Origin of the sequence: Mycobacterium sp. (assembly GCF_965277065.1) — a bacterium.
Lineage (GTDB): Bacteria > Actinomycetota > Actinomycetes > Mycobacteriales > Mycobacteriaceae > Mycobacterium.
In genome coordinates, this window is the sequence record NZ_CBDIBT010000018.1 from 678,758 (window position 1) to 735,120 (window position 56,363).

Sequence of the window (56,363 nt, forward strand, 5' to 3'; positions counted from 1 at the left end):
GGGGACTGACTGGTGGACGGCAGGTACTGGAAAAACTCCTGCGGCTCGCCGGCCACACCGGTCGCCCGCAGCGACTCGACGAGAAGGGTGCTGCCACTTCGCTGAGAGGCCAACACCAGATATGCCGACGGGCGATCTGTCACCTGCGCAGCTTAGCTGACGGAAAATTGTTGCCACTCTTCCAATTACCGTCACGGTGAACATAACTGTTGCGCGGGGTCGCACCCACTTACAACATCCGTTCGGTGGCCCGCAGTCCCAGCGAAAGTAGTAGCCGCACATCAGGATCAGCCAACGATGTAGTGAGCATCGTCTCGATTCTGCGGACGCGGTAGCGCACGGTGTTGGGGTGCACATGCAGGTGCGACGCCGCGGCTGCGACGTCGCCGAATTCGTCCAGATACACCCGAAGCGTCTGGGCAAGTGCCGGGTCGCGGGACTGTAGCTCGCGCACCCGCGGGTCCACCAGTCGCTCGTCGGCGCCGACCATCGTGACGATCTCGTCGAGCAGCACCGTGGTCCGCGCCTCGGCCAGCGATGTCACCGCTGCGAAGGAATCCGGATGCCGCTCAACGCTATCCAGCACACGATCGACCTCCGTCCGGGCCGAAGCCAGGCTGGCCAGCCCGGGTAGCGGCGCGGCGACCACCGCTCGCAGTTGCAGACCCAGTTCGGTGCGTAAGCTGCCGATCGTGCCGCGAATCCAGGACTGCAGCGACGACCGCTTAGAAGTCTGGGGGAACAACACATACACCCGTGATCCGCGCGATCCCACCTGCGCATCGGACCGAAAAGCGTTGGCGCTCAGTGCCAAGACGTCGGTTAGCCGCTCATGGCTGCCCGAGTCGTCGAAGGCAACCAGTGCGGCTTGACCGTCGGCGACCACACCCAACTCCCGTGCGATCGCGTCGATGTCGATGGGCCCACTGTCGGTCAGGCCGAGCAACTGTTGCGCGTGCAGCGCATGGGTCGACGGCCTGGCCGTCAGCCGGGACATGATCCGGGCGGCCAGCACCGCGGCACCGCGCAGTACCTCCTCGGCGTCGTCTGCCAACGCCCGGGAGCCCTGCTGCACCCAGATGGTGCCGGCGAAACCCGGTGCACGACGGGCGGACTGGTGAATGCCGACAGCCAGTCGGGGTCGCAGTCCCAATTCCGGTCGCTCGGCGACGCGGACCACGTCGCCGCCGGAGCGCAGCGCGTCGAAGATGCCCCACTGGCCGATCCATGTCAGATGCTCGGGCGGCCCGGCGCGACCCAGGATCGACAGTCGCCGCAACTCGTCGGCCTCGTCGTTGGACGCCGAATAGGCCAGCACATGCGACTGCTCGTCTTCGACACTGACCATGCCGTGAATACGGTCGGCCAGCGACTGCGCGAGGCCGAACAAGTCGGTGCCGGAGTCGTGCGGGGCGGTGCCGTGGTGCTCCAGGACGTGATCGACCAGCCGGTACAGCCGCTCCCAACGAGCCCGCGGATCCACCGCCACCAGTGCGGCCCCTGCGGCGACCGCCTTGGCGACCAGAGCATCGGAGGGCTCTTTGGCGAAAACGGCTACCGGTGGCTGCCCGGCCGGACCGGTGGCACCTCTGTCCAGCCAGTGCTGGGCCTCGGCGTCGGAGACGCCGACCAGAAAGAACACGTCGGCGGAGTCGGCGCCCCGGTCCATCCCGAGCCGGACATCGTCAGAATCGATCAGCGACGCCGACGCGACGGTCAGGTCTAGGCCGCGAGGCGCGTCGACCAACCTCGCCATCGTCGTGTCCAGGGCCAACAGCAGCTGGCCGAGACTCACGGCATCGATGCGCATGTTGTCCGATTCTACTAGCTAACCAGCTGAACCTTGTCCCATCGGCCAACAAAACCTGATCCCCGCACTGAGATGCTTAGTCATGGACGCGATTACCGATGTTCCACTGCCCGTCAACGAACCCATCCACGACTACGCGCCGCACTCGCCGGAACGGGCCCGGTTGCAGACCGCGCTCACCGATCTTGCCGACCACCCGGTCGACCTGCCGCACGTCATCGGTGGCACCCACCGAATGGGCGACGGTCAGCAGATCGACATCGCGGCGCCGCATCGGCACTCCTTAAAACTGGGCACCCTGACCAACGCCTTGCACCGTGACGCCGCGGCAGCCGTCCAGGCCGCGTCTTTGGCCCGAACAGATTGGGCGGCAACGCCGTTCGACGAGCGTGCGGCGATCTTCTTGCGCGCCGCTGAACTGTTGGCCGGCCCGTGGCGGGAAAAGATCGCCGCGGCGACGATGCTGGGGCAATCCAAAACCGCATATCAGTCCGAGATCGACGCGTCCTGCGAGACGGCGGACTTCTGGCGATTCAACGTCGACTTCGCCCGTCAGATCCTGGCCCAGCAGCCACAGAGCACCCGCGGCGAATGGAATCGCACCGACTACCGCCCGTTGGACGGATTCGTCTATGCAATAACGCCTTTCAACTTCACCTCGATTGCGGCGAACCTGCCCACCGCGCCGGCGTTGATGGGAAACACGGTGGTGTGGAAGCCATCGGTGACGCAGACTTTATCGGCCTACCTGACTATGCAACTGCTGGAGGCGGCCGGGCTGCCGCCCGGCGTGGTGAACATGGTGACCGGCGACGGCTATGCGGTATCGGAAGTGGCGCTGGCTGATCCGCGGCTGGCCGGTATCCACTTCACCGGATCGACGGCGACCTTTCAGCACCTCTGGCAACAGGTTGGCGCGAACATCCAGCGCTACCAAAGCTATCCGCGACTGGTGGGCGAGACGGGTGGCAAAGACTTTGTGCTGGCTCATCGCTCCGCTCGGCCGGATGTGCTGCGCACCGCACTGATTCGCGGTGCGTTCGACTACCAGGGCCAGAAGTGCTCGGCGGCGTCACGGGCATTCGTCGGGCACTCGGTGTGGCGGCAGATGGGCGACGACTTCTTAGCCGCCACCGCGGAGCTGCCGTTCGGCGACATCGCCGACCTAAAAAATTTCGGCGGAGCGCTGATCGATGAACGGGCATACGCGAAGAACGTCGCTGCCATCGAGCGCGCGAAAAGCGCGCCCGGGGTCACCATCGCCGTCGGCGGCGAATACGACGACAGCGAAGGGTATTTCGTCCGCCCGACGGTGCTGCTATCCGACGACCCGACGGACGAGGCATTCTCCACCGAGTACTTCGGTCCGCTGCTGTCGGTCTACGTCTACCCCGACGACGATTTCGACCGGGTTCTCGACCTCATCGACAGCGGATCTCGCTACGCGCTGACCGGTGCGGTGATCGCCGATGATCGCGACGCCGTGCTCGCCGCGCAAAACCGGCTACGGTTCGCCGCGGGCAACTTCTACGTCAACGACAAGCCGACCGGGGCGGTGGTGGGCCGCCAGCCGTTCGGCGGTTCGCGCGGATCGGGCACCAATGACAAAGCCGGATCGGCGTTGAACCTGTTGCGCTGGACGTCCGCTCGCTCGATCAAGGAGACGTTCGTCCCAGCCACCGATCACCGTTACCCGCACATGGCGGCCGACTAGTGGCCGGCTTGTTCTCCAAGACGCTGCGCCCGGCGATATTAGCCGCCAGCCGCTCACACGGCCTGCAGCACACCGCGGAACGGTTCACGGTCACCCGCAAGGTGGTCGATCGATTCGTTCCGGGCGAGACACTGGACCGGGTGCTGGACAGCACTGCGGCACTGCGAGATTCAGGCCGCCTGGTCAGCATCGACTATCTGGGCGAGCAGGTCACCGACGCCGCCGGCGCGGATGCCACCGTGATTTCCTACCTCGACCTGCTCGACGCGCTGGGCCGACGGCTGGATGCCACCCGTGACGGCGTGCGACCGCTGGAGGTGTCGCTGAAGCTGTCCGCGTTGGGGCAGGCGCTGAATCGCGACGGCGAGAAGGTTGCGTTGGCGCACGCCCACCGCATCTGTGAGCGGGCCGAGCGGATCGGCGCGTGGGTGACGCTGGATGCCGAGGACCACACTACGACCGATTCGACGCTGTCGATTGCGGCCGATCTGCGCACCGACTTCCCGTGGCTGGGCGTGGTGTTGCAGGCCTATCTTCGGCGCACGCTGGGCGACTGCGAGCAGTTCGCCGCGTCGGGGGCCAGGGTGCGGCTGTGCAAGGGCGCCTACGACGAACCGGCGTCGGTGGCCCATCGGGATGCTGCGGCGGTCACCGCCGCCTATTTGCGCTGCCTTCGGGTGTTGATGGCCGGGCCCGGGTATCCGATGGTGGCCTCGCATGATCCGGCGGTCATCGACGCGGTGGCCACGATGGCACGCGAAACGGGCCGAACCACCGATGATTTCGAATACCAGATGCTGTACGGCGTGCGCGACCCTGAGCAGCGACGCCTCGCGTCGGCAGGCAACCGGGTCCGCGTTTACGTGCCGTTTGGCACCCAGTGGTACGGCTACTTCATGCGGCGGCTGGCCGAGCGGCCGGCCAACCTGACGTTCTTCATGCGGGCGCTGGCGGGATCCTGACGGTCGCAAACTCGGCGAAGCCGGGCGCAGCGGGCCGTCACTGCAGTGGCGGTCACTGACCGCGGCGTGACCGGGGGCGCTTACGACGGACGCGCCACGATCACCGGCCTGTGGACGGCTTGAACGACTGCGTTGCTCACCGAACCCAACAGCATGCCGGCGAAGGCACCACTTCCGTGACCCCCGACGACGACAAGCTGGGCGGATTCCGATGCATCGACGAGCGCATGCGCTGCTCGACCAGACACGAGTTGCTCGTGCGCAGACACGTCGGGATAGCGTTCTCGCCAACCCGCCAGAGCCTTCGTCAGAAGGTACCCTTCTTTGGCCGTTGTCGGAGACCAGTCGTAACCAGGAATTGCGTTCATATCGACGTCATTCCACGCGTGCAGCGCTATCAAGTCGACATTTCGAAGGGACGCTTCCTCGAACGCGAATGCGGTAGCGAGGTCTGAGGTTGAGCCGTCGATTCCGACGAGTACGGGAGCCTGTGCGGGATACGGCATCTGCGGATCCGCATCGCGGATCAGCGCGACGGGACAATGTGCATGCCGAATCAGTCCGGAACTGACTGAGCCGAGAATACTGCGGGACAGTGCCCCGCGCCCACGAGAGCCGACGACTATCAGCTCGGCGTCTTTGGATTGGTCGACGAGCATCGGGACGGTGGCCGAAGACAGCAATTCGCCATTGATGTGTATCTGCGCCGTGTCGCCAATCGCGTCACGGGCGATCGTCGACGCATGTGCGAGCAGGCTGCGGCCCTCGTCTTGTCGCTCTCCCGGCGATTCTTCGAGGACGGGAGCCTGCGACCATGTCGCGGCGGCGGGACTCTCGACGTGCACAATGGTGAGCGGTAAGCCGCGGATCGCCGCATCGTGCGCGGCCCAATTGACCGCGGCATCTGATTCCGGCGATCCGTCGATGCCGACGATGATTCCGTAACGCTTGGTTGTCGAGACCATTTTGATCTCCTTCCGTCGAGAAGAACGCTAATGCAGCGTCGACGTTCGCCCGGCGTCAGCGGGCGTCGGCTGTGCGTCGTGACACTGAACGATCGTTGGCGAACTTCTGAACGATGTGCGCACGTACGAAATCGGCAACGACGTCTGGGTCTTCCATGTCGAGCATCGACGACGGTGTGCTGGACAGCGAGAGCCAGGATTCGGGCGAACCACTCGCCCGCTGACGTGACGTCGAGGTCTCTGCGGACCTCGCCGGTCAACTTGGGCGCCGCGAGATGCGGCGTCTGGACGTCGACACATTCGCGGCGCAGGACGGCGACGTCCTAGGTGAGCAACAGGCTGATCGCGTCTCGGTGACGGTCGCAAGCGCGGCGAAGCCGGGCGCAGCGGGCCGTCACTGCGATTCCGGCCGGTCGCAAGCGCGGCGAAGCCGGGCGCGGCGGGCCGTCACTGCGACACCGGCCACTGACCTCGGCGTTTCGGCAGCGCTCAGACGGGTACCGCCTGTAGATGAAAGCCGTCACCTGGCATGGCAAACGCGACGTTCGCGTCGAGTCGGTGCCCGAGCCCAAGATCGAAGAACCCACCGACGCCATCATCGAGGTGACATCCACCAACATCTGCGGCTCCGATCTCCATCTCTACGAAGTTCTCGGTGCGTTCATGCAACCCGGTGACATCCTCGGCCACGAGCCGATGGGCATCGTGCGTGATGTTGGCGACGAAACAGGCGACCTTCGGGTCGGTGACCGCGTGGTCATCCCGTTCCAGATTTCCTGCGGCAGCTGCCATATGTGCGACAAGCAGCTCTACACCCAGTGCGAGACGACGCAGGTGCGCGACCAGAGTATGGGGGCCGCCTTGTTCGGATACTCCGAACTCTACGGGGCGGTCCCCGGCGGCCAGGCCGAGTTGTTGCGCGTGCCGCAGGCGCAGTTCACCCACATCAAAGTGCCTGAGGGGCCACCGGATTCGCGGTTCGTCTACCTGTCCGACGTGTTACCGACGGCCTGGCAGGCGGTCGCATACGCGGACATCCCCGATGGCGGAACGGTCGCCGTGCTCGGCTTGGGCCCGATCGGGGACATGGCCGCGCGGATTGCCCACCATCTCGGCTACCGGGTGATCGCCATCGATCTGGTTCCCGAGCGACTCGCCCGCGCCGAGGCTCGCGGCATCCAGACCATCGACTTACGCAAGGCCGGCTCGGGTCTCGTCGAGGCAATCCACGACCTGACCGACGGCCGTGGCGCGGAGTCGGTGATCGACGCGGTGGGTATGGAGGCGCACGGCTCACCGGTCGCCAAATTCGCCCAGACGGCGACCGGGCTGTTGCCGGACGCGATTGGCAAACGGCTCATGCAGACCGCCGGTGTGGACCGGCTCAGCGCGCTCTACTCCGCCATCGACATCGTCAAGCGCGGCGGCACGATCTCGCTGATCGGCGTCTACGGCGGGATGGCCGATCCGCTGCCGATGCTCACGCTGTTCGACAAACAGGTGACGCTGCGGATGGGACAGGCCAACGTCAAACGCTGGGCGGACGACATCATGCCGCTGCTGACCGACGACGACCCACTCGGCGTCGACACGTTCGCGACCCATGTGCTGCCGCTCGATGACGCCCCGCACGCGTACGAGATTTTTCAGAAGAAGCAGGACGGCGCGGTCAAAGTCATCTTGCAGCCGTAGTTGGCGCCACCGGTGCTCGCGCTTGTTTGATGGATCGGGCAGCGGGTATTAACTCCCTACCGCATTCTTCGACCCGTAGGAATGTTTCTGCGGATGGGTGTTGACACACCGCGACGAGTGCGTTCGCTCAGCCGCTAATACATCCTGCTCCTCGAAGGGGACATAGTGCTGCGCGTTGCCTCCGTTCCGGCGTCGCACGTCTACGTGCGTCATCTAGCCGCCGTGGGAAAGTCTGAATGTGTTGTGCGACTGGATGATCCAATTCCCCCCGACGGGCGGATCGTGCCGGGCGGTTGGTGGCCGCCACTTATGCTCCACCCTGGTTGGGTAGGCGTCAACCACGATCGATTCGACGTCTTTCACGTGCACTTCGGCTTCGACGCGATTGAACCCGAATGCCTGTTGAGTGTCATCGAGGATCTGGCGGCACACGACAAGCCACTGGTGTACACGGTGCACGATCTGCGGAACCCGCATCACGGCGACCCGCGAGCACACGCTGACCAGCAGGATGTGCTCGTCTCGGCCGCATCAAAGTTGATCACCCTGACACCCGGTGCCGCCGAAGCGGTGCGAAACCGCTGGGGCCGACAGTGTCACGTGGTGCCACATCCACATGTTCTGTGCCGCAAACGAATTGAAGAGCCACGCGAGGCCGGCGACAGGTTTGTGGTGGGCTTGCACACCAAAAGCTTGCGCGCCAACATGGACCCGTTTCCGATCGTGGAGGCACTCGTTGACATCCTTTCGGTCCTGCCGCACGCGGTATTGCAGATCGACGTTCACGACGAGATCTTCGACTCGACCAATCACTGGTTCGCGCCGGAGGCCGGGGCCGCGCTGCTGTCCTACGACCGGTACGAACACGTCGATGTGCTGATACATCCGTACTTCTCCGACGGTGAACTGTGGCAATACCTGTCGTCGCTGGCGGTGTCGGTACTGCCGTATCGGTTCGGCAGCCATTCGGGTTGGCTGGAGGCGTGCTTCGACCTCGGTACCGCGGTGATCGCTCCCAGTTGCGGTTTCTACGGGCAGCAACGTCCCTGCGGCGTATTCGAATTCGACGAGGACCGCTTCGATGCCGATTCATTGGAGCGCGCAGTGATCGACGCATACTGCGCATGGGAAGCCGGACGTCCCGCTCCACGGGCGACCTGGCCGGCCCGGCGCGCCGAACGCTCTGGCATCGCCGAATTCCATCGGGAAACCTATCGGGGCTTGCTGAGATGAAATCGGCTCTTCGTATTGCGTTGATCGCCTCCAGTCGTTTTCCCATCAGTCAGCCCTTCGCCGGTGGGCTGGAAGCCCATGTGTGGCACTTGGCCCGCGCGCTCGCCGGACTCGGGCACGCGGTTTCGGTGTTCGCGGCGCCGGGATCCGACAAGGATCTGGAATGCCAAACGCTGGTCGTTCGTCCGCTGGACATGTCAGCCGCCGCGCGCAGCGATGCGTCGATGCCCGCTGCGACGTTCATGGCAGATCACCATGCCTACCTGACGTTGATGCTGCAGCTTTCCGGCAGTGCCGGAGATGATTTCGACATTGTCCACAATCACAGCCTGCACTATCTGCCGGTGGCGATGGCGTCGCTGCTTTCCGTCCCGATGTTGACTACCGTTCATACGCCGCCGACTCCGTGGCTGGAGTCCGCGATCGACGCCTCGGTGGGACTCAAGACCCGTTTCGCCGCGGTTTCTTGCCACACGGCTGCCGAGTGGTTCGCAACGCTGGGCCCGATCACAGTGGTGCCCAATGGGATCGACAGCAGCCGATGGCCTTTGGGTCCCGGTGGCGGGCCGCTGGTCTGGTTCGGCAGAATGACCGCCGAGAAGGCGCCCCACCTTGCGATCGCGGCGGCGCGGCAGGCCGGCAGGTCTCTCGTACTGGCCGGCCCGATCTCGGATCCGACGTATTTCGCCGCAGAAGTCGCGCCGCACATCGGCGGTGAGGTTCGCTACGTCGGTCATCTCGACCAGGACCAGCTGGCCCGGCTGGTCGGCCAGTCCGCGGCGGCGTTGGTGACCCCGATGTGGGACGAGCCGTACGGTCTGGTTCTCGCCGAGGCGATGTGTTGTGGCACTCCTGTCGTCGCGTTCAACCGCGGCGGTATCCCCGAATTCGTTGCGCCCCAAGCAGGTCGGCTCGTCGCCCCGGGGGATACCGCCGCCATGGCGCAGGCGGTCGAACAAGCGGTGCAACTGCCGAGGAAGCACGTGCGCGAGCACGCGCTTCGCCATTGCTCCTCGGAGGCGATGGTGCGGACTTACCTCGACCTGTATCGGGAGATGATCGATGCCAAGTTCAAGCATGATCGGCTACTACATTCACCATCACGGTTTCGGCCACCTGGCGCGGGCCATGAGCATTGCGGCGCAACTGAGCCGACCGGTCACCGCGTTGACCTCCCTGCCCGTTCCCGCTCCGCACCCGTTCGCCGCGATCGTGAAGCTACCGCGTGACGACGAAGGCGAGCGGCCTAGCGGGATGACTGCGAACGGCGCGCTGCACTGGGCTCCTCACCACGACAAAGGTTTTCATGCGCGGATGGACGCGATAGCACGCTGGGTCGGGCAAGCGCTGCCGAGTGCCGTCGTGACGGACGTGTCGGTCGAGGTCGCGACGTTCGTGCGCCTGCTCGGCGTACCCGTGATTGTCGTGGCGCTACCTGGCAGGCGAGACGACGCGCCACATCTGCTGGCACACCGACTTGCCGATCACATTGTGGCGGCCTGGCCGCAGGAACTCGGGGTTCCGGCCTGGCTGCGCCCTTACGCCGACAAGACGAGTTATGTCGGCGGCATCAGCCGGTTTGACGGGCGTCGCCCCACGTCTTCTGACGGTGTTCCGGACCAACTGCGAATCCTTGTGCTCGGAGGTGCCAGTGGCGCTTTCGACGTCGCACTCGACGGCTGCGCGCGGGCCTGCCCGGGAACGACGTGGACGGCACTCGGCGGCGGCGACGGTAGCTGGGTACCCGACCCGTGGCCACAGATCTGCGCCGCTGACATCGTCGTCACTCACGCCGGCCAAGGCGCAGTCGCCGACGTCGCAGCGTCTCGACGACCCGCCGTCGTCATACCCCAACCGCGTCCATACGACGAACAGGAAGCCACCGCGGCGGTTCTGCGCCGCTACCGGTTGGCCACCGTCGTGAGGGACTGGCCCGTCATGCAGGCATGGCCCGGACTGCTCGCCCGGACGTTGACCGGCGATCCGCAGTGGAGTCGATGGCGGGTGGATGGCGCCGCGGCGCGCGCGGCGACGGCGATCGAGGCGACGGCGCGTCGCTGTGCACCGGCGGTTGCCCGTTGAGGACCGCGGTCATCACGATCGTGCGGGGCAGAAGTTCGCATCTGCGCCGGCAACTGCACGGTTTGGCGCGAAGCACCCGACCGGCTGATGCACACATCGTGGTCGCGCTCGGCGATCCGCAGGCCGGCGACATCATCGCCGAAGAAGGCTCGTGCGCTTCGGTTCTCGACCTGGACGTCGGCGAGCCCCTGCCACTTGCGTGTGCCCGTAATCGCGGTGCAGCCGCCGCGCTACGAGAGTCCGCGGAGTTGTTGATCTTTCTCGACGTAGACTGCATCCCTGGCGCGGAATTGATCAGTCGCTACCACAGCGCTGCGGCCCATCCGCAGCACGCGCATGCTTTGTTGTGTGGCCCGGTCACCTATCTTGCGCCACCTGGCCGTGGGGGCTATCCGATCGGTGGGTTGGAAGCGCTGGCCGATCCGCATCCCGCGCGCCCGGCACCGCGGGAGGGCGATGTCCTGGCGACAACGGATTACACCCTGTTCTGGTCACTTTCGTTTGCGATCACCGCCGCAACGTGGACCGAAATCGGCGGATTCTGCGAGCAGTATCGCGGCTACGGCGGCGAAGACACCGACTTCGCGCAGTGCGCCGCGGCGCGGCAGGTGCCGATGCGCTGGGTCGGCGGGGCGCACGCATTCCACCAGTTCCATCCCACATCCGACCCGCCGGTTGAGCATCTCGACGACATCATGCGTAACGCCGGAATCTTTTACGACCGCTGGGGCTGGTGGCCGATGTCCGGTTGGCTTGCGGCTTTCGAACACACGAACCTGATCACACGCAACTCCGACGGACGTCCCTGCCGCGTCATTGGATGAGCGCTCGCCGTGGCCTGGTCCGGTCGTTGGCGAAACCCTGCACGACGTGTGCGCGCACGAAATCCGCCACCACGTCCGGGTCTTCCATGTCGAGGGCGGACGACGGTGTGCTGAACAGCGAGAACAGGATTCGCGCGAACCATTCGCCGCCGGCTCGCACGTCGAGGTCTTTGCGCACCTCGCCGGTGAGTTTGGCGGCGGCCAGGTGCGGCGCCAGGAAGTCGACGCACTCGCGGAGCAACACCGCGGCGTCCTTGGTCAACAACAGGCTGACCGCTTCTTCGTCGAAGTACTTCTCCGAGGCGATGGCTCGCCTTACCTGCGTGACGAATACGGCTGCGCGGGCCAGCTTGTCCTCCAAGGATCCGCCGCGATCCATCGCGGTGGACATCTGCCGATAGAACTGCTCGGAGGTGTGCTCGGCGCACGCCTCGACGATCGCGGCCTTATCGCGGAAGTACTCATAGACCGTGCTGCGGGATACCCTTGCGGCCCTGGCGATGTCGACGATTGTCACCTTCTGCAGCCCCTGCTTGCGGAAGCAGGCGTAGGCGGACTCGACGATGAGTTCACGGGTGTCCGTCGCAGTGGCGTGGGTCATGGTGTGTCAGCCCGAAGCGAGGATCAGCCCGCTGGTCGGCACCCCGGTACCGGAGGTGACGAGGACATGCTCGACATTGTCGACCTGGTTGTGCGACGTTCCGCGAATCTGGCGGACGCCCTCGGTGATCCCGTTCATCCCGTGGATGTATGCCTCGCCGAGCAGACCGCCGTTGGTGTTGATCGGCAACTCGCCACCCAGTGACAGTCGTTCCACCGTCGCGAAGTCCTTGGCCTCCCCGCGTCCACAGAATCCGAGTTCCTCGAATTGGGTGAACACGAACGGGGTGAAATGGTCGTAGATGAAGGCGGTTTGGATGTCGCTCGGCTTGAGGCCCGAATCGCCCCACAGCTTGTTGGCGACCACACCCATCTCGGGCAGCCCGGTGATGTCGTCGCGGTAGTAGCTGGTCATCATCTCGCCGTTGTAGGCTGCGCCCTGGGCGGCCGCGGAGATGACGGCCGGGCGCCGGCGCAGGTCGCGGGCGCGCTCGGCGCTGGTGACCACCATCGCGACACCGCCGTCGCTCTCCTGGCAGCAATCCAGCAGTCGCAGAACAGGTTCGATGATCCACCGGGAATTCTGATGGTCTTCCAGCGTGATCGGGCGCTGGTAGAACCACGCATCGGGGTTCTTGGCGGCATGGGCCCGGTCGACGACGGCGATCCGGCCGAAGTCGGAATTGGTGACGCCGTAGGTCGACATGTAGCGCTGCGCGTGCAGCGCGACCCACGCTGCGGGAGTGAGCAATCCGAACGGGGCGTAGTGCGCCATGAACAACGGGGTCTCGGCGCTGGTGCGGCCACTGCCGCCGAAGCGCATCCCGGAACGTTCGTTGAAGGCGCGGTAGCAGACCACGACGTCGGCGACACCCGCCGCGACGGCCATCGCTGCGTGCGCGACGGTTCCGGCGGCCGCACCGCCACCGTGCGGGACGCGGGAGAAGAACGTCAGATCGCCGATTCCGACGTTACGGGCGACCTCGATCTCGTCGCTGGAATCCATGGTGAACGTGACCATGCCGTCGACCTCACCGGGCGACAGACCGGCGTCGTCGAGCGCGGCGCTGACCGATTCGCACGCCAATTGCAGTTCGCTGCGCCCGGATTGCTTCGAGAACTCGGTCTGACCGATGCCGGCGATGGCCGTGGTGCCGGCCAGCTTCGAGACCGTCATGCGCCGGCGCCGTCGAGCAGGCTCACGACCGCGGTCCCGGAGACATGGTTGCCGAGACTGTTGGCGGCCTGGAAGGTGACCTCGATCAAACCTTCGTGGTCTCGGCCCTGCCCCCTTTCGCTCTTGCCGGTGACACTGCCGGTGAATCGCAGCGGGTCATCTGGAAACGATGGCACGCCAAGCCGAATCGCCAACTTGGTGATCATTGCCTCGGGGCCGGCCCAGTCGGTCAGGAACCGCACGCAATACCCGTTCGACGTCAGAATGTTCATGAACAGGTTGGGCGAACCCTGCTTTTTGGCGTAGGCCGCGTCATGGTGCACGGGCATGAAGTCGCGGGACGCGATCGCGCCGGCGACGATCATCGTGGTGGTTACCGGGATCTCCAGCGGCGTCACCGCGTCACCGACCTCGATGTCGGCCCACTGCAGGGTTGAGGTGCGGGATGCGGCGGTCGTCATAGCCGTCCTTCCGGGTATGTGCTGCCGAGGTGAACCAGTTGCCGGCTGGCTGACCCCAAGGTGAGCTCGTTGTGCTTGGCCCACAGGAAGTATCGATGTAGGGGATAGGTGGTGTCGATACCGATCCCGCCGTGCACGTGCTGAGCGGTGGCCGCGATTCGGGCTCCGGCCTCGGCGGCCCAGAACTTCGCGATCCGTGCCGCCCGGTCCGCCGGCCGGCCTTCTGCGATCAGCCACGCCGCATGCCAGGTGGTCCAGCGAATCGCCTCCAAGTCGATGAACCCGTCCGCCATCCGCTGCTGAACCGCCTGGAAGCTGCCGATCGGCCGACCGAATTGCTCTCGGCCCGTAGTGTATTCGGCGGCCATCCGCAGTGCGCGATCCGCGACACCGACCTGGACCGCGCACAACCCGACCAGGGCACGGGTGTACAACGACTCGACCAGCCGGTCGCCGTCGAGCTTGTCCGCATCGGAAACACTGGCGCCGTCGAGGAATACGTCGGCGTGCGGCTCGCGGTTGGTGGTCGTCACCGGCCGGATGTCGACGCCTGTGGCGTCCGCCGGCAGCAGGAACAGGCCCGTCTCACCGTCCTCAATCGTCGCGGGGATCAGCAGGGTATCGGCGAGCTGGCCGAACGAGACCAGCTCTTTGACGCCGTCCAGTCGCCAGGTCGCGCCGTCGCGATGGGCGGTGGTGGCCGGTGTGGTCGGATCGGAGCGGCCAGGCTCGTGCAGACCCGCGGACAGGATGCGGCTTCCCTCGATGACGCCGGGCAGGAAGCGTTGCTGTTGCTCGGGACTGCCGTGTCGGGCGATCGGGTCCGCGCTCAGCAGCAGCGTCGCATAGGCGGGCACTGGTGCGACGGCCGAGCCGACTTCGGCCAGCAGCACGCCGAGCTCGACGAAGCCGCCACCGTTGCCGCCCAACGACTCTGGCAGCGCGGTACCCAACAGGTCGAGTCCGGCGAGCTCCTTCCACAGCGCGGCGTCGTAGCGGAGCTCACCGGCTTCGAGTTCTGTCAGCCGCTCAGGGGTGGCGCGCCGTTCCAGCAGATCGCGGGCCACCTTGCGGACGGTCTCCTGTTCTTCGGTGAACGTGAAGTCCATGTCAGCGCGCCGGCCGGAACTGGTGCAGCACAAGCTCTCCGTCGAACTCCCGGTAATACACCTCGACCCCCATCCCGACCTTGACATCGGCCGGGTCGATATCGGTCAGGTTCGACACGATCCGCACATTTTCGTCCAGCTGGATCAGCGCGACGATGTAGGGATAGTCGAAGAACGGGAATTGCGGTTGGTGCGGCATCACATAGCTGTAGACGGTGCCGCGGCCCGACGACTCGATCGCCTCCCAGTCCAGCGACCGGCATTTCGGGCACATCGGCTGTGGCGGATTGCGTACCGCTTCACATCCCGCGCAGCGCTGGATCAACAGCGTGTGGTCGCGCAGACCGTTCCAGAAGAACTCGGTGTCCGGGCTGACGGCCGGGGCCAGGCGGGTCGCCATCAGTTCGTCGGCTTGAATCGCAGGACCCGGAAGCGCTGCCGCCCTAGCACTTCTCCGCGCTGGTCGCTGTAGGTGAGCACCCAGGTGACGAAGAACCCGGTGCCCAGCGCCGTCGTCTTCTCCTCGGAGACCTCCTCGTACACCGACGTCGCGCTGATCTCGTCGCCCAACTTCGGGTAGCGGTTGATCTCGAACTCCGAGTTGGTCGCCACGATGCTGGTGTATCCGGCCTCGTCGAGAAACGCGGTGGGGTTGTTGGTGATCTCGGTGGGGGAGCCGCCGCGCTCACCGATCCCTTCGAGCTTCGGTGCCGGCATGGTCCAGGTCTGCAGCATCACCGGTGGCGAGACGATGCCACCGAACCGCGACTTGGCCGCGAACTCCGGATCGATGTACACCGGGTTCATGTCGTCGAGTGCATACGCCCAGTGCCGGATCATCGGTTGGTTCACCGGATCCGGTGCCACCGAAGGCTTTGCGGAGCCGCCGGTGTGCTGGCCGACGAGGGCCTTCAGTTGGGCGTGCAGGTCGGTGTCGGTCACTGAGTGGATCCTCCTGATTTTTCGGCAGCGTGCTCATCCTTGGGGCGCAGATCGCGTGGGGCGCGCGGCATGCCCAGTCCGGCCATCGCGATGATGTCCCGTTGGATCTCGTTGGCTCCGCCACCGAAGGTGCTGATGACCGCGACGCGGTAGGCGGACTCCAATGCGCCGCGCAGCGGGGCATCGGTGCCGCGGCGTAATCCGTTGTGGTCGAGCACTTCCAGCAGCTGACGAGCCACCAGCGGGGCCAGCTCGGTGCCGAACACCTTGGCCGCCGAAGCCTCGCCCATATTCAGTACGCCCTTGGTCATGGCGGCGTTGACCCGAAGGTTGATCAGTTTGTAGGCCGCGACCTCCGCCTCGACCCGGGCCAGCGCCTGCTGCACCCAAGGCCGGTCGATCACCCGGCCGCCGTCGAGTTCGGTCTCGCGCGCCCACTGCAGCGTCTGCTCGAACAGCGGCTCGAGCGCGCCCAGGTTGCCCAGCGCGGCGCGTTCGAAGTTCAGCTGGGTGGTGATCAGCTGCCAGCCCTGATTCTCACCCGCCACGATCGCGCTGGCCGGCACCCGGACGTTGTCGTAGAAGGTGTAGGAGGTGGAGACCCCAGGCATGGTGTGCAACGGCTGCCAGGAGAATCCGGGCGACGACGTCGGCACGATGAAGATCGAAATGCCCTTGTGCTTCTTGGTATTCGGGTCGGTGCGGGCGGCCAGCCAGACGTAGTCGGCGTACCCGGCGCCGCTGGTGAACATCTTCTGGCCGTTGATCACGTAGTCGTCGCCGTCGCGGACCGCGGTGGTGCGCAGCGACGCCAGGTCGCTGCCCGCGCCCGGCTCGGAGTAGCCGATGGCGAACTCGACGCTGCCGTCCAGGATGGCAGGCAGGAACTGCTGTTTCTGCTCGTCGGTGCCGTAATGCATCAGCGTCGGCCCCACAGTGTTCAGCGTCACCAACGGGATCGGCGCGTTCACCCGCCGGGCCTCCTCGGCGAAGATGAACTGCTCGATCGCCGAGAAGCCGCGTCCGCCAAACTCTTTGGGCCAACCGACGCCGAGCAGATCAGCAGCCGCCAGGGCCTTGACGCAGTCGCGAACCGCGGGGCCGCCTTCCATGCGTTCGCTGACCGCGGCCTGGCGCTCGGGCGTCATGACCGATTGCATCGTCGCGCGGATCTCTTCGCGCAACCGCTCCTGCTCGTCGGTGTATTCGAGGCGCATCTTCTCAGACCCCGAGCCTCACCGGCATCCGCTTCACCCCGGGAACCATCGTGGCTCGCATCCGGTCGACCTGGCCGACCAGCTCGAGCCGCGGGAAGCGGCGTAGCAGTTCCTCGAACATCACGGTCGCCTCCAGGCGGGCCAATTGTGCTCCGATGCAGGAATGTTCACCGCACCCGAACGCGATGTGCGGGTTGGGATGGCGGGTCACCGTGAACTCTTCGGAGTCGGGTCCGAAAACCTCCTCGTCGCGATTGGCTGATTGGTAGAGCAGCACCACCACGTCGCCCGCGGCGATCCGCTGACCGCGGATGTCCACGTCGACGGTCGCGGTGCGGGCCATGTGCACCACGGGGCTGTTCCAGCGCAGCATCTCCTCGATGGCGACGGGGATCAGCGACGGATCGTCGACCAGCAGCCGCTGCTGTTCGGGATGGGTCATCAGCGCCAGCGTGCCTAGCGCGATCAGGTTGCGCGTCGTCTCGTTGCCGGCGACCAGCAGCAGGAACGCGAAATTGAGCAGGTCCTCGTCGGTGAGCCGGATGCCGTCGATCTCGGCACCGGCCAGCACCGACAGCAGGTCGTCGAGCGGCTCGACGCGCCGCGCACCGATCAGTTTCTGGAAATACTCGTACAGCTGGCCGGCCGCCACCAGCGGGTCGAGCTCGATCTCCGGGTCGGCGGTTCCGGTGGCCGCGTCCGACCAGGCCCGGAATTGCTCCCAGTCATCGGGTGGGGCTCCGATCAACTCGGCGATCAGCCGAGTGGGCAGGGGAGCGGCGATCGTCTCGGCGAACTCGTGCACCGAGTTCGGCTCCAGGCCGTCGAGGATGCCGCGGACGAGTTCGCGGATCTTGGGCTCCAGCACCGATACGCGGCGGCGGGTGAAACCCGAGTTGATCAGCTTGCGCATCTGCCGGTGCCGCGGCGGATCAGTGAAGATCAGGCTTCCAGGCTGCACCGGGCTCGGCAGTGCCGGATCCGGGATTGTGATGCCCTGGGTCGAGGTGAAGGTTGCTGGATTGCTCGAGACGAACCGGACGTCCTCGTACTTCAGTAGCGCCCAGAATTTCGTCACGTCGTTCCAGCACACCGGTGCCGTCGCGCGCAGCTCGCGGTAGGCCGGATAAGGATCGCCGGCGTAGAAGTCCGGGGAATGCAGCGGAACGGTCGGCGGAGTCTCTGTGCGCACCAGGCCTCCTCGCCGATGATGATCGGACAGATGGCTTTGATCTGTCCGGTTGACTCTGTCTACTCCCGCGTCACTGTCGATGTCAATATCCTTGCCGTCGAACTGAAATAGTTGATCGGCCGGCAAACCATTGACGACAGCGGACCGACAGGTGTAGACCAAACGTTGAGCCGCCGGACCCCCGAAGGAGTGGACATGGCTGATCCACGCTCGTTGATCGACACCTACGCGGTCTACATCGACGGCCGGTGGGTCGAACCAGAGGGCGGCCGGTACGACGACGTCAACCCGGCCACCGAGACGGAGATCGCCTCGGCACCCGATCCCAGCCAGGCACAGGTCGGCAGCGCGATCGCCGCCGCCCGAGCGGCCTTTGACTCCGGCCCATGGGCCGATACCGGACCCGAGCAGCGCGCCGGGTACCTCAACCAGCTGGGTGAGGCGTTGCTGGCGCAAGCCGACGAGTTCAATGCGCTGGCACAACAGGAGTGGGGCTGCACCGCCAACGAACGGGTGATCCACGTCGAGGGTCCGGCGTTCGCCGCACTCAACGCCGCCGAACTGGCCACCCATCCCGTCGAAGAGCCGATCGACGCCTACGGCGCCGCCGGAAAGACGTTGCTGCGCTACGAACCGCTCGGTGTGGTATCGATCCTGACACCGTGGAATTTCCCGCACACCCTCAACGTGATGAAAGTCTGCGCCGCGCTGGCCGCGGGCAACACCGTCGTGCTCAAGCCGTCGCCGCTGGCTCCGCTGGCCGGATTGGCGCTGGCCCGAATCATCGACGAGCACACCGACATTCCGCCGGGCGTGGTCAATGTCGTGACACCTACCGACCTCGAAGCCAGCAAGCTGTTGACCGTCGACCCGCGCATCGACATGGTCAGTTTCACCGGGAGCTCGGTGGTCGGCCGCGAGGTGATGTCCTCCGCGGGCGCGACGATGAAGCGGTTACTGCTCGAACTCGGCGGCAAGTCCGCCAGCATCGTGCTCGAGGACGCGGCGCTGGACGACGAGGTGCTGCAGCGAATGCTGTTCGAGTCGTGCTCATTCCACGCCGGACAGGCATGCATCCTGCACAGCAGGCTGCTGCTTCCCGACGCCATCCACGACGAGGTGGTCGATCGCCTGGTCGGACTGGCCCGGGCGGTCAAGGTCGGCGACCCCGCCGACCCGGAGACCACTATGGGACCGTTGATCAGCGACGCACAGTGCAAACGCGTTCAGGCTCATGTGGATCGGGCGATCGACGGCGGCGCGAAGCTGGTCGCCGGGGGCGGCCGGCCGGCCGGGCTGGACCGCGGCTTCTACTTCGAGCCGACGATCCTCACCGACGTCACCCCGGATTCGACGATCGCCCAGGAAGAGGTGTTCGGACCGGTGCTGTCGGTGCTGCGCTACAGCGGCGACGACGAGGCGGTGCGGATCGCCAACAACTCGCAGTACGGACTCTCCGGCGCGGTGTGGGGCAATGACGTCGATCGGGCGCTGGCTGTCGCCCGCCGGGTCCGCACCGGTCAGATCGCGGTCAACGGATTCGGGCCGGGCGGCGCGCCGTTCGGCGGCTTCGGCCAGAGCGGGATCGGGCGAGAAAGCGGCGGCATCATCGGAATTCGTCAATACATGGAGCCGAAGGCCATGGGACTGCCGGCCTGAAACGCGTCGACGACTATGCAGAGCGAAGCGATGCCGAGGAGCGGCGCCAGTGACCGGAGCGCTTGACGGACTGCGGGTTGTCGAAGTCGCCGACGAGATCTCGGGTCCGTACTGCGGCAAGCTGCTCGCCGAACTCGGCGCTGACGTCACGAAAATCGAACCACCAGAGGGCGATCCGCTGCGGCGGTGGGGTCCCTTTCCCGAAGACCGGCCCGATCCCGATCGGTCCGGGTTGTTCGAGTACCTCAACGCCGGAAAGCGCAGCGCGACACTGGACGACGCCCGCGACCTGATCGCCGACGCCGACGTCCTGATCGACGATCAGGGCTTCATCGATTACCACCAAGGCAAAGTCCCGCAACCGGATTCACGTCTGGTTGTCGTGCGGATCTCCAACTTCGGGCAGCATGGCCCGTTGCGCGACCGGGTTGCGACGCCGCTGACCATGCAGGCGATCTCGGGGTGGATCAGCGCGCGGGACCCCGACCGGCCCCCGGTCCAGGCCGGCGCGCGGATCGCCGAATACGTCGCCGGGGCGTATGGCGCACTCGGCGCGCTGACCGCGCTGCGGATCGCCCCGGCCGGTCACGTGACCGAGGTGGACATCTCAGTGCTGGAGGCGCTGCTGTCGACGCTGCCCTATCCGATGATGATGTTCGAGCGGATGCGCGCGCTCGGGCTGCCCACCAACCTGCGCCAGGCGCCGATGCTGGGTGTGGTCCGTGCCGCCGACGGTTGGGTCGGGATCAATTGCCTGACCGGGCAGCACTGGCTCGACGTGTGCGACATGCTCGGCCTGTCCGAGTACGGTGAGCAGCAGTACGCGATCATGATGGGCGGCCCGGAGCGCGCCGAGTTCTACGCGGCGGCCCAGCCCTGGCTGGACGAGCGGACCGTCACCGATATCGTCGAACTCAGTCAGGCACTGCGGATTCCGGCGGCCCCGGTCGCCGACGGCGCCGACGCGCTGGACAATCCGCAGTACGCCAAGCGCGGGTTCTTCATCCAGGGCGGAGGCAAGGGCTGGTCGTTCCGGCAGCCGGGTCCGCCCTTTCGGCTGTCGAAAACGCCTGCGGTGCAATCTGGTTCAGTGCGGCGCACGTCACGCCGCATGGCCGCGCCGGTTGCAGATCCGTCGCTGCCGTTTGCCGGTCTGAAAGTGCTTGATCTGACTACGTTTTGGGCGGGCGGTTACCTCACCTGCTACCTGGGCGCGTTCGGGGCCGACGTCGTCAAGCTCGAGTCGATCCAGCGTCCGGACGGCTTCCGTTACTCGGGTGCGCAGCCGTTCGAGGGCGACGACTGGTACGAGCGCAGCCCGCTGTGGCAGGCCACGAACCTGAACAAGCGCGACGTCACGCTCGACCTCGGCTCCTCGCGCGGCCGTGAGATCGCGCACCGCCTCGCGGCGCAGGCGGACGTCGTCGTGGAGAACTACTCGCCGCGGGTAGTGGAGCGATTCGGGCTGGACTACGACTCGTTGGTCGCACTGCGCCCCGACATCATCGCCGTCCGGATGCCGGGTTTCGGCCTGGACGGCCCGTGGCGCGACTGGGTCGGCTGGGCGTTGAACATCGAACAGGTCTCCGGCATGACGGCGGCGACCGGCTACCCGCAGGGTCCGCCGTGCAATGTGCAGGGCCCCGCCGATCCCATCGTCGGCGTGCACGCCGGGGTGGCGTTGCTCGCGGCGCTCGAGCATCGTCGTCGCACCGGCGAAGGCCAGCTGATCGAGGTGGCGCAGATCGAAGTCGGCGCCGCGGTCACCGCCGAACCGGTGATCGACTACTCGATGAACGGCATCGTTCGTCCGCGCGAAGGCAACCGGCGTCGGAACGTCCGCCAAGGCGTCTACCCGACCGACGCCGACGACGCATGGGTGGCGCTGACCGTGCTCGACGACACCGAGGCCGCGCGGTTGGCCGACGCGATGGGTCGACCCGATCTGCCGGCCGACCACGACGCGTTCGACGAGGCGGTCGCGGCATGGACAAGACACCAGAAGGCCGTCGATGTCGTTGCGGCCCTGCGTGAACGCGACATCCCCGGCGAGCAGGTGACGACGGCCGAGCACATGTACGACCTGCCCGGCCTCGACGCCCGCGGCTTCTACGAAGAATTCGACCACCCGATCACCGGTCGGCACCGCTACCCCGGGTGGCCGCTGCGGATCACCCCGGGCCCGGCTCGTCATCACCGCTTCGGTGCGCCCACGCTCGGACAACACAACGACGAGATCCTCGGCGGCATCGGACTGTCCGGCGACGATCTCGATGCCCTGCGTCGCGACCAGGTGATCGGCGAACGGGCGATGGGCTAGCCTGCTGACGTGCTGCTGACCTCGCTAGACCCTTCCGTCGTCGCAGGTGGACACGATCTCGAGGACGCCGTCAGGTTCGGTGACGTCACACTCAGCCGCAGTGACGTGGTGGGGGCCGCCAACTCGGTCGCCGAACGCATCCGGGGCGCCGAGCGGATCGCCGTGTTGGCCGCGCCGACCGCGCCGACCGCGTTGGCCATCGCCGGATGCCTGATCGCCGGGGTGCCGGTGGTCCCGGTGCCGGCCGACGTCGGGCAGGCCGAACGCCGTCACATCCTCACCGACTCCGGCGCACAGGCCTGGCTAGGGCCAGTTCCGGACGGGCCAGAAGGGCTGCCGCACATCCCGGTGCGGATGGGCGCGCGCTCTTGGCATCACCAACCGGAGCCGTCGCCGCGCGACACTGCGCTGATCATCTACACGTCCGGCACCACCGGGCCACCCAAAGGAGTGCAGCTGAGCGGCCAGGCGATCGCGGCCGACCTCGATGCGCTCGCCGAGGCCTGGCAGTGGACCGCCGACGACACACTGGTGCACGGCCTGCCGTTGTTTCATGTGCACGGTTTGGTGCTGGGCCTCCTCGGATCGTTGCGAGTCGGAAATCGCTTCGTGCACACCGGAAAGCCGACGCCGGAGGCCTACGCGGCCGCCCGGGGCACGCTGTATTTCGGTGTGCCGACGGTGTGGTCGCGGGTGGTGGCCGACCCCGCCGCGGCCGACGCGCTGCGATCGGCGCGGTTGCTGGTGTCGGGCAGCGCAGGCCTGCCGGTGCCGGTGTTCGACCAACTGGTCCAGCTCACCGGTCATGCGCCCGTCGAGCGGTACGGCGCCACCGAGTCGCTGATCACCTTGTCGACCCGCGCCGACGGTGAACGCCGCCCCGGTTGGGTCGGCCTGCCACTGGCCGGTGTCGAGACCCGTCTGGTCGACGACGACGACAACCCGGTGCCACATGACGCGGAAACCATTGGCCGACTGCAGGTTCGGGGACCCACGTTGTTCAGCGGCTACCTGAACCGCCCGGATGCCACCGCGGAGGCCTTCGACGCCGACGGCTGGTATCGCACCGGCGACGCCGCGGTGATCGACGGCGACGGCGTGCACCGCATCGTCGGCCGTGAATCGGTCGACCTGATCAAGTCCGGGGGATACCGGGTCGGCGCCGGCGAGATCGAGACCGTGCTGCTCGGACATCCGGGCGTGGCCGAGGCCGCGGTGGTCGGACTGCCCGACGACGACCTGGGCCAGCGCATCGTCGCGTACATCGTCGGCTCACCCGGCAGCAAAGCCGATCCGCAGGAGCTGATCAACTACGTAGCCGATCAGCTGTCGGTGCACAAACGGCCGCGCGAGGTGCGCATGGTGGACGAGCTGCCGCGGAACGCGATGGGCAAGGTGCTCAAGAAGCAATTGCTCAGCCAGACCTGAGCGCGCGCGGCGGTGTGACACCGGCGCGCTTTTTCCCTACCGTCGTAGCCGTGGACCACGGCAGCCCATCGACGATCACGTCGGCGCCGGCCGCACCGCCCCTCACCCCGATGAGACGCGTTGCTGCCGCGTGCCTGGTTGGCTCGGCGATCGAGTTCTACGACTTCCTGATCTACGGCACCGCCGCGGCGCTGGTGTTTCCCACCGTGTTCTTCCCGAATCTCAGCCCGACGTTGGGGACGATCGCCTCGATGGGCACGTTCGCCAGCGCATTCGTGTCGCGGCCGATCGGCGGGGCCGCCTTCGGCTACTTCGGCGACCGGGTGGGACGTAAAAAGGCGCTGATCGCCACGCTGTTGATCATGGCGGTCGCCACGGTGAGCGTCGGCCTGGTTCCGACGACCGCGACCATCGGCCTCGCTGCCCCGTTCATCCTGGTCGCGTTGCGGTTGGTGCAGGGGTTCGCCGCCGGCGGTGAGTGGGCCGGCTCGGTGCTGCTCAGCGCCGAATATGCGCCCGCTGACAAGCGCGGACGCTATGGCATGTTCACCCTCCTCGGCGGCGGTGTCGCCGCGGTGCTCACCTGCTCGACGTTCCTGGTCGTCAGCGTCACCATCGGCGAGGACAGCGCCGCCTTCTTGGCGTGGGGTTGGCGGATCCCGTTCCTGATCAGCGCAGTACTGATCGGCATCGCGCTGTACGTGCGGCTGCGGATCGACGAGACGCCGGTGTTCGTCGCCGACAAGGCCCGCGACCCCGTCCCGAGGGCGCCCTTGGCGGAGTTGCTCCGCCTGCAGCGCCGCAAGATCGTTCTGGCGGGCGGCAGCATCCTGGGCGGCATGGGTTTTGCGTACATGGCGAACACCTACTTGACCCGGTACGCACACGCCGAACTGGGATACAGCCGCAGTTTCATCTGGGAGGTGGGTGCCCTCGGCGGGTTGGTCAGCGTCATATTTGTCGCGATTTCGGCCACGCTGTGCGATCGAGTCGGGCGACGCCGGATGATGCTCCTCGGCTGGGCGGCATGTGTGCCGTGGGCGCTGGTGGTGATGCCACTGATCGACACCGGCAAACCGGTGCTCTACGCGGTGGCGATTCTCGGCATGTGCGCAGCGGGCGGGATCGGCTCCGGCCCCACCGGAGCATTCATCCCTGAGCTGTTCGCCACCCGCTACCGCTACAGCGGCTCGGCCTTCGCGATCAACTTCGCCGGTGTGTTCGGCGGCGCGCTGCCGCCGTTGCTCGCCGGAACCGTGCAGGCGGCCTACGGCGGCTGGGCCATCGGGCCGATGCTCGCGTTCCTCGCCTCGGCCAGCTTCGCGTGCACCTATCTTCTGCCCGAGACCAGGGGCATCGCGCTGCACCGCGGGCAATAGTTCCCGTCTCGAAATCCTCAGCTGCACAGGCTAACTGCAGCTTTCCGCGGCTTGGACGAAGGTCGGCTTCTTCGTCGGCTGCCACGACCGGTCTTCCTGCCGGAAGTTAATCCCGCATATTACCTGCGCGTTACCGCCGCATTTCAGACAAATTTTGGAAAAGTGGCAGCTGTGGGCATCCGGATGGGCCCCTCCTGCAGCACATCGCCGCGCCGAGCCTCAGCGTTCGGCTCTTTTTCATGAGGAGAAACGCATGTCTTTCGTGATGACGCAGCCAGACGCATTGACTGCCGCAGCAAGCACACTACAAACCCTGGGCACCTCGATGGCCGACCAGAACGCGGCCGCCGCAGCGCCCACCACAGGCGTCGTTCCCGCGGCCGCCGACCCAGTCTCAGCGCTGCAAGCTGCACAGTTCAGCGCCTATGGCACGTGGTACCAGCAAGTCAGCACACAAGCCGCGATGGTTCACCAGATGCTGGTGAACACCCTGGGCACTAGCGCGGGTTCCTACGGGGAGACCGAAGCGGCCAACCAGGCCGCGACCGGCTCGACGACGGTGTCGGGTGCGCTGAGTGCTGCGACGCCTGCGCAGGCCGGAGGTTTGGGTGCGTCATTCGCTACCTTCGGCACGCCGTTCAACTATTTCCAGAACACCGGCGCTGCCGCGTCCGACTTCATCGCGCTGGGCCAAGGCCAATTCCTTCCCGGCGCGGTCAACTGGGACCCTTCGGGCCCCGGCGCGGCAGAGGCCCCATTCATGCCGAATGCCCCGATAGGGCCGGCGGCATCGACGGGCGCCGCCGCGGCGCCGGTCGTGGCAGGCGCGGGTCAGGCATCCTCGCTGGGCGGCCTTTCGGTGCCGCCCAGCTGGGCCGCAGGAAGCGTCCCGGCGGCTACTTCCACCCCCGCGACATTGGCGGGCGCGGGCTGGACCAGCGCTGCGCCAACTACCCCGCGGGTGACAACGATGCCGGCCGGCGTGCCGTCGGTGGCCTCGGCCGGGCGTTCGGGTCTTGGTTTCGGTGCGCCGCGTTATGGCGTCAAGCCGACCGTGATGCCCACGCCGACCAGCGTCTGAAGCACCACCCCTCAGCCAGAAAGGATCCCAGAAATGACTTTCGACTTCGGAGCGCTACCCCCGGAGATCAACTCCACCCGGATGTACACTGGCCCGGGCGCGGGGCCATTGATGGCCGCCGCCGCGGCGTGGAACAACGTTGCGGCCGAACTGAATACCACCGCATCCGCCACGCAGTCGGTGATCTCGACGCTCACCGACGACGAGTGGCAGGGCCCTTCCGCGTCGGCGATGGCGTCGGCGGCCATGCCCTATGTGGAGTGGATGCAGTCCACCGCCGGCGCCGCTCAACTCGCAGCGAACCAGGCCATGGCATCCGCGGCCGCGTACGACGCAGCGTTTACGATGACGGTGCCGCCGCCGGCCGTCGTCGCCAACCGGGTTCAACTGGCAGGTCTGGTCGCAACCAATATTCTGGGGCAGAACACCCCCGCGATCGCCGTCACGGAGGCTCAGTACGGCGAGATGTGGGCCCAGGATGCCGCCGCCATGTACGGCTATGCCGGCTCGTCGGCCAGCGCCGGCACCTTGGAACCGCTGAGCGATCCCGCGCCAACCACCAATCCGGGCGGACTGGGCGGGCAGGCCGCCGCGGTCGCCCAGGCCACCGGCACCTCGGCCGGACTACCGGGGCTGGTGTCCGGGCTGCCCGCCGCGACGCAGTCGCTCTCCGGGCCGCTGTCGGCGGCAGCGAGCCCCGCCCAGGCCTTGGGCGGATTGGACGATTTCTTTGACAGCAATCTGGTGAGCAACATCCCGAACGGGATTGTTGACATGGCATCCTGGAACGGCTTCAACGGGATCGTGACGGGGATTTTGTATGCCCATACTGCCGATGCGGGCCTCATCGGAAAAGGTCTTGCGCCCGCTTTCGGCGGTCTCGGTGTCTTTGCTCCGGCAGCCGCTGCAGCCTCGACCGGTGCCGTGAGCCCCGGTGGGGCTCCAGTCCTGGCCGGGATGGGCCAAGCGTCCTCGGTCGGCAAGTTCTCGGTGCCGGTCGGTTGGTCGGCGGCCGCTCCTTCTGCGCCAGCCGCCGCTGCGCCATTGGCTGGGTCGGGCTGGACGTCTCCAGCCCAAGAGGCCACCGGTGCGACCAATGTCGCGGCTGGCATGCCGGCCTACGCCTCGGCCGGTCGCGGCGGCTACGGCGTTGCGCCTCGGTACGGCGTCAAGCCGACCGTGATGCCCAGGCACCTCGTCGTGTGATCAGTTGGCGTGCAGGTCCTCGTTGAGGGCGATCCCGCGGCCGTCGCGGGACACCACCTCGACCGCGCCGGTCACCGAGTTACGCCGGAACAGCAGGTTGCTGCTGCCGGCAAGCTCGCGCGCCTTGACCGAATTGCCATCTGGCAGGGCAACTTTTGTTCCGGCGGTGACGTACAGGCCGGCTTCGACGACACAGTCGTCGCCGAGCGGGATGCCCAGGCCGGAGTTCGCGCCGAGCAGGCAGTGCTTGCCGAGCGAAATCACTTCGGTGCCACCGCCGGACAGCGTGCCCATGATCGACGCGCCGCCGCCGATGTCGGAGCCGTCGCCGACGACGACGCCCGCCGAGATGCGGCCCTCCACCATCGAGGCGCCCAGCGTGCCCGCGTTGAAGTTGACGAAGCCCTCGTGCATCACCGTCGTGCCGGACGCCAGGTGTGCACCCAGGCGCACCCGGTCGGCGTCGGCGATGCGCACGCCGCTGGGCACCACGTAGTCGACCATCCGCGGGAACTTGTCCACGCCGTAGACGGTGACCTGTCCGCGCTTGCGCAGCCGCGTGCGTACCATCTCGAATCCGTCGATGGCGCACGGCCCGTGGTTGGTCCACACCACGTTGGTCAGCACGCCGAACAACCCGTCGGCATTCAGCCCGTGCGGCGCGACCAGACGGTGCGAGAGCAAGTGCAGTCGCAGATAGGCGTCATAGGCGTCGACGGCCTTATCGTCCAGCGAGCCGATCTCCGTACGCACCACGATCGTTTCGGTGTCGCGGTCGTCGTCGCGGCCGGCCAGTGCGGCGAACTCATCGGGCACCTCGGCCACCGACAACCGTGTCGTGCCGATTTCGCCCGCCTCGATCAGTTCCGGTGCGGGGAACCAGGTGTCGAGGACCGATCCGTTGGCGGCGAGCGTCGCCAGCCCAATGCCCGAAGCTGCAGTCACGGGTGCCACGCTACCCACCCACTACGCTGGGACCGTGCTGGACCTACGCGGTGACCCGATCGAGCTGACGGCGGCTCTGGTCGACATCCCCAGCGAGTCGAGGCATGAAGAACGCATCGCCGACGAGGTCGAGGCCGCGCTGCGGGCGCAGGCGCCCGGCTACGAGATCATCCGCAACGGCAACGCGGTGCTGGCCCGCACCTCGCTGAGCCGTCCGACCCGGGTGCTGCTGGCCGGTCATCTCGACACCGTGCCGGCCGCGGACAATCTGCCGAGCCGTCGCGACGCCGAGTCGCTGCACGGCTGCGGCACCACCGACATGAAGTCCGGCGACGCGGTGTTCCTGCATCTGGCCGCGACCGTCACCGCGCCCGCCCACGATCTGACGCTGGTCTTCTACGATTGCGAGGAAATCGAGTCCAGCGCAAACGGTTTGGGCCGCATCGAACGTGAGCTGCCAGATTGGTTGACCGCCGACCTGGCCATCCTGGGCGAGCCCACCGGCGGTTACATCGAAGCGGGTTGTCAGGGCACCCTGCGCGTGGTCATCCGCGCAGCCGGAACACGTGCCCACTCGGCGCGATCATGGTTGGGCGACAACGCTATTCACAAGCTGGGTGCGGTACTGGATCGGCTCGCGAGCTACCAGCCGCGCAGCGTCGACATCGACGGATGCGTCTATCGCGAGGGGCTGTCGGCGGTACGCATCGACGGCGGCGTAGCCGGCAACGTGATCCCCGATGCCGCGTCGGTGACGGTGAACTTCCGCTTCGCGCCGGACCGTTCGGCCGACGCGGCCTTGCGTCACGTCCACGACGTCTTCGAGGGTCTCGACGTGCACATCGAGCAGACCGACTCCGCCGCCGGTGCGCTGCCCGGTCTGTCCGCTCCCGCGGCCAAGACCCTGATCAACGCGGCCAACGGCCAGGTGCGGGCGAAGTACGGCTGGACGGACGTGTCGCGCTTTGCCGCCCGCGGAATCGCCGCGGTCAACTACGGGCCGGGTGATCCCAACCTGGCGCACACCCGCGACGAGTTGGTGCCCGTTCACCAGATCACCGATGCGGTGACGATGCTGCGGGCCTACCTGAGCGCCTAGCTGTGATGTCCAGGGAATGGACGATGTTCCTGGTCTGCGACGAACTGGTCGATCGCCTCGCGCAGCAGCTTGGACAGGCTCACCTGCCGTCGATCGGCGATCACCTGTAGCTTCGCGTGAACCGCTGCCGGAACGCGGGCCTGCACCACCGGGGAGTGCTCGTTGTTGCCGGACAGCGACTTACCCCCCGGGATGAGGTTGTCGGGACGGTGAAACACTTTCTCGGCCATCTGCTCGGCGCACTGCTCGGTGAGTTGCTGCCCGTGAAATTGAAAGTCCTCTCGGCTCAGGTCGATGTCGCTAACCTCAGCTCCGGTCAGCGTTTTCGGGAACTTAGCCATGTCCTACCTACCCTCCCTGTCCGTTACCTGCTGCGCCACTCGGTCGGCATACAGTGGATCGCCGCGAATTGCCCGACGAACCGGTCGTCGGGCACAATCCCGATTTCGAGTTCGATGCCACGGTCATCCACCCCCAGATACAGCGCGTAGTCGCCGTCGACGACGACGAGGACCGCGTTGGAGACCGCAGCACGGATGCGTCCGGAGTTGATCCCATGTTTGCGGGCTGAGGCCGTGATCCTGACGCGCATGGATCAGGGGTACTGCATCCGTCCGACAGATTCCGTCGAGCATGTTCGACATACTCGATATGCTAGGTGCTGGCTGACCGCTGTGCCACCCGCTACGCTTGCGCGGAAGCATCGGCGGACGCGGCACGCATTCCCCGGTCGGCCAAATCGGCGGCAACCTCGGCCAGGGCCACCGCGTCGCCGTGAGCCAATGCCCGGGCATGCGCCAGCGTCAGCCGCCCCAGCACGCAATTCACTTCGCCTGCCAGCCGGCCGGCCCGCTGCACGGCCCGGACGTCGCCGAGGCGGACGCCGTCCTGCAACGCGCGCAGCGCGATCGCTGTCTGCCCGCCGCGTTCCGCGGTCTGCACCGCTTCCCGAGCGGCTTCGATGGCGCCGGTGGTGTCGCCGTGAGCCGACTTCGACCACGCCTTCGCCAGCGCCAACTCCGGCGCGAACAACAACGACTTCAGGCCGTGTAATGATTCGGCCCGGCTGAAAGCCTTTGCGGCGTGCAACTGTTCACCTTGTTGGCCGAGCGCCTGAGCCAGCAGCATCAGCGACAGCGGACCCCAGGAGTAGCCGGTGCGGGCCAGCGGGTCGGCGGCCCGGCTGAGCAACCTCACGGCGGCGTCGAAGTCGCCCTGCGCGATCGCGACGTAACCCACCAGCGTCTCGCCGATCGCCCGGCCCGGCTGCTGCAACTCGGCGAAGTCGGTGTAGCGCTGGGCCAGCGTGCGCGCCTCGGTCACCCGGCCGGCCATCACCAGCGCGGTGATCCGGCCGAAGCCGCTGGTGAACCGCAAGAGCCCGGGATGGTCGGCAGCGGTCGCGCGGCGGGCCAGCGCCTCGACGTCGGCGAACTGTCCGGCGCGGGCCGAGCTCAGCGCCGCCGCCGATGCCGCCCACCCCACCGCCACCGCGTCGGCGTACGGCGACTCCAGCACCTCACCGGCGATCCGCAGCGTGCGCAGCGGCGTGCCCGCGTTCATCGCGAAGGTGGCCGACAGCGCGTCCAGGGTGGCCTGCGCGCCCGGCGACGCGACCCGGCTGCGGGTGGTCTGGAGAAATGCGGTGGCCTGCGCCGGCTCGCTGAGCATCCAGAACTGGTTGGCCGCCCGTGGGAGTGCCCACGCCATCAGCTCCGACGGCGACAACTGGCCCGGGTCCACCGCGGCCAGCACCAAGTCGGCTTCTCGTCCGCGGCCCTGCCAGGCCAGCGCGTAGCCGAGCGCCAGCCGCGCGGCCAGCCCATCCGCGCGGTCCAGCGCCGCGCGGGCCAGCCGTTCGGCGAGCGTGAGTTCCCCGAACCGCAGCGCCTCCTGCGCCGCGGTCACCAGATCGATGTCCGGAGCGTCGGTGGCCGGGCAACCTGCGGCCAGCGCGGCCACGCGCAGCCGGTCGCCGAGGTGATCGGCCGGGCCGGCCGCGAGCCGTTCGATCAGCGACATGCGCAGTGCCCGCGCGGTGTCCGGCGGCAGGGCCGCGCCCGCGCGGGCGGTGTAGAGCGGATGCGCCGGGTAGACCATCGCGTCGCCGTCGACCGTGACGGCATCGACCACTTCGGCCTGCTCGACGGCGTCGTTGCCGGCCAACACTGTCAGGTCGTCACGTTGCAGCGGTGTGGTCAGCGACAGGTAGTCCAGCACCGTACGCGCCGGCGACGGCAGACCGGACAGGAAGTCGTCGACCAGCGACGGTAGGGCGGACGCGACGGCCGCATCCAGCGGGCCGAGCTCGATCCGGGTCAACAACCCGTCGTCCCACAACGCCCGGATAGCGTCGGGCAACTCCGCGTCGGAACGGACCGTGACGATCAGCCGGGCCGCGCCGCTCAGGGCCAGCTGATAGACCAGGGTGGCCGACATCCGATCGAGGTAGTGGGCGTCGTCGACGACGAGAAGCTGCTGCTCGCCGGTGAGTTGGCCCTGCGCGGCGCGCAGCACCTCCGCCGGTCGTGCGGCGTCGCCGGCATCGGCGCCGGCCAGCAGCCCGCGGAACGCGCCGAACGGAATGACCTGCTCGGTCGCGGTGCCCACCACCCAGCGCACGGGCGCTTTCGATGTCTCAGCGGTGGCGCGGGCCAGCAGCGTCTTGCCGACACCGTCGGCTCCGAGGATCGCCACGCCGGACCGCTGCGGATCGGCCACGGCGGCCTCGATGTCACGCAGCACGGCATCCTGCGGCGCGGCAACCCACGGAGTCGGCACGGCCGGAGTTTATGGCGCACGCACCGGACCGCATGCGATTAGGCCCAAATGCGCTCGGCGGCAAGGGTGGTTTACGTTTCGTCTATGCCCCACGAACGCGATGCACCGCGGCCGCACGCGGTCTGCGTGTACTGCGCGTCGGGGCCCACCGATCCCGAGCTGCTGGCGCTGGCCGCCGACGTCGGCGAGGCGATCGCCATGCGCGGCTGGACGCTGGTCTGGGGCGGCGGCAACGTCTCGGCGATGGGCGCGCTGGCCACCGCCGCCCGGGCCCGCGGCGGCTGGACTGTCGGCGTCATCCCGCACGCGCTGGTACGCCGCGAAGTCGCCGACCACGACGCCGACGAGCTGATCGTCACCGACACGATGCGCGAGCGTAAACAGATCATGGAGGACCGCGCCGACGCGTTCCTGACGTTGCCGGGCGGCATCGGCACGCTCGAGGAGTTCTTCGAGGTCTGGACCGGCGGGTATCTCGGGATGCACGACAAGCCGGTGGTGCTGCTGGACCCCAGCGGGCACTTCGACGGGCTGCGCGCCTGGTTGTCCGGGCTGGTGAAGAGCGGATACGTCGCACAGGGCGCGATGGATCAGTTGGTGGTCGTCGACGATGTTGCGGCGGCAATCGCCGCCTGTACACCCCGCTGAGCGCATCGGTTTCGGCTGGATAGGGTGGCCGTCATCTGCTGGTGCGCGAAATGAGGGTGGGCTGTGTCCGAAAATAACTCCGGTGAGCACAAGTCGATCGGTGTGCTCGATATCGCGTCCCAGGTGCCCGGCCTGTTGGCCGACGCTCCGGTGATCGTCCGCGGAGTGCTCACCGGGCTGCTGCCGCAGTCGAATTCCAAGGCCTCGATCGGCAAAGTATTCCAGGATCGCGCCGCCCGCTATGGCGACCGGGTGTTCCTCCGGTTCGGTGACCAGCAGCTGACCTATCGTGAGGCCAACGCCACCGCCAACCGTTACGCGGCGGTGCTGGCTGCCCGCGGCGTCGGCCGCGGCGACGTCGTCGGCATCATGCTGCGGAATTCGCCCAACGCCGTGCTGATGATGCTGGCCACGGTCAAGTGCGGTGCGATCGCCGGCATGCTCAACTACCACCAGCGCGGCGAGGTGCTGGCCCACAGCCTGGGTCTGCTGAACGCCAAAGTCATGGTTGCCGAGTCCGATCTGATCGACCCCGTGGACGAGTGCGGCGGACTGGACATCGCCCCGACGACCATCGAGGAGATGGAACGCCTGGCGGCCACCGCGCCCACCACCAACCCGCCGTCGGCGTCGGCCGTGCTGGCCAAGGACACCGCGTTCTACATCTTCACCTCCGGCACCACCGGCCACCCCAAGGCCAGCGTGATGACCCACAAGCGCTGGCTGGCTGCGCTGGCCGCGTTCGGCGGACTTGGCTTGCGGCTCAAGGGTTCTGACACGCTGTACAGCTGCTTGCCGCTATACCACAACAATGCGCTGACCGTCGCTATCGGCTCGGTGATCAACTCCGGGGCGACGCTGGCACTGGGCAAGTCGTTCTCCGCGTCGCGGTTCTGGGACGAGGTAATCGCCAGCAACGCAACGGCTTTCATCTATATCGGCGAGGTGTGCCGGTACCTGTTGAACCAGCCCGCCAAGCCGACCGACCGGACGCACCAGGTGAGGCTGATCGCGGGTAATGGCCTGCGCCCGGAGATCTGGGACGAGTTCGTCACCCGGTTCGGCATCGCCCGGGTCTGCGAGTTCTACGCGGCCAGCGAAGGCAACACCGCGTTCATCAACATCTTCAACGTGCCGCGCTCGACCGGCTTCACGCCGATGCCCGCGGTGTACGTGCATTACGACCCCGACACCGGCGCACCGCTGCGTGGCGAGGACGGACGGGTGCAGAAGGTCCCCGCCGGCGAGCCCGGTCTGCTGCTCAGCCCGGTTACCCGGTTGCAGCCCTTCGACGGCTACACCGATCCGAAGGCAAGCGAAAAGAAGTTGGTGCGCAACGCCTTCCGCAAGGGCGATTGCTACTTCAACACCGGCGACGTGATGAGCCCGCAGGGCATGCGCCACGCCGCCTTCGTCGACCGGCTCGGCGACACCTTCCGCTGGAAGGGCGAGAACGTCGCCACCACACAGGTGGAGCGGGCGCTGGGGTCCGACAAGTCCATCGAGGAATGCACGGTCTTCGGGGTCGAGATCCCCAACACCGGCGGACGGGCCGGAATGGCCGCGGTCAAGCTGCGCGACGGCGCCGACTTCGACGGTAAGGCGGTTGCCGGGACCGTCTTCGGGCAATTGCCGACCTATGCGATGCCGCTGTTCATTCGGGTGGTGGACGACCTGGAACACACCAGCACATTCAAGAGCCGCAAGGTCGACCTGCGCGAGCAGGCCTACGGTCCCGACATCGAGGATCCGCTGTACGTGCTGGCCGGACGCGACGAGGGGTACGTGCCGTTCTACGACGGCTACGCCGACGACGTCGCCGGCGGGAAACGACCGCAAGGCTGAGCCCGGTCACACCCGCCACACCCGTACCGCCAGCTGGGTGCCACTCTTTTTCGGAATCGTGGTCGCATGCGATATCAGCAGGTCGGGTGATAGCGCCCGTGGTGCGAAAACGAAAAAAGAGAGCCGACCAACTCAGGTATTGAAGTGACTCGTGAGGTTCGACCTGCAGCTCGGCCGTCGCCCGGCGAGGCCAGCGGGCACCATGGAAGCGTGCAGTCCACCCTGTGCGGTCGCCGCGTGAGTGATGAGCGCGCACTGATCATGGCGATCGTCAACCGCACCCCGGATTCGTTCTACGACCGCGGCGCGAACTTCGCCGACGATGCAGCCCGAGCCGCGGTGCACCGTCTCATCGCCGAGGGCGCCGACGTGATCGACGTCGGCGGCGTCAAAGCGGGCCCGGGGCAGAGCATCGACGCGCACGCCGAGATCACCCGGGTGGTGCCGTTCATCGAGTGGCTGCGCGGCGCTTACCCGGACCAACTGATCAGCATCGACACCTGGCGGTCGGAGGTGGCCAGGCTGGCCTGCCGCGCGGGCGCGGACCTGATCAACGACAGCTGGGGCGGCTATGATCCCGCGATGCCCGAGGTAGCGGCCGAATTCGGTGCCGGACTGGTGTGCTCGCATACCGGCGGCGCGCGGCCGCGCACCCGTCCGTTCCGGGTCAGCTACGGCACCAGCACCCGCGGCGTGGTCGACGACGTCATCGACGAAGTCACCGCGGCGGCGCAGCGCGCCGTTGCCGCCGGGGTGGCTCGGGACCGTGTTCTGATCGACCCGACCCACGACTTCGGCAAGAACACCTTCCACGGGTTGGCGCTGTTGCGGCACATGGAAGATCTTGTAAACACCGGGTGGCCGATATTGATGGCGTTGAGCAACAAAGATTTCGTCGGGGAGACTCTTGGAGTGGACCTGACCGAGCGGCTGGAGGGAACCCTGGCCGCCACCGCGCTGGCAGCTGCGGCGGGCGCCCGGATGTTCCGGGTACACGAGGTCGGGCCAACCCGACGGGTGTTGGAGATGGTGGCGTCAATCAGTGGGCAACGCCCGCCGGCGCGCACCGTGAGAGGACTGGCATGACGGCATCTGAGCTGGTCGATCTCGCCGCGGCGGGGGCGCTGACCGCCGCACCCGGCGACGTCTGGCTGGCTGACCGTAGCTGGACCCGCCCACAGTGGACGGTTGCGGAGCTGGAGGCGGCCAAGGCCGGGCGCACGATCTCGGTGGTCCTGCCCGCACTCAACGAGGAAGACACTGTCGAATCGGTGATCGAAAGCATCTCTCCGCTGGTCGGCGGGCTGGTCGACGAGCTGATCGTGCTCGACTCGGGGTCCACCGACGACACCGAGATCCGCGCGATCGCCGCAGGTGCGCGCGTCGTCACCCGCGAGCAGGCGGTGCCCGAGATCGCGCCGCGGCCCGGTAAAGGCGAGGTGCTCTGGCGTTCGCTGGCGGCCACCAGCGGCGACTTCGTCGTCTTCGTCGACTCGGACCTGATCGAGCCGCATCCGATGTTCGTGCCGCGCCTGCTCGGCCCGCTGCTCACCGAGGACGGCGTTCACCTCGTCAAGAGCTTCTATCGGCGGCCGCTCAATGCCCACAACGCCAGCGGCCGCGAGGGCGCTACCGGCGGCGGGCGGGTCACCGAGCTGGTGGCCAGGCCGCTGCTGGCCGCGCTGCGACCCGAGCTGGGCTGCGTCCTGCAGCCGCTGGGCGGCGAATACGCCGCCACCCGAGAACTGCTGACGTCGGTGCCGTTCGCACCGGGTTACGGCGTTGAAATCGGTCTGCTGATCGACACTTACGACCGGCTGGGCCTGGACGCGATCGCCCAGGTGAACCTCGGCGTGCGGGCGCACCGCAATCGGCCGCTGGCCGAGCTGGGGCCGATGAGCCGTCAGGTCGTCGCGACGCTGCTGTCGCGCTGCGGCATCCCGGACTCTGGCGTGGGGCTGACCCAGTTCTTCGTCGACGGAGACGGCTACACCCCGCGCACCTCGACGGTGTCGCTGGCCGACCGGCCGCCGATGAACGCCATCCGGTAAGGCAATATCGACGCCGTGGCGTTGGTCTTGCTCTACGTGGTGGTCTTGGTCCTGGTAGCGGTCGTGCTGTTCGGGGTGGCGAGTCTGCTGTTCGGCCGCGGTGAGCCGCTGCCGCCGCTGCCCCGGGGGACGACGCCGACGGTACTGCCCGCATCGGGCGTGACGCGTGGGGACATCGACGCGGTCAAGTTCACCCAGACGCTGCGCGGATACAAGACCAGCGAGGTGGACTGGGTGCTGGATCGGCTGGGCCAGGAGCTCGACCTGCTGCGCGGCCAGCTGTCGTCGGTGCACGCCGCGGCCGCTGCGGAGGAGCCCGAAGACGACCCCGAGGACGTGGCCGGTGGCCACGACTGACGACGGCTTGGTCCGCTGCGACTGGGCGATCGGCAAGCCGGGCAGCGCCGATTTCGAGCTCTACCGCGACTACCACGACAAGGAATGGGGTCAGCCGCTGCATGGGCAGGTGCCGCTGTTCGAGCGGATGAGCCTGGAGGCCTTTCAAAGCGGGCTGTCCTGGCTGATCATCCTGCGCAAACGGGAAAATTTCCGGCGGGCCTTCGCCGGTTTCGACCCCGCGAAGGTGGCTCGCTTCACCGACGCCGACGTGGCCCGGCTGATGGCCGATGAGGGCATCGTCCGCAACCGGGCCAAGATCGTGGCGACCATTGCCAACGCCCGGGTTCTCGCCGACGGCTCGGACGACCTATCCGAGCTGCTGTGGTCCTTCGCGCCGGCCCGGCGGTGTCGCTCTCAAAGGCCCAAGGCCTTAGCCGATGTCCCCGCCACGACGCCGGAATCGACCGCTATGGCACGCGAATTGAAGCGTCGCGGGTTCCGCTTCGTCGGCCCCACGACCGCTTACGCGTTGATGCAGGCAACCGGAATGGTCGACGATCACCTGCGGGCTTGCTGGGTCCCATCCACCGGTGACGATGCGGCCCGGCGGGCGGTCCGCTGAGGAGGCGGACAGTTGGGCCGGAGCCGCGGACTGAAACGCCGAGCCGGAGGTCATGTGCACCCAGCGGCGACCATAGGGAACAATGGTCCGGGTGAATGTGCAGTTGACGGGCCAGCTCGAATGTGGAGGGAGCGCTGGATGGCGGCGATGAAGCCCCGGACCGGTGACGGTCCATTGGAAGCGACCAAGGAGGGGCGCGGCATCGTGATGCGGGTACCGCTGGAGGGCGGTGGCCGACTCGTCGTCGAGCTGACACCCGACGAAGCCGCTGCATTGGGCGACGAACTCAAAGGCGTCACCAGCTAGCTCCCGCCGTTACGCGCACACTTTCTGGTAGATCTCCAGCGTCTGCTGCGCGATCTGCGCCCAGGAGAACTCCGCGATGCAGCGTTGCCGTCCCGCCAGGCCGTAGCGCTGCGCCCGCTCCGGATCGGCGACCACTGCGTTGACGGCCTGCGCGATCCGGTTCTGGTAGCCGGCGGCGTCGTCAGCGTCGTAATGCACCAGCGAGCCGGTCACCCCGTCGTCGACCACCTCGGGTATGCCACCCACGTCGGAGGCGACGACCGCGGTGCCGCAGGCCATCGCTTCCAGATTGACGATCCCCAGCGGCTCGTACACCGACGGGCATACGAAAGCCGTTGCAGCCGAGAGAATCTCGCGAATTTTGCCGATCGGCAGCATCTCTCTGACCCAGAACACGCCGATCCGTGCATCGGCCAACTCGGCGACTCCGGCGCTCACCTCGGCGGCGATCTCCGGGGTGTCGGGAGCCCCGGCGCACAGCACCAATTGCACGTCGGGAGCGAAGTCGTGCGCGGCCGCCAGCAAATGGGAGAGGCCCTTCTGCCGGGTGATGCGGCCGACGAACGCGACGATGGGCCGGGTGAGGTCGACGCCGAGATCGGCCAACACCGACTCGCCCGGCACGGGCTGGCCCTCAGTCGGCTGGGCCGGATACCAGACCTCGGTGTCGATTCCGTTGCGCACGACGTGCACTCGGTTGGGATCGACGGTCGGGTAGACCTGCAGCACGTCATCCCGCATGCCCGAGCTGACGGCGATCACCGCGTCGGCGGCGTTGATCGCCGTCTGCTCGACCCATGACGAGATCCGGTAACCGCCGCCCAGCTGTTCGGCCTTCCACGGCCGCAACGGCTCCAGCGAATGCGCGGTCAGCACATGCGGCACGCCGTGCAGCAACGACGCCAGGTGCCCGGCCATCCCGGCGTACCAGGTGTGGCTGTGCACTACGGTGGCTTCGGCGGCGGCGCCGGCCATCACCAGATCCGACGACAGGGTCGCCAGCGCCGGGTTCGCGCCGCGCAGTTGGGTGTCCGGCTGACAGGCGTACGCGCCCGGCCGCGGTGCGCCCATGCAGTGCACCTCGACCTGACACAGGTTGCGCAGTTGCGCGACGAGCTCGGTCACGTGCACTCCGGCTCCGCCGTAGACCTCCGGCGGATACTCCCGAGTCATCATCGCCACACGCATACCCGGCACGGTAGTAGTCGCCGCCGAACCCCGCAGGGGCCGACCCCTTGCCGACATGTGAGCCTTGTCTAGGCGACAAGATCCAGGTTTGTTGATGGACAGTTGCGCAGCGTGGGTATTCGTCTACGTGATCTGGCACGGGTTCGCAGCGGCCGTTAGGGTTTTTGCATGAGGGAAGCACCGCACGTGCTGGGCATTGTGCTGGCCGGAGGTGAGGGCAAGCGGCTGTACCCCCTGACCGCCGACCGCGCCAAGCCCGCCGTTCCCTTCGGCGGTGCCTATCGACTGATCGACTTCGTGCTGTCCAATCTCGTCAACGCCCGGTATCTACGGATCTGCGTTCTCACGCAATACAAGTCGCACTCGCTGGACCGTCACATCTCGCAGAACTGGCGGTTGTCGGGTTTGGCCGGTGAATACATCACCCCAGTTCCGGCCCAACAGCGGCTCGGCCCGCGCTGGTACACCGGCTCGGCGGACGCGATCTATCAGTCGCTCAATCTGATCTACGACGAGGATCCGGACTACATCGTGGTTTTCGGCGCCGACCACGTCTACCGGATGGATCCCGAGCAGATGCTGGCCTTCCACGTCGAAAGCGGCGCGGGCGCCACGGTTGCCGGGATTCGGGTGCCCCGCGCGGAGGCGAGCGCGTTCGGCTGCATCGATGCCGACGAGTCCGGGCGCATCCGCAGCTTCATCGAGAAGCCGGTCGACCCGCCGGGAACGCCCGACGACCCGGAAGCCACCTTCGTGTCGATGGGGAACTACATCTTCACCACCAAGGTGCTCATCGACGCGATCCGCGCCGACGCCGACGAAGACAATTCCGATCACGACATGGGCGGCGACATCATCCCGCGACTGGTGTCCGACGGCCGGGCCGCGGTGTACGACTTCAACGACAACGACGTGCCCGGCGCCACCAACCGCGACCGCGGTTACTGGCGCGACGTCGGGACATTGGACGCGTTCTACGACGCCCACATGGATCTGGTGTCGGTGCACCCGGTGTTCAACCTCTACAACCGGCGCTGGCCGATTCTCGGTGCCTCGGAGAATCTGGCCCCGGCCAAATTCGTCAACGGCGGCTCCGCGCAGGAGTCGGTGGTGGGCGCGGGCAGCATCATTTCTGCGTCCTCCGTACGCAATTCGGTGCTGTCGTCCAATGTCGTGATCGACGACGGCGCGATCGTGGAGGGCAGCGTGATGATGCCGGGTGCGCGGGTCGGCCGCGGCGCGGTGGTCCGCCACGCGATCCTGGACAAGAACGTCGTCATCGGACCCGGCGAGATGGTTGGGGTGGACCTCGAGAAGGATCGCGAGCGCTTCGCGATCAGCGCCGGCGGCGTTGTCGCTGTAGGTAAGGGCATTTGGATCTAGCGCGGTCCACTTGCCGCGAGACAGCAGCCAGGGTTGTCGGCCGGCCTATTCCACAGCCGCTGCTACTGTTTCACGTTTGTACGTCCCGGCGGCGAAAAGCCGCCATCCCCAGCATGATCAGCGCGGCGTCGATCGCCAGCAGCACCAGCAGCGGAAAGGCAGTGAAGGCGTCGCGGGCGACCAGCGGCACGTGGGCGAACGGTTCGGCGTCGAGCACCCACTGCGGGAAGCCTGACAGCTCACCGATCAGGTACAGCGCGACGAAGCCGACCAGCACGCCCCAGGCCACCGGGCTGAATCGTGGCGCCAGCCCGAACAACGCGACGGTGACCGCGGCGGGCAGCCATACGGCCGGCACCTGCGCCAGCGCGGTGCCCACGGCCATCGGAAGCTTGCCGCTGACGTCGTGGGCGGCGATCCCGTAGGTCAACCCGGCGACGATCCCGGCGAACACGATCGCCAACGCCGACCCCGCCAGGGCGAGCACGAGATGACCTGTCAGCCAACGGGTTCGGCTCACCGATCCGCTCAACAGCGTCTCGGCCCGCTCGCCGGCCTCTTCCTGGTGCAGACGCAGGATCAGCGAGATCGCGAACGCGGCGGCCATCATGCCCAGCATGCAGAACGCGGCCGCGATGAACGCCTGTTCCACGACCTTGGTGCCACCCATCCGGACCACGATGTCGCGCGCATTGTCGCCACCGAGTTCGTCGCCGATGCCGTGCACGATGCTGCCGATCAGCATGCCGTAGAGGCACAGGCCGACGGTCCACAGCAGCAGAGCACCGCGGTCCAACCGCCAGGCCAGCCCGAAGGCGTTGCGCAGCAACGGTGTTGCGCCGGCCGGGCCCGGGCGTTCGGCGATCAGCCCGGCGCCGACGTCGCGGCCGGCCAGCAGCCGATAGGCCAGCGCGGTGAGCATCGCCGTCGCCGCCAGATGCAGCAGCAGCACCCACCACCGGTCGCCCGCGTACGGGCGGACCTGCAGCGACCAGCCCAGCGGCGAGAGCCACGACAATGCCGGCGAACCGGCGTCACCGGCGGCGCGCAGCGTGAAACCGGTTGCCAGAACGGCGAATGCGGCCCCGCGGGCGAACCGAGCGCTCGTAGAAAGTTGAGCTGTCACGGCGGCTACCGCGGTGAACACCAGACCGGAGCAGGCCAGCGCCGCGCCGAACGCCAGCGAGCCGTGCGCCGGACTGCTGGTGCCCAGCAGGCCGGCTGCACCGAGCGCACCCGTGAGTAGTGACGCGCCGAACGCCAACAGCACTGCGGCGGTCAGGTTGGCGTAGCGGCCGACGGCGGTGGAGTCGATCAGTTCGGCGCGGCCGGTTTCCTCGTCGGCGCGGGTGTGGCGGATGACGGTGAGGATGACCGCCACGCCAATCAGCAGATGGAACATGCCGGCTTTCCAGATGCCGGTCGCGCCGAGGCTGTCGTTGTAGATGTTTCCGTACAACGCCCGCTGCGCCGGGCTGGCCATGATGGTCGCGGCGAAGCCGGCACGGGCCGCCTGGTCCGGGTAGACCTTTTCGATACCGCCGATGTAGACGGTTGCCAGCGGCGTCGACAGCAGTAACACCCAGAGCGGCAACACGATCCGGTCGCGCCGCAGATACAGCCGGAGCATTCCGAGCGTCCCGGTGAAGGCCGACGCGCGCGAGGGGGCTTCGTGCGCCCCCGGGCGTTCCAGGGTGGCGGTCATCGGCGGGCCAGCTCACGGTCGTCGCCGTAGTGCCGCATGAACAGCTCCTCCAGCGTGGGCGGTTGGCTGACCAGGCTGCGGACGCCGGTATCACCGAGCACCCGGATGAGTTCGCCGAGTCCTTCGCTGTCGACGTGAGCGTGCAGCGTGGTGCCCTGGTAGCTCACGTCCGCGACGCCGCGGATGCGGGTGAGGTCGCCGGGGTCGCGGAGCAGGTCGGCGGTGATCGACGTCCGGCTGAGGTGCCGCATCGACTCCAGGGTCCCGCTTTCGACGGTTTTGCCGGCGCGGATGATCGTCACCCGCTGGCACAGCCGCTCGGTTTCGGCCAGGATGTGGCTGGACAGCAGCACGGTGGCGCCGCGGTCGCGTGCCTCGGCGACGCACTGCTGAAAGATGTTCTCCATCAACGGGTCCAGGCCGCTGCTCGGCTCGTCGAGGAGCATCAGCCGGGCCTGCGACGAGAAGGCGGAGATCAACGAGACCTTCTGCCGGTTTCCCTTGGAGTAGGTCCGCGCCTTCTTGTGCGGGTCGAGTTCGAAGCGGTCGATCAGCTCGGCGCGCCGCTTCTCATCGATGCCGCCGCGCATGCGGGCCAGCAGGTCGATGGTTTCGCCACCGGTCAGATTCGGCCAGAGCGTGACATCGCCGGGCACATAGGCGATCTGGCGGTGCAGGTCGACGGCGTCGGTCCAGGAGTCGCCGCCCAGCAGACGCGCGGCCCCGCTGTCGGCTTTCACCACGCCCAGCAGGATCCGGATCGTCGTCGACTTCCCGGCTCCGTTGGGCCCGAGGAAACCGTGCACCTCACCCTCCCGAACCGTCAGCTCCAAGCCGTCGAGCGCCCGCGCCTTACCGAAAGACTTTGTCAGATTGTGGATCTCAATCGGTTGCATGTGTGTCTCCTTCTTCTTCGGCTTGGGCCAAAAAGGCGTCGTACATGTGGCTGTCGGTCATCAGGCCGTCGGTGTACAGCTCGAGCGCGGGCAGCACCATGTCGTTGGCGTAGTCGCGCAGCACGGCCCGCAAATCGGTTGGGGTCTCGTGCATTTGGATGTAGAGCAAGAACCCGCCGCCGCCGGTGACGGCCAGATACTTGGCCCTTGCGGCCGGGTCCCGGCTGGGTTTGAGGATGCCGCTGCGGACACCCTCGTCCAGGTAGCTCCCGGCGTTGTCCATCATGGTGCGCCAGAAGGTCTTGGCCAGCTCGCCGCCGGCCTGCATGCTGCGGACGAGGTAGGCCATCAGCGGCGCGTATTCCTCGATCTCGGCCATCGCGGCGAACCAGGTCGCCGGGTCGCTGGAGTTCATCGCCTCGGACTTGCCGGTGCGGATCTCCTCGGCGACGTAGTCGTCGCAGGCCTTGCGCAACCCGTCCTTGGAGCCGAAGTGGTGGATGACGAGCGCCGCGCTCACCCCGGCCGCCTCGGCAATCGAGCGGAGTCCGACCCCGAAGCCCTGCTCGCCGAACTGCGCGATGGCCGCGTCGCGGATCCGGGCCACGGCCGTGAGGTCGTCGGCTGAACGCATGTTCAGTACATTAAACACTCGTTCAGTCAGACGTCAAGGGGGTGTGGTCGAAATGCCGCACGGCGCGGGAATCGCGGGAATTGTTGCGCCATGACCACGGTGGAGTCGTGTCGTCCGTCTGTCACGGCCAAGAAAGTAGTCGAGGGTGCTGCAGGGCTGACAAATCAGTCGCGGACGGCGGCCAGCAGACCATCGCCGAGCGGCACCAGAGCCGGAGTCAGCTGCTCGTTCTCGGCGATCAGCCGCGCCGCCTCGCGGACCGCCGCCACCTCGGCGTCGTGTGCCGAAGGGTCGCCGGCCCGTCCGCCGGCGGCCGCGCCGTGCAGGACGATCACACCGCCGGAGCGCAACAGCCGAACCCCTTCGACCACGTAATCGGGCTGGTCGAGCGGGTCGGCGTCGACGAACACCAAGTCGTAGGAGTCGTCGGCCAGCCGGGTCAGCACGTCCTGGGCCCGACCACTGATCAGCCGGGTCCGCGACGGCCCAATACCCGCATCGGAAAACGCCTCCTTGGCGATCCGCTGGTGCTCGGGCTCGATGTCGATCGTGGTCAGCACGCCGTCGTCGCTCATCCCGGACAGCAACCACAGGCTGCTGACTCCGGCACCGGTGCCCACCTCGACGACGGCCTTACCGCCGCTGAGCTTGGTCAGCAGGCTGAGCAGCGCGCCGACCGCCGGTGTGACGGCGCCGGCGCCGATGTCGGCGGCGCGCTCACGGGCCGCCAGCAGCACGCTGTCTTCGGAGATCGAGCCCTCGGCGTGCGCCGTCAGCGAGTCGGCCCGACTCGTCCCTGGTGTGCGGTCGGTCGTGGCCATGGCGTGAGCGTATGTCCAACCCTCGCCGCGCGCAGTCAGGCGCGCCCCGCGACACGCGCAACGGATCGGTGTGATCGAAACGTAATATGGACGATAGGGCCTGGCCAACGGGGGTTCCTGCGCCATTCTCAGTGAAAGCTCAGTGCGGTCATATCCGGCACACACTCCGATAGACGACGGTATCTCCCATGGAGCGTGGAGGCCGCTGGTCCGGGAATACATCCCGCAATCTGCGCGTTGCCCGCGGTGATGCGTTGCCAAGTATCAACAGCAGCCTGAACCCGGAGGAACTGAACATCGCGACTTTGATGAGCCCGTCGAGCATGTCGCATCCTGAGCGGTACCGCGACGCCGACTGGGTCGAGCCGGCGGATGAGCCGTACGGCACCGCGGTTTTCGACGCGACCGGCGACAAGACGGCCATGCCGTCCTGGGACGAGCTGGTTCGCCAACACGCCGACCGGGTCTACCGACTGGCTTACCGCCTTTCCGGCAGTCAGCACGACGCCGAAGATCTGACCCAGGAGACGTTCATCCGGGTCTTCCGGTCGGTGCAGAACTACCAGCCGGGCACCTTCGAAGGCTGGTTGCACCGCATCACCACCAACCTGTTCTTGGACATGGTGCGCCGTCGCAGCCGGGTTCGGATGGAAGCCCTGCCCGAGGACTACGACCGGGTGCCGGCCGACGAACCCAACCCCGAACAGATCTACCACGACGCCCACCTGGGTCCCGACCTGCAGGCGGCGCTGGATTCGCTGCCGCCGGAATTTCGTGCCGCGGTGGTGCTGTGTGACATCGAAGGACTGTCCTACGAGGAAATCGGCGCCACGCTCGGCGTCAAGCTCGGGACCGTCCGCAGCCGTATCCACCGCGGACGCCAAGCGCTGCGGGATTATCTGGCCACACACTCGGACAGCGCCGTCGGCGCCGAGGGCCTCACGAGCTAAGACACAGGCAGCCTGATCGGCTGTTCATTGATGTTCGGTATCGGTCGGCGCGCTACATTCGAACTAGGGCCGCGCGTGATCGTGTCGCGCCAGGTGGTCTCGAGAAGGCGCGACGCGATACCGAGAGGAGTTGATGATGGTCGAGCGGGGACATGTGTTCCGCCGGGCCTTCTCCTGGCTTCCCGCGCAGTTCGCCTCGCAGAACGACGCGCCGGTCGGTGCGCCGCGGCAATTCGGCTCCACCGAGCACCTGTCGATCGAGGCGATCTCGGCCTTCGTCGACGGCGAACTGCGGATGAACGCCCACCTGCGCGCCGCGCACCACATCTCGCTGTGCGCGGATTGCGCCGCCGAAGTGGACGGCCATCGTCGGGCCCGGGCCGCGCTGCGCGACTCGCACCCGATCCGAATCCCGAGCACGCTGCTGGGATTGCTGTCGCAGATACCGCACTGCCCACCCGACGACGACGCGGAGACCCAGCTGATGCGCGATCGACTCTCCGGCGGCAGCAAGCAAGATCCCCCAGAGCCTCGGTAGGGTGGTTACCAGTTTCGCCAAGCCGGTGCCCGGCGCCGTGCTCGAGTCCATAGCGCTTGTGTGCCCAGCGCTCGGAAGAGGATGACGTGAGCCCCGATCAAGACAACAACGGCGCCCCCCGGCTGGCGCCGCGTCCCGTGTCCCGGCCGCCGGTCGACGCCGCGTCGAGTCAGGCCTTCGGCCGTCCCGACGGCGTGCAGGGATCGTTCGTCGCCGAGCGGGTCCGCCCGTCGAAGTACCGCGAGGCCGGCGAGTTCACGCCGCACACCGAACCCACCGACCCGGTTCTCACCGAAGCGTTCGGCCGCCCGTTCCCGGGGGTCGACTCCCTGCAGCGCCATCCGGCCGATGCCGGTGCGCTCGAAGACGGTAAAGCCGGCGACGAACTCGAGGATCCCGAAGACCCGTGGCGCGACCCGGGCGCCGCCGCCGCGCTGGGTGAGCCTGCGGTGTCGCGCGCCGGCGCTCAGGGCCCCGAGCTCTCGCACGACCGGCTCGGTGTGCGCGACGTTCTGTTCGGCGGACGGGTGTCCTACCTGGCGCTGGCCGTGCTCGGCGTGCTGGCATTGCTGATCGGTCTGGTCGGCGGTGTGGTCGGCCGCAAGACGGCCGAGGTCGTCGAGGCGTTCACCACGTCCAAGGTGACCTTGTCGACCAACAACAACAGCGAGGCTCCGGCCGGCCGGTTCGCCAAAGTTGCTGCGGCGGTGGCGGATTCGGTGGTCACGATTCAGTCGATCAGCGATCAAGAGGGCATGCAAGGCTCCGGCTTCGTGGTCGATGGTCGCGGTTACATCGTCACCAACAACCACGTCATCTCCGAAGCGGCCAACAACCCGAGCCAGTACAAGACCACCGTCGTATTCAACGACGGCAAGGAAGTGCCGGCCCATCTGGTCGGTCGCGACCCCAAGACGGACCTGGCGGTGCTCAAGGTCGACAACGTCAACAACCTCACGGTGGCCAAGCTCGGTGACTCCGACAAAGTTCGTGTCGGCGACGAGGTCCTGGCCGCCGGTGCGCCGCTGGGTCTGCGCAGCACCGTGACGCACGGCATCATCAGCGCGCTGCATCGCCCGATTCCGTTGTCGGGGGAGGGTTCTGACACCGACACCGTGATCGACGGCGTCCAGACCGACGCATCCATCAACCACGGAAACTCCGGTGGCCCGCTGATCGACATGGACTCCCAGGTCATCGGCATCAACACGGCCGGCAAGTCGCTGTCCGACAGCGCCAGCGGGCTCGGCTTCGCGATTCCGGTCAATGAGGCGAAAATCGTCGCGCAGACCCTGATCAAGGACGGCAAGATCGTCCACCCGACGCTGGGCCTGAGCGCCCGGTCGGTGAGCAACGCGGTCGCACAGGGCGCACAGGTGGCCAACGTCAAAGCCGGCGGCCCGGCCGAAAAGGGCGGCGTGCTCGAGAACGACGTGGTGGTCAAGGTCGGCAACCGCGGTGTGGCCGACGCCGACGAATTCGTTGTTGCCGTGCGGCAGTTGACCGTGGGACAGCCCGCCCCGATCGAGGTGGTGCGCGACGGCCGACACGTCACGCTCACGGTGACCCCGGGGCCGGACGGCGGCTAATGTTCGGCAATGTCGGCTGGGGTGAGATCCTGGTCCTCATCGTGGTCGGCCTGGTCGTCCTGGGACCCGAGCGCCTGCCCGGCGCGATCCGCTGGACGTCGAGCGCACTGCGACAGGCCCGCGACTACCTCAGCGGCATGACGACCCAGTTGCGCGAGGACATCGGCCCCGAATTCGACGACCTGCGTGAACCGCTGTCCGAACTGCAGAAGCTACGCGGTATGACGCCGCGGGCGATGCTGACCAAGCACCTTCTCGACGGCGACGACTCGCTGTTCACCAGCTTCGACCAGCCGATCAACGGTGCGGCGAAGTCCGCTGCGGCTCAACCGATTACGCCGCATCAGGCGCAACCCTCGGGCGGCCCGGCGCCGTTCGACACCGACGCTACCTGAGCTGTGCGACGACGCGCTGCAGAGCTCAGCGCCGGCTGGTGTCCAATCCCAGCGACATGCCGGCCAACCCACGGCGTCGCGCCGACAACGCATCGGCGACCTTGTTCAGCTCCTTGCCGACGGCCGAGTCGGGGGCGCTGAGAACGACCGGAAGCCCGGCGTCGCCGGCCGCGACCAGCGCGGGGTCCAGCGGAATCTGCCCGAGCAGCGGCACGTCGACGCCCATAGTGCGGGTCAGCCGCTCCGCGACCTGCACGCCGCCGCCTTCGCCGAACACCTGCATCGTCGAGCCGTCCGGCAACACCAACCCGGACATGTTCTCCACTACGCCGAGGACGCGTTGTTTGGTCTGCAGCGCGATGCTGCCGGCCCGTTCGGCGACTTCGGCGGCCGCTAGTTGCGGCGTCGTCACGACGATGATCTCGGCGTTCGGGATCAGCTGAGCGACCGAGATCGCGATGTCGCCGGTGCCCGGCGGCAGGTCGAGCAGCAGCACGTCCAAGTCGCCCCAGTACACGTCGGCCAGAAACTGTTGCAACGCCCGGTGCAGCATCGGGCCCCGCCACACCACCGGGGTGTTCTCCTGAGTGAACTGGGCGATCGAGATGACTTTCACCTCGTGCGCGATCGGCGGCAGGATCATCGACTCCACCTGGGTGGGCCGGTCGGTGGTGCCCATCATCCGCGGGATCGAGTGGCCGTGGATGTCAGCATCGAGCAGCCCGACCGATATCCCGCGCGCGGCCATCGCCGCGGCAAGGTTGACCGTCACCGTCGACTTGCCGACGCCGCCTTTGCCGGAGGCGACGGCGTAGACCCGGGTCAGCGAACCTGGCTGGGCGAACGGTATGACCGGCTCGCGGGAGTCGCCGCGCAACAGCTTGCGTAGTTCGGTGCGTTGCTCGTCGTTCATCACGTCGAGGGTGACTCGGACCGCCGCGGTGCCCGGCACGTCGGCGACGGCTTGGCGGACCCGGTCGGTGATCTCGGTCTTCTTCGGGCAGGCGTCGGTGGTGAGGTAGATCTCGATGTGCACATCGCCGCCGGGGCTCAGCTCGATACCTTTGACCATCCCGAGTTCGGTGATGGGGCGGCGAAGTTCGGGATCGATCACCTTGGCCAGCGCGGCGCGAATGTGTGCAGTCGGATCAGACATCACTGCCGAGTCTAGTGCCGCGACGAAGCGGCCCGGTACGGGCCGGTCAGGCCGGGGGAGCCTGGGGTGCCGGGGCCGGCGCAACCGGCGGCACGGGAGCGGGAGCCGGTGGTACTGGAGCCGGCGCGACCGGTGGCACGGGAGCGAGAGCAGCCGGTGGCACGGGAGCGGGAGCAGCCGGCGGAATCGAAGCGGGAGCGGGAGCAGCCGGTGGTGCGATGGGCGGTGAGAAGGGCGCGAACGCGGGCGGCGGAGTGGTCGGCGGCGCGAAAGGGGCGAAGGGGGCGAACGGCGCCGGTGCGCCCGGAGGTGCCATCGGGTTCGCCGGCGGCGTGTTGTCCTGCACGGGCCCCGGCGATTGCTGGCCAATGCAGATCACCGTGCACGACGGACCGTAGGCGGCCGGTCCCTGCACCGACCACGGCTGGCCGTTACCGGGGTTGCCGCTGAGGTCGATCAACGGCATCCGGGCCAGCGGGTCGGTGGCCGCCAGGCCGTGCATGTTCATCGGGAGGTTGGGTCCGAGGCCTTCGCCGTGCTCGAGGTGAGCGTCGCCCAGCGGCGGCGCCGGCCCGGTCAGCGGCGGCAGGTCGACCGGGACCACGCCGGTCGCGTAGGCCGCGGCCCAGCCCAGCACGTTCTGGGCGTACGGCATCGAGTTGTTGTAACGCAGGATCGACGACAAGACCTGCGACTGGTCACGCAGGTTCAGCCCGCCGCTGCACAGGTAGCGGGCAGCGGCCAGGGTGGCGTCGTAGAGGTTCTGCGGATCGGCCGTCCCGTCGCCGTCGCCGTCGGCGGCATAGCGTGCCCAAGTGCCCGGCAGGAACTGCATCGGCCCCATCGCGCGGGCGTAGTTGACCCGTCCCGCGGCACTGCTCTGAACGATCACCTCGTTGCCGGGCAGCGTCCCGTCCAGCGTGGGCCCGTAGATCGGTCGGACCGCGGTGCCGCGCGCGTCGGTGGCGCCGCCGTTGGCGTGGCCCGACTCGATGCGCCCGATTCCGGCGAGCAGGTTCCAGCTGATGCCGCAGCCCGGTTCGGCGGTGGCCATCATTCGTTCGGCATTGCGGTATGCGGTCAGCGCCATCGCCGGAATGCCCAAGGTGCCCGGCGCACTCACCACGAGACTGGGCGGGGGAGCCGACGCGGCGGCTTCGGCGACGTGGAAACCGATCTTCGGGTGCAGGGTGGCGATGACCAGCGGCCCGGTCGGGTCGGTGGACGCCCGGGCGACCGCGGCAACCGGGGTGACCGCGGTGTCGCGAGGTGTCGACTTGGTCAAAGGGAACGGCGGAGCACCGGCGCCGTCGACGCTGGAGTAGATCAGGCAGGCGATCATCGCGACGCCGAATGCCGGCGACTTGGCGCCGCCGGCCAACGTTTGCTGGACGGCCGAGGTGGCGGACCGCGCTGCCGCCGCGACCGCGTCGTATCCCTCCATGACGAGGTCGTAGGCGTACAGGATTCTCAGGTTGTCTGCCGCATGAAACGCCGCGTCGCCGATCGTTGACGCCGTATTGGTCACGACTGCAGGCAGTTTGGGGACTTTTGGCATGCGAAGAACCGGCTTGCGCATCTTTGCAAGGGCCGGACGTACGCCCATGCGTCCCCCTACCCGCACTCGCCTGCCTAGTCTTCGAGGGTTGTGGGGCCCGCGATCTCGCGTGAGCCTCGTGAACTAGGTCACCATACATAACACCGGTGACTCCAGTGACAACAATGACGGACTCTCTGCCTGTGAAAACGCCCGGTGAGAGCAGCTGTGTCAATGAGACGAAGCGGCGTGCCGATCGACCCCGTCATCGGTGCCCGGACGGGGGTCGGGGGGCCGGTGTTGCAGGAGATCACGCAGGTCTTCCAGCTCGCGGCGCAGGGACTCCCGGGTCTTCGCGACGTCGCCGATCGCCAGCCTCAGCGCGGCCAGTTCGCGCGCCAGGTATTCGGTGTCGGCTTTGGTTTCCTCGGCGCGTCGCCGATCCTGATCGAGGGTGACGCGGTCGCGGTTCTCCTGGCGATTCTGGGCCAGCAGGATCAGCGGCGCCGCGTAGGCGGCCTGAGTGGAAAACGCGAGGTTGAGCAGGATGAACGGGTAAGGGTCCCAGCGCAGGCCGACCGCGAAGACGTTCAGCAGGATCCAGACGAACACCACGATGGTCTGCATCAGCAGGTAGCTGCCGGTGCCGAAGAAGCGGGCGATCGCCTCGGTGAAGTTCCCGACGGCGTCAGCGTCCAGTCGCGGCGCCGACAGTCGCGAGACGCGCGGGGTGTAGAGCCGCGAGCGCGGCGCGGACTTGCTCATGCCATGCCTCGCGCAATGCCCAGCGCCGGCTCTTCGGTGGTGTCGCGCCAGTCGTGCGGCAGCAGGTGGTCCAGCACGTCGTCGACGGTGACCGCGCCCAGCAGGTGATGCTGCGCGTCGACCACCGGACCGCAGACCAGGTTGTAGGCGGCGAAGTAGCGGGTCAGCACGGCCAGCGACGTGTCGGGTTCGAGCCACGGCAGATCCGCGTCGACAATGCCTCCGACCAGCATGGACGGTGGCTCGCGCAGAAGCCGCTGCAGGGCTACACAGCCGAGGTACTGGCCGGTCGGGGTGGCCGTCGGCGGGCGGACCACCAGCACCAGCGACGACAGCGCGGGCGTCAGGTCCGGGTCGCGCACCCGGGCCAGTGCCTCGGCGACCGACGTGTCCGGCGTCAACACCACCGGTTCGGGGGTCATCAACCCGCCCGCGGTGTCGGGTGAGTGCTTCAACAGCCGCCGCACCGGGTCGGACTCCTCGGGGTCCATCTGCCGCAGCAGCCGCTCAGCCAGCGTCGGGTTCATCGTGCCGAGCAGGTCGGCGGCGTCGTCGGGATCCATCTCCTCGAGCACGTCCGCGGCGCGCTCGTCACCCAACTGCACCAGCAGCTCGGCCTGCTCTTGCTCCGGCAGCTCCTGTAGGACGTCGGCCAGCCGGTCGTCGTCGAGGGCCGAGACCACCTCGTAGCGCCGCTTCACCGGCAGCTCGCGCACCGCGTCGGCCACCTCGATCGGCCGCCACTTCTCGAACTCATGCAACAGCTGCGCGACGGCCTGGCCGGGCATCGCCAGCGCCGACGGGGTCAGTCCCTGCACGTTGCGCCAACCCACGATGTGGGTGGTGCTGCGCCGGCCGAGCCGTCGCGGCACCCGCACCGACACCCGCGTGACCATCCAGTCCCGGGTTCGGCTCTGCTCCAAACCCAGGTCGGTGACGACGACGTCGGTGTCGGCGAGCTGTGGCAGTTCGGGGTCGGTGACCCGCACCCTGGTGTCCACGATCTGGCCCAGCACCAGAACCTCACCGGGCCGCTGCTCGAACCGGAGCATCGAGACATTGTTGGTGATGAGCGTGACCGCGTTGGGCTCGATCGAGGCCACCCGCAGGATAGGAACGAAAATTCTTCGGCGCGAAGCCATTTCGACGACGATCCCGAGAACCCTGGGTTGCTGGCGAACGATGCTGATGCTGACCACGACGTCGCGTACGCGCCCGAGGGATTCGCCCATCGGGCCCAGGACCAGCATTCGTGCCAGGCGCGCGGCGTACACCCTGTTGATCGAGGCCATAGTTCAAAGGGTAGGAGTGGGGTGTGAACAACGCGTACCGGCCCCGCCGCACGTGCCTGTCCGTGCCGGGCAGCAGCCAGAAGATGATCGACAAGTCCAAAGGTCTTCCCGCCGACCAGGTCTTCCTCGATCTGGAGGACGCCGTAGCCGTGGACGCCAAGGCCGACGCCCGCGGCCGGGTGGCCGCCGCGCTGGCCGCGCCCGGATGGGCCGGACAGTTGCGCGGGGTGCGGGTCAACGACTGGACCACACCGTGGACGCACGCCGACATCATCGAGGTGGTCGCCGCCGTCGGCGCGGCGCCGGACGCCAAGCTCGACGTGGTGGTGTTGCCGAAAGTCTCTGAGGTGTCCCATGTCCAGGCGCTCGACCTGCTGTTGACCCAACTGGAGACGGTGCACGGACTGCCGGTGGGTGAGATCGGCATCGACGCGCAGATCGAGGACGCGCGTGGGCTGACGAACATCAACGCGATCGCCTTGGTGCCACGGGTTCAGGCTCTGGTGCTCGGGCCCGCGGATCTGATGGCGAACCTGAACACCCGCACGCTGGTCGTCGGTGAGCAGCCTGAGGGCTATGACGTCGGCGACGCCTACCACCACGTGCTGATGACGATCCTGGTCGCCGCCCGCGCCCACGGCAAAGCGGCCGTCGACGGTCCCTACCTCAAAGTCCGTGACACCGAAGCATTCCGGCGGGTGGCGGGCCGTTCGGCGGCGTTGGGCTACGACGGCAAATGGGTGCTGCACCCCGACCAGATCGCGGCCGGCAACGAGATCTTCAGCCCGCGGCAAGCCGATTACGATCACGCAGAACGGATCCTGGAGGCCTACGAGTGGCACACCTCGGCCGCCGGCGGTGCCCGGGGCGCGGTGATGCTCGGCGACGAGATGCTCGACGAGGCCAGCCGCAAGATGGCTCTGGTGATCGCCGCGAAAGGTCGCGCGGCGGGCATGGAACGACAGGGCGATCCGTTCGTGCCGCCGACCGGCTAGCCGGCTTAGGCGACCCCGAACATCGGCGAATGGAACGCCGCAGCCGCGACGATGACCATCACCAGCACGAGCAGCGCCGCGGTGCCCGCCCCGATCGCGATCCCGGCGATGGCCAGCCCGCGCCCCTGCTGGCCGCGTTGCTTGATCTGATTGAGCGCGATACCGCCCATCACCGCGCCCGCGACGGGAATCACCCACCCGATGTAACAGAAGATGGCCAGCGGAATGCCGAGTAGGACTCCGGCGATCGAGGTGATCAGCGACGCGACGGCAAGCCCGTTGGTCTGCTGCGAGGGATAGCCCTGATACGGGTCGTACGAGCCGGGATACATCGGCGGCCCATAACCGCCCGGGCCACCGGGGCTGCCATAGGGCGGCGGCGGGGGACCGCCGAAGCCGCCCGGGGCCCCGCCGTATCCGGGCGGCCCGTAGGCCGGCGGCGGCTGTGCTGGGTACGGGTAGTCGGGGTAGTTCACCGGCGCCTGCGGATCCACCGGCGGATGCTGGTAGGGCTGCCATTGGCCCGGCTGGTCGCGGTAGGGCTCACCGCCGCCCGGTGCTGTCATGGTGTTCAACCTAGCGCGGCGAGCGACGTTGACTCTGCGCTGAAGGCCTCAGCCACTCGCACTTATGCGCCCTGGAGGCAGAGTCAATGGGCGAGCGGCGCGCCGTCGACGCAGCGTGGCCAAGTGTTCGCGCAGGTAATCACCGCGGTTCGACGGTGGCAGCGACTCGGCTGCGGCCGACGGCGCACAATGAAACCCATGAGCAGCCCTTTTCAGCCCGGACAGGTTCCCGCACCCGGCACCCCGGCAGGGAGCCGGCGTGCTCCCGGATTGCCCACGCCGCCGAAAGGCTGGCCGGTCGGGTCATACCCCACCTACGCTGAAGCGCAGCGCGCGGTCGACTACCTGTCCGATCAGCAGTTCCCGGTGCAACAGGTCACGATCGTCGGGGTGGACCTGATGCAGGTCGAACGGGTGACCGGGCGGTTGACCTGGCCGAAAGTGTTGGGCGGCGGCGTGATCAGCGGCGCGTGGCTGGGCTTGTTCGTCGGGTTGATGCTGAGCCTGCTGTTCTCCAGCCCGCACCCGCTGGAGGCGCTGACCACCGGCCTGGTCGCGGGCGTGTTCTTCGGCCTGATCACCTCCGCGATTCCGTATTCGATGGCGCGGGGCACCCGGGACTTCAGCTCCACGCTGCAACTTGTGGCGGGCCGCTACGACGTTCTCTGCGATCCGCAGAACGCTGAACAGGCGCGGGATCTGCTGGCCCGGTTGGCCATCTGAGCTGTGCCGCCCCTTCGCGAGCGCGCGCGCCGGCTGGGTGCGGTCGCCGTGGCTGCGTTGTCGGCCGCGTCGGCGGTGTTCGCCTGCGGTGCCCGCGACGACGGCCGGGTGGTCAGCCTCTACACCCCGGCCGGTGATGCCGCGACGTTCACCGCGGTGGCGCAGCGTTGCACCGACGAGCTCGGTGGCCGGCTGGCCATCCGGCACTTCAGCCTGCCGAAGTCCACCGACGACCAGCGGATACAGCTGGCCCGCCGGCTCAGTGCCCACGACCGCACGGTCGACATCATCGCGATGGACGTGATCTGGACAGCCGAATTCGCCGAGGCGGGTTGGGTGGTGCCGCTGTCCGAGGATCCGGCGCGGCGCGCGGAGGCCGACGCCACCGCCGACACGCTGCCCGGACCGCTGTCGACCGCGACCTGGAAGCACCGGCTGTTCGCGGCGCCCGTCAGCACCAACACCCAATTGCTCTGGTATCGGCCAGATTTGATGGATACGCCGCCATCGACCTGGGACGGCATGATCGACGAGGCCACCCGGTTGCACGCCGCCGGCGAACCGAGCTGGATCGGTGTGCAGGCCAACCAGAACGAGGGCGTGATGGTCTGGTTCAGCACCCTGCTGGAAAGTGCCGGCGGCCAATTGCTTTCCGACGACGGCGGCACGGTCACGCTCACCGATACTCCCGAGCACAGGGCCGCCACCGTCAAGGCGTTGCAGATCATGAAGTCGGTGGCGACGGCGCCGGGCGCCGACCCGTCGGTCATCCGCAGCGACGCCGGCACCGCGCGGTTGGCCTTCGAGCAGGGCAAGTCCGCGCTCGAGGTCAACTGGCCCTACGCGATGGCGTCGATGCTGGAGAACGCGGTGAAGGGCGGTGTGCCGTTTCTACCGCTGAACGATCAGCCGGACCTGGCCGGCAGCATCAACGACGTCGGCTCGTTCCGGCCCACCGAACGGCAGTTCCGCGAGGCATACGACGCCAGCAGAAAGGTTTTCGGCTTCGCGCCGTATCCACGCGCGCTGCCGGAGCAGCCGGCCAAGGTGACCATCGGTGGGCTCAACCTCGCAGTGTCGGCGACGAGCCGGCACAAGGCCGAGGCGTTCGACGCGATCCGGTGTCTGCGCAGTCCGGCCAGCGAAAAGTACATCTCGCTCGACGGCGGCCTGCCCGCGGTGCGCACCTCGCTGTACGCCGATCCGCAGTTTCAGGCGAAATACCCAATGTACGAGATCATTCGGCGACAGCTGACCGATCCCGCGGTCCGGCTCGCGACGCCGGCCTACCAGTCGGTGTCGACGCGTATCGCCGCAACGCTGGCCCCGATCACTCGGATCGATCCGGAGAAGACCGCTGACGACCTGGCCGTGCAGGTGGGCAAAGCGATCCAGGGCAAAGGGTTGCTCCCTTGAGCGGCAACCGCTCCGGGGACAAGCGACTGGCGTTCTTCTTGGTCGCGCCGGCCGCGCTGCTGATGCTGGCCGTCACCGCCTATCCGATCGGCTACGCGGTATGGCTGAGCCTGCAACGCAATAAC

Annotated in this window: 55 protein-coding genes and 1 pseudogene (2 of these 56 running past the window's edge); 30 read left to right on the top strand and 26 right to left on the bottom strand. The window is 67.5% G+C overall.

All coding sequences use genetic code 11. The features are described 5' to 3' along the window. Together stf0 and ACQY5A_RS14800 are read right to left on the bottom strand one after the other, a co-directional pair. On the bottom strand, nt 1–143 hold the beginning of the coding sequence (gene stf0, locus ACQY5A_RS14795; protein WP_428341077.1) for a trehalose 2-sulfotransferase. It extends 661 nt beyond the left edge of the window; 143 of the gene's 804 nt are visible here — the first part of the coding sequence; the start codon lies at nt 141–143; its stop codon lies beyond the left edge, outside the window. 86 nt (nt 144–229) lie between these two features. After that, nucleotides 230–1,810: a PucR family transcriptional regulator gene (locus ACQY5A_RS14800; RefSeq protein WP_428341078.1), complete on the bottom strand. Its 1,581-nt coding sequence runs from the start codon at nt 1,808–1,810 to the stop codon at nt 230–232. Between the two features lie 82 nt (nt 1,811–1,892). On the opposite strand from ACQY5A_RS14800, the gene pruA reads away from it, so the two are divergent. Together pruA and ACQY5A_RS14810 are read left to right on the top strand one after the other, a co-directional pair. Continuing rightward, a complete protein-coding gene (pruA, locus tag ACQY5A_RS14805) occupies nt 1,893–3,524 on the top strand; it encodes an L-glutamate gamma-semialdehyde dehydrogenase (RefSeq protein WP_428341079.1) in 1,632 nt (543 codons plus the stop codon). Beyond that, entirely contained in the window at nt 3,524–4,486 is a 963-nt protein-coding gene (locus tag ACQY5A_RS14810; RefSeq protein ID WP_428341080.1) for a proline dehydrogenase family protein, read from the top strand. Before pruA ends, ACQY5A_RS14810 begins: the two co-directional genes overlap by 1 nt. 80 nt (nt 4,487–4,566) lie before the next feature. On the opposite strand, the gene ACQY5A_RS14815 is transcribed toward ACQY5A_RS14810, so the two are convergent. After that, nucleotides 4,567–5,451 carry a universal stress protein gene (locus ACQY5A_RS14815; protein ID WP_428341081.1) on the bottom strand — a complete coding sequence of 295 codons (885 nt, stop codon included), beginning with the start codon at nt 5,449–5,451 and terminating at the stop codon, nt 4,567–4,569. A gap of 55 nt (nt 5,452–5,506) precedes the next feature. After that, nucleotides 5,507–5,873, bottom strand: a pseudogene (locus ACQY5A_RS14820) (TetR/AcrR family transcriptional regulator); the annotation flags it as partial. A gap of 88 nt (nt 5,874–5,961) precedes the next feature. Between ACQY5A_RS14820 and ACQY5A_RS14825 the strand changes: the two are divergent. The 5 genes from ACQY5A_RS14825 to ACQY5A_RS14845 all read left to right on the top strand — a co-directional run bounded on the left by ACQY5A_RS14825 (nt 5,962) and on the right by ACQY5A_RS14845 (nt 11,282). Next, nucleotides 5,962–7,143, top strand: coding sequence for a zinc-dependent alcohol dehydrogenase (locus ACQY5A_RS14825; protein WP_428341082.1), 1,182 nt, complete (start codon nt 5,962–5,964; stop codon nt 7,141–7,143). Between the two features lie 165 nt (nt 7,144–7,308). Beyond that, on the top strand, nt 7,309–8,376 hold the full coding sequence (locus tag ACQY5A_RS14830) for a glycosyltransferase family 1 protein (RefSeq protein ID WP_428341083.1): 1,068 nt from the start codon (nt 7,309–7,311) through the stop codon (nt 8,374–8,376). Continuing rightward, entirely contained in the window at nt 8,373–9,605 is a 1,233-nt protein-coding gene (locus tag ACQY5A_RS14835; RefSeq protein ID WP_428341084.1) for a glycosyltransferase family 4 protein, read from the top strand. The genes ACQY5A_RS14830 and ACQY5A_RS14835 overlap by 4 nt, the downstream gene beginning before the upstream one ends. Then, nucleotides 9,505–10,458 carry a glycosyltransferase gene (locus tag ACQY5A_RS14840; RefSeq protein WP_428341085.1) on the top strand — a complete coding sequence of 318 codons (954 nt, stop codon included), beginning with the start codon at nt 9,505–9,507 and terminating at the stop codon, nt 10,456–10,458. The genes ACQY5A_RS14835 and ACQY5A_RS14840 overlap by 101 nt, the downstream gene beginning before the upstream one ends. Further along, nucleotides 10,455–11,282: a glycosyltransferase family 2 protein gene (locus tag ACQY5A_RS14845; protein ID WP_428341086.1), complete on the top strand. Its 828-nt coding sequence runs from the start codon at nt 10,455–10,457 to the stop codon at nt 11,280–11,282. The genes ACQY5A_RS14840 and ACQY5A_RS14845 overlap by 4 nt, the downstream gene beginning before the upstream one ends. On the opposite strand, the gene ACQY5A_RS14850 is transcribed toward ACQY5A_RS14845, so the two are convergent. From ACQY5A_RS14850 to ACQY5A_RS14885, 8 genes are read right to left on the bottom strand one after another with little or no spacing between them, the layout of a single operon-like run. Continuing rightward, the gene (locus tag ACQY5A_RS14850; protein ID WP_428341087.1) at nt 11,272–11,883 is read right to left on the bottom strand and encodes a TetR/AcrR family transcriptional regulator; all 612 of its coding nucleotides are present in this window, start codon (nt 11,881–11,883) and stop codon (nt 11,272–11,274) included. The two genes, ACQY5A_RS14845 and ACQY5A_RS14850, sit on opposite strands and share 11 nt — an antisense overlap. Before the next feature lie 6 nt (nt 11,884–11,889). Then, nucleotides 11,890–13,059 (bottom strand): lipid-transfer protein, encoded by a 1,170-nt coding sequence (locus tag ACQY5A_RS14855; RefSeq protein ID WP_428341088.1) that lies wholly within the window; start codon nt 13,057–13,059, stop codon nt 11,890–11,892. Next, nucleotides 13,056–13,520, bottom strand: a complete 465-nt coding sequence (locus ACQY5A_RS14860) for a MaoC family dehydratase (protein WP_428341089.1) — start codon at nt 13,518–13,520, stop codon at nt 13,056–13,058. Before ACQY5A_RS14860 ends, ACQY5A_RS14855 begins: the two co-directional genes overlap by 4 nt. Next, nucleotides 13,517–14,629: an acyl-CoA dehydrogenase family protein gene (locus ACQY5A_RS14865; RefSeq protein WP_428341090.1), complete on the bottom strand. Its 1,113-nt coding sequence runs from the start codon at nt 14,627–14,629 to the stop codon at nt 13,517–13,519. The genes ACQY5A_RS14860 and ACQY5A_RS14865 overlap by 4 nt, the downstream gene beginning before the upstream one ends. A 1-nt stretch (nt 14,630) precedes the next feature. Beyond that, a complete protein-coding gene (locus ACQY5A_RS14870) occupies nt 14,631–15,029 on the bottom strand; it encodes a Zn-ribbon domain-containing OB-fold protein (protein WP_428341091.1) in 399 nt (132 codons plus the stop codon). Then, nucleotides 15,029–15,571 (bottom strand): MaoC family dehydratase, encoded by a 543-nt coding sequence (locus tag ACQY5A_RS14875; protein ID WP_428341092.1) that lies wholly within the window; start codon nt 15,569–15,571, stop codon nt 15,029–15,031. Before ACQY5A_RS14875 ends, ACQY5A_RS14870 begins: the two co-directional genes overlap by 1 nt. Beyond that, entirely contained in the window at nt 15,568–16,788 is a 1,221-nt protein-coding gene (locus ACQY5A_RS14880) for an acyl-CoA dehydrogenase family protein (RefSeq protein ID WP_428341093.1), read from the bottom strand. Before ACQY5A_RS14880 ends, ACQY5A_RS14875 begins: the two co-directional genes overlap by 4 nt. Before the next feature lie 4 nt (nt 16,789–16,792). Further along, nucleotides 16,793–17,950, bottom strand: coding sequence for a cytochrome P450 (locus ACQY5A_RS14885; RefSeq protein WP_428341523.1), 1,158 nt, complete (start codon nt 17,948–17,950; stop codon nt 16,793–16,795). A 225-nt stretch (nt 17,951–18,175) separates the two neighbouring features. Between ACQY5A_RS14885 and ACQY5A_RS14890 the strand changes: the two genes are divergently transcribed. From ACQY5A_RS14890 to ACQY5A_RS14915, 6 genes are all read left to right on the top strand, one after another. Further along, on the top strand, nt 18,176–19,639 hold the full coding sequence (locus ACQY5A_RS14890; RefSeq protein WP_428341094.1) for an aldehyde dehydrogenase family protein: 1,464 nt from the start codon (nt 18,176–18,178) through the stop codon (nt 19,637–19,639). A gap of 49 nt (nt 19,640–19,688) precedes the next feature. Continuing rightward, nucleotides 19,689–21,959, top strand: a complete 2,271-nt coding sequence (locus ACQY5A_RS14895) for a CaiB/BaiF CoA transferase family protein (RefSeq protein ID WP_428341095.1) — start codon at nt 19,689–19,691, stop codon at nt 21,957–21,959. A gap of 9 nt (nt 21,960–21,968) precedes the next feature. Next, nucleotides 21,969–23,387, top strand: a complete 1,419-nt coding sequence (locus tag ACQY5A_RS14900) for an acyl-CoA synthetase (protein ID WP_428341096.1) — start codon at nt 21,969–21,971, stop codon at nt 23,385–23,387. Between the two features lie 110 nt (nt 23,388–23,497). Beyond that, nucleotides 23,498–24,766: an MFS transporter gene (locus tag ACQY5A_RS14905; RefSeq protein WP_428341524.1), complete on the top strand. Its 1,269-nt coding sequence runs from the start codon at nt 23,498–23,500 to the stop codon at nt 24,764–24,766. A gap of 253 nt (nt 24,767–25,019) precedes the next feature. Then, nucleotides 25,020–25,847, top strand: coding sequence for a PPE family protein, SVP subgroup (locus tag ACQY5A_RS14910; protein ID WP_428341097.1), 828 nt, complete (start codon nt 25,020–25,022; stop codon nt 25,845–25,847). Between the two features lie 33 nt (nt 25,848–25,880). Then, entirely contained in the window at nt 25,881–27,053 is a 1,173-nt protein-coding gene (locus ACQY5A_RS14915) for a PPE family protein (protein WP_428341098.1), read from the top strand. Here ACQY5A_RS14915 and dapD read toward each other — a convergent pair whose 3' ends face one another. After that, on the bottom strand, nt 27,054–28,007 hold the full coding sequence (gene dapD / locus ACQY5A_RS14920; RefSeq protein WP_428341099.1) for a 2,3,4,5-tetrahydropyridine-2,6-dicarboxylate N-succinyltransferase: 954 nt from the start codon (nt 28,005–28,007) through the stop codon (nt 27,054–27,056). A 25-nt stretch (nt 28,008–28,032) separates the two neighbouring features. Between dapD and dapE the strand changes: the two genes are divergently transcribed. Then, nucleotides 28,033–29,097 carry a succinyl-diaminopimelate desuccinylase gene (dapE, locus tag ACQY5A_RS14925; RefSeq protein ID WP_428341100.1) on the top strand — a complete coding sequence of 355 codons (1,065 nt, stop codon included), beginning with the start codon at nt 28,033–28,035 and terminating at the stop codon, nt 29,095–29,097. Here dapE and ACQY5A_RS14930 read toward each other — a convergent pair. The 3 genes from ACQY5A_RS14930 to ACQY5A_RS14940 form a co-directional block, all read right to left on the bottom strand. After that, on the bottom strand, nt 29,094–29,438 hold the full coding sequence (locus ACQY5A_RS14930) for a ribbon-helix-helix protein, CopG family (RefSeq protein WP_428341101.1): 345 nt from the start codon (nt 29,436–29,438) through the stop codon (nt 29,094–29,096). The two genes, dapE and ACQY5A_RS14930, sit on opposite strands and share 4 nt — an antisense overlap. 23 nt (nt 29,439–29,461) lie before the next feature. Beyond that, a complete protein-coding gene (locus tag ACQY5A_RS14935) occupies nt 29,462–29,689 on the bottom strand; it encodes a hypothetical protein (protein ID WP_428341102.1) in 228 nt (75 codons plus the stop codon). 92 nt (nt 29,690–29,781) lie between these two features. Then, complete coding sequence (locus tag ACQY5A_RS14940; protein ID WP_428341103.1) at nt 29,782–31,878, bottom strand: AAA family ATPase; 2,097 nt, start codon at nt 31,876–31,878, stop codon at nt 29,782–29,784. Nucleotides 31,879–31,962: 84 nt separating this feature from the next. Between ACQY5A_RS14940 and ACQY5A_RS14945 the strand changes: the two genes are divergently transcribed. The 7 genes from ACQY5A_RS14945 to ACQY5A_RS14975 all read left to right on the top strand — a co-directional run bounded on the left by ACQY5A_RS14945 (nt 31,963) and on the right by ACQY5A_RS14975 (nt 37,689). Then, nucleotides 31,963–32,526, top strand: coding sequence for a TIGR00730 family Rossman fold protein (locus ACQY5A_RS14945; RefSeq protein ID WP_428341104.1), 564 nt, complete (start codon nt 31,963–31,965; stop codon nt 32,524–32,526). A gap of 63 nt (nt 32,527–32,589) precedes the next feature. Further along, nucleotides 32,590–34,371 carry a long-chain-acyl-CoA synthetase FadD6 gene (fadD6, locus tag ACQY5A_RS14950; protein WP_428341105.1) on the top strand — a complete coding sequence of 594 codons (1,782 nt, stop codon included), beginning with the start codon at nt 32,590–32,592 and terminating at the stop codon, nt 34,369–34,371. A gap of 261 nt (nt 34,372–34,632) precedes the next feature. Next, nucleotides 34,633–35,457, top strand: a complete 825-nt coding sequence (folP, locus tag ACQY5A_RS14955) for a dihydropteroate synthase (protein ID WP_428341525.1) — start codon at nt 34,633–34,635, stop codon at nt 35,455–35,457. Next, complete coding sequence (locus ACQY5A_RS14960) at nt 35,454–36,422, top strand: glucosyl-3-phosphoglycerate synthase (RefSeq protein ID WP_428341106.1); 969 nt, start codon at nt 35,454–35,456, stop codon at nt 36,420–36,422. Before folP ends, ACQY5A_RS14960 begins: the two co-directional genes overlap by 4 nt. A gap of 15 nt (nt 36,423–36,437) precedes the next feature. Then, nucleotides 36,438–36,779: a DivIVA domain-containing protein gene (locus ACQY5A_RS14965; protein ID WP_428341107.1), complete on the top strand. Its 342-nt coding sequence runs from the start codon at nt 36,438–36,440 to the stop codon at nt 36,777–36,779. Further along, nucleotides 36,766–37,383 carry a DNA-3-methyladenine glycosylase I gene (locus ACQY5A_RS14970; protein WP_428341108.1) on the top strand — a complete coding sequence of 206 codons (618 nt, stop codon included), beginning with the start codon at nt 36,766–36,768 and terminating at the stop codon, nt 37,381–37,383. The genes ACQY5A_RS14965 and ACQY5A_RS14970 overlap by 14 nt, the downstream gene beginning before the upstream one ends. A gap of 138 nt (nt 37,384–37,521) precedes the next feature. Continuing rightward, nucleotides 37,522–37,689 (top strand): DUF3117 domain-containing protein, encoded by a 168-nt coding sequence (locus ACQY5A_RS14975; protein WP_003406247.1) that lies wholly within the window; start codon nt 37,522–37,524, stop codon nt 37,687–37,689. A 9-nt stretch (nt 37,690–37,698) separates the two neighbouring features. On the opposite strand, the gene glgA is transcribed toward ACQY5A_RS14975, so the two are convergent. Next, entirely contained in the window at nt 37,699–38,877 is a 1,179-nt protein-coding gene (glgA, locus tag ACQY5A_RS14980; RefSeq protein WP_428341109.1) for a glycogen synthase, read from the bottom strand. Nucleotides 38,878–39,045: 168 nt separating this feature from the next. On the opposite strand from glgA, the gene glgC reads away from it, so the two are divergent. Further along, nucleotides 39,046–40,260 carry a glucose-1-phosphate adenylyltransferase gene (glgC, locus tag ACQY5A_RS14985; protein ID WP_428341110.1) on the top strand — a complete coding sequence of 405 codons (1,215 nt, stop codon included), beginning with the start codon at nt 39,046–39,048 and terminating at the stop codon, nt 40,258–40,260. A gap of 70 nt (nt 40,261–40,330) precedes the next feature. Here the strand turns inward: glgC and ACQY5A_RS14990 are convergent, their stop codons facing one another. The 4 genes from ACQY5A_RS14990 to ACQY5A_RS15005 all read right to left on the bottom strand — a co-directional run bounded on the left by ACQY5A_RS14990 (nt 40,331) and on the right by ACQY5A_RS15005 (nt 44,316). Beyond that, nucleotides 40,331–41,965: an ABC transporter permease gene (locus tag ACQY5A_RS14990; protein WP_428341111.1), complete on the bottom strand. Its 1,635-nt coding sequence runs from the start codon at nt 41,963–41,965 to the stop codon at nt 40,331–40,333. Next, complete coding sequence (locus ACQY5A_RS14995; protein ID WP_428341112.1) at nt 41,962–42,861, bottom strand: ATP-binding cassette domain-containing protein; 900 nt, start codon at nt 42,859–42,861, stop codon at nt 41,962–41,964. The genes ACQY5A_RS14990 and ACQY5A_RS14995 overlap by 4 nt, the downstream gene beginning before the upstream one ends. Further along, nucleotides 42,848–43,495, bottom strand: a complete 648-nt coding sequence (locus ACQY5A_RS15000; protein ID WP_428341113.1) for a TetR family transcriptional regulator — start codon at nt 43,493–43,495, stop codon at nt 42,848–42,850. The genes ACQY5A_RS14995 and ACQY5A_RS15000 overlap by 14 nt, the downstream gene beginning before the upstream one ends. A gap of 164 nt (nt 43,496–43,659) precedes the next feature. Next, on the bottom strand, nt 43,660–44,316 hold the full coding sequence (locus tag ACQY5A_RS15005) for an O-methyltransferase (protein WP_428341114.1): 657 nt from the start codon (nt 44,314–44,316) through the stop codon (nt 43,660–43,662). Nucleotides 44,317–44,504: 188 nt separating this feature from the next. Here ACQY5A_RS15005 and sigE point away from each other — a divergent pair, with 188 nt between their 5' ends. The 4 genes from sigE (at nt 44,505) to tatB (ending at nt 47,788) form a co-directional block, all read left to right on the top strand. After that, on the top strand, nt 44,505–45,266 hold the full coding sequence (sigE, locus tag ACQY5A_RS15010) for an RNA polymerase sigma factor SigE (protein ID WP_428341115.1): 762 nt from the start codon (nt 44,505–44,507) through the stop codon (nt 45,264–45,266). 133 nt (nt 45,267–45,399) lie between these two features. Next, the gene (rseA, locus tag ACQY5A_RS15015; protein ID WP_428341116.1) at nt 45,400–45,804 is read left to right on the top strand and encodes an anti-sigma E factor RseA; all 405 of its coding nucleotides are present in this window, start codon (nt 45,400–45,402) and stop codon (nt 45,802–45,804) included. A gap of 86 nt (nt 45,805–45,890) precedes the next feature. Beyond that, nucleotides 45,891–47,393, top strand: coding sequence for a serine protease HtrA (htrA, locus tag ACQY5A_RS15020; RefSeq protein WP_428341117.1), 1,503 nt, complete (start codon nt 45,891–45,893; stop codon nt 47,391–47,393). Beyond that, the gene (gene tatB / locus ACQY5A_RS15025; RefSeq protein ID WP_428341118.1) at nt 47,393–47,788 is read left to right on the top strand and encodes a Sec-independent protein translocase protein TatB; all 396 of its coding nucleotides are present in this window, start codon (nt 47,393–47,395) and stop codon (nt 47,786–47,788) included. Before htrA ends, tatB begins: the two co-directional genes overlap by 1 nt. A gap of 25 nt (nt 47,789–47,813) precedes the next feature. Here tatB and ACQY5A_RS15030 read toward each other — a convergent pair whose 3' ends face one another. From ACQY5A_RS15030 to ACQY5A_RS15045, 4 genes are all read right to left on the bottom strand, one after another. Next, the gene (locus ACQY5A_RS15030) at nt 47,814–48,944 is read right to left on the bottom strand and encodes an Mrp/NBP35 family ATP-binding protein (RefSeq protein WP_428341119.1); all 1,131 of its coding nucleotides are present in this window, start codon (nt 48,942–48,944) and stop codon (nt 47,814–47,816) included. 46 nt (nt 48,945–48,990) lie between these two features. Continuing rightward, nucleotides 48,991–50,388, bottom strand: coding sequence for a lytic transglycosylase domain-containing protein (locus ACQY5A_RS15035; RefSeq protein ID WP_428341526.1), 1,398 nt, complete (start codon nt 50,386–50,388; stop codon nt 48,991–48,993). Nucleotides 50,389–50,712: 324 nt separating this feature from the next. Further along, on the bottom strand, nt 50,713–51,246 hold the full coding sequence (locus ACQY5A_RS15040) for a DUF1003 domain-containing protein (RefSeq protein ID WP_428341120.1): 534 nt from the start codon (nt 51,244–51,246) through the stop codon (nt 50,713–50,715). Continuing rightward, on the bottom strand, nt 51,243–52,538 hold the full coding sequence (locus ACQY5A_RS15045) for a magnesium transporter MgtE N-terminal domain-containing protein (protein ID WP_428341121.1): 1,296 nt from the start codon (nt 52,536–52,538) through the stop codon (nt 51,243–51,245). The genes ACQY5A_RS15040 and ACQY5A_RS15045 overlap by 4 nt, the downstream gene beginning before the upstream one ends. 23 nt (nt 52,539–52,561) lie before the next feature. Between ACQY5A_RS15045 and ACQY5A_RS15050 the strand changes: the two genes are divergently transcribed. Further along, entirely contained in the window at nt 52,562–53,533 is a 972-nt protein-coding gene (locus ACQY5A_RS15050) for an HpcH/HpaI aldolase/citrate lyase family protein (RefSeq protein ID WP_428341122.1), read from the top strand. A 5-nt stretch (nt 53,534–53,538) separates the two neighbouring features. Here the strand turns inward: ACQY5A_RS15050 and ACQY5A_RS15055 are convergent, their stop codons facing one another. Beyond that, nucleotides 53,539–54,099, bottom strand: a complete 561-nt coding sequence (locus ACQY5A_RS15055) for a DUF4190 domain-containing protein (protein WP_428341123.1) — start codon at nt 54,097–54,099, stop codon at nt 53,539–53,541. 198 nt (nt 54,100–54,297) lie between these two features. Here ACQY5A_RS15055 and ACQY5A_RS15060 point away from each other — a divergent pair, with 198 nt between their 5' ends. The 3 genes in view from ACQY5A_RS15060 to ACQY5A_RS15070 are tightly spaced (at most 3 nt apart) and all read left to right on the top strand, a layout consistent with a single transcriptional unit that may run on beyond the window. Next, entirely contained in the window at nt 54,298–54,822 is a 525-nt protein-coding gene (locus ACQY5A_RS15060; RefSeq protein ID WP_428341124.1) for a general stress protein, read from the top strand. A gap of 3 nt (nt 54,823–54,825) precedes the next feature. After that, nucleotides 54,826–56,238 (top strand): extracellular solute-binding protein, encoded by a 1,413-nt coding sequence (locus ACQY5A_RS15065; protein ID WP_428341125.1) that lies wholly within the window; start codon nt 54,826–54,828, stop codon nt 56,236–56,238. Beyond that, a protein-coding gene (locus tag ACQY5A_RS15070; protein WP_428341126.1) for a carbohydrate ABC transporter permease crosses the window boundary here: on the top strand, nt 56,235–56,363 show its start. 750 nt of this gene lie beyond the right edge of the window; the window shows 129 of its 879 coding nt (coding positions 1–129); it begins with the start codon at nt 56,235–56,237; its stop codon lies beyond the right edge, outside the window. Before ACQY5A_RS15065 ends, ACQY5A_RS15070 begins: the two co-directional genes overlap by 4 nt.

Excerpts from the sequence above, each read along its gene's own strand:
- ACQY5A_RS14800 (WP_428341078.1), bottom strand. The coding sequence starts at position 1,810 with ATGCGCATCGATGCCGTGAGTCTCGGCCAGCTGCTGTTGGCCCTGGAC.
- pruA (WP_428341079.1), top strand. The coding sequence starts at position 1,893 with ATGGACGCGATTACCGATGTTCCACTGCCCGTCAACGAACCCATCCAC.
- ACQY5A_RS14815 (WP_428341081.1), bottom strand. The coding sequence starts at position 5,451 with ATGGTCTCGACAACCAAGCGTTACGGAATCATCGTCGGCATCGACGGA.
- ACQY5A_RS14825 (WP_428341082.1), top strand. The coding sequence starts at position 5,962 with ATGAAAGCCGTCACCTGGCATGGCAAACGCGACGTTCGCGTCGAGTCG.
- ACQY5A_RS14835 (WP_428341084.1), top strand. The coding sequence starts at position 8,373 with ATGAAATCGGCTCTTCGTATTGCGTTGATCGCCTCCAGTCGTTTTCCC.
- ACQY5A_RS14840 (WP_428341085.1), top strand. The coding sequence starts at position 9,505 with ATGAGCATTGCGGCGCAACTGAGCCGACCGGTCACCGCGTTGACCTCC.
- ACQY5A_RS14850 (WP_428341087.1), bottom strand. The coding sequence starts at position 11,883 with ATGACCCACGCCACTGCGACGGACACCCGTGAACTCATCGTCGAGTCC.
- ACQY5A_RS14855 (WP_428341088.1), bottom strand. The coding sequence starts at position 13,059 with ATGACGGTCTCGAAGCTGGCCGGCACCACGGCCATCGCCGGCATCGGT.
- ACQY5A_RS14860 (WP_428341089.1), bottom strand. The coding sequence starts at position 13,520 with ATGACGACCGCCGCATCCCGCACCTCAACCCTGCAGTGGGCCGACATC.
- ACQY5A_RS14865 (WP_428341090.1), bottom strand. The coding sequence starts at position 14,629 with ATGGACTTCACGTTCACCGAAGAACAGGAGACCGTCCGCAAGGTGGCC.
- ACQY5A_RS14870 (WP_428341091.1), bottom strand. The coding sequence starts at position 15,029 with ATGGCGACCCGCCTGGCCCCGGCCGTCAGCCCGGACACCGAGTTCTTC.
- ACQY5A_RS14880 (WP_428341093.1), bottom strand. The coding sequence starts at position 16,788 with ATGCGCCTCGAATACACCGACGAGCAGGAGCGGTTGCGCGAAGAGATC.
- ACQY5A_RS14890 (WP_428341094.1), top strand. The coding sequence starts at position 18,176 with ATGGCTGATCCACGCTCGTTGATCGACACCTACGCGGTCTACATCGAC.
- ACQY5A_RS14905 (WP_428341524.1), top strand. The coding sequence starts at position 23,498 with ATGAGACGCGTTGCTGCCGCGTGCCTGGTTGGCTCGGCGATCGAGTTC.
- ACQY5A_RS14910 (WP_428341097.1), top strand. The coding sequence starts at position 25,020 with ATGTCTTTCGTGATGACGCAGCCAGACGCATTGACTGCCGCAGCAAGC.
- ACQY5A_RS14915 (WP_428341098.1), top strand. The coding sequence starts at position 25,881 with ATGACTTTCGACTTCGGAGCGCTACCCCCGGAGATCAACTCCACCCGG.
- ACQY5A_RS14930 (WP_428341101.1), bottom strand. The coding sequence starts at position 29,438 with ATGGCTAAGTTCCCGAAAACGCTGACCGGAGCTGAGGTTAGCGACATC.
- ACQY5A_RS14935 (WP_428341102.1), bottom strand. The coding sequence starts at position 29,689 with ATGCGCGTCAGGATCACGGCCTCAGCCCGCAAACATGGGATCAACTCC.
- ACQY5A_RS14945 (WP_428341104.1), top strand. The coding sequence starts at position 31,963 with ATGCCCCACGAACGCGATGCACCGCGGCCGCACGCGGTCTGCGTGTAC.
- folP (WP_428341525.1), top strand. The coding sequence starts at position 34,633 with ATGGCGATCGTCAACCGCACCCCGGATTCGTTCTACGACCGCGGCGCG.
- ACQY5A_RS14960 (WP_428341106.1), top strand. The coding sequence starts at position 35,454 with ATGACGGCATCTGAGCTGGTCGATCTCGCCGCGGCGGGGGCGCTGACC.
- ACQY5A_RS14975 (WP_003406247.1), top strand. The coding sequence starts at position 37,522 with ATGGCGGCGATGAAGCCCCGGACCGGTGACGGTCCATTGGAAGCGACC.
- glgA (WP_428341109.1), bottom strand. The coding sequence starts at position 38,877 with ATGCGTGTGGCGATGATGACTCGGGAGTATCCGCCGGAGGTCTACGGC.
- glgC (WP_428341110.1), top strand. The coding sequence starts at position 39,046 with ATGAGGGAAGCACCGCACGTGCTGGGCATTGTGCTGGCCGGAGGTGAG.
- ACQY5A_RS14990 (WP_428341111.1), bottom strand. The coding sequence starts at position 41,965 with ATGACCGCCACCCTGGAACGCCCGGGGGCGCACGAAGCCCCCTCGCGC.
- ACQY5A_RS14995 (WP_428341112.1), bottom strand. The coding sequence starts at position 42,861 with ATGCAACCGATTGAGATCCACAATCTGACAAAGTCTTTCGGTAAGGCG.
- ACQY5A_RS15000 (WP_428341113.1), bottom strand. The coding sequence starts at position 43,495 with ATGCGTTCAGCCGACGACCTCACGGCCGTGGCCCGGATCCGCGACGCG.
- ACQY5A_RS15005 (WP_428341114.1), bottom strand. The coding sequence starts at position 44,316 with ATGGCCACGACCGACCGCACACCAGGGACGAGTCGGGCCGACTCGCTG.
- sigE (WP_428341115.1), top strand. The coding sequence starts at position 44,505 with ATGGAGCGTGGAGGCCGCTGGTCCGGGAATACATCCCGCAATCTGCGC.
- rseA (WP_428341116.1), top strand. The coding sequence starts at position 45,400 with ATGATGGTCGAGCGGGGACATGTGTTCCGCCGGGCCTTCTCCTGGCTT.
- tatB (WP_428341118.1), top strand. The coding sequence starts at position 47,393 with ATGTTCGGCAATGTCGGCTGGGGTGAGATCCTGGTCCTCATCGTGGTC.
- ACQY5A_RS15030 (WP_428341119.1), bottom strand. The coding sequence starts at position 48,944 with ATGTCTGATCCGACTGCACACATTCGCGCCGCGCTGGCCAAGGTGATC.
- ACQY5A_RS15035 (WP_428341526.1), bottom strand. The coding sequence starts at position 50,388 with ATGGAGGGATACGACGCGGTCGCGGCGGCAGCGCGGTCCGCCACCTCG.
- ACQY5A_RS15040 (WP_428341120.1), bottom strand. The coding sequence starts at position 51,246 with ATGAGCAAGTCCGCGCCGCGCTCGCGGCTCTACACCCCGCGCGTCTCG.
- ACQY5A_RS15045 (WP_428341121.1), bottom strand. The coding sequence starts at position 52,538 with ATGGCCTCGATCAACAGGGTGTACGCCGCGCGCCTGGCACGAATGCTG.
- ACQY5A_RS15055 (WP_428341123.1), bottom strand. The coding sequence starts at position 54,099 with ATGACAGCACCGGGCGGCGGTGAGCCCTACCGCGACCAGCCGGGCCAA.
- ACQY5A_RS15060 (WP_428341124.1), top strand. The coding sequence starts at position 54,298 with ATGAGCAGCCCTTTTCAGCCCGGACAGGTTCCCGCACCCGGCACCCCG.